General features: G+C 65.0%; 44 protein-coding genes (1 of these 44 running past the window's edge). 19 read left to right on the top strand and 25 right to left on the bottom strand.

Features of this window, described 5'->3' with window-relative positions; genetic code table 11:
- On the top strand, positions 1-2,430 hold the 3' portion of the coding sequence (locus RMO89_RS00400; RefSeq protein ID WP_310530537.1) for a TonB-dependent receptor domain-containing protein. The gene continues 108 nt to the left of window position 1, outside the view; the window shows 2,430 of its 2,538 coding nt (coding positions 109-2,538); its start codon lies off the left edge, out of view; the stop codon is at positions 2,428-2,430.
- An 87-nt stretch (positions 2,431-2,517) separates the two neighbouring features.
- Here RMO89_RS00400 and RMO89_RS00405 read toward each other — a convergent pair whose 3' ends face one another.
- Positions 2,518-3,540, bottom strand: coding sequence for a phosphotransferase (locus RMO89_RS00405; protein WP_310530538.1), 1,023 nt, complete (start codon positions 3,538-3,540; stop codon positions 2,518-2,520).
- Between the two features lie 147 nt (positions 3,541-3,687).
- On the opposite strand from RMO89_RS00405, the gene RMO89_RS00410 reads away from it, so the two are divergent.
- The 4 genes from RMO89_RS00410 (at position 3,688) to RMO89_RS00425 (ending at position 7,761) form a co-directional block, all read left to right on the top strand.
- A complete protein-coding gene (locus tag RMO89_RS00410) occupies positions 3,688-4,902 on the top strand; it encodes a CoA transferase (RefSeq protein ID WP_310530540.1) in 1,215 nt (404 codons plus the stop codon).
- Positions 4,899-5,303 carry a zinc ribbon domain-containing protein gene (locus tag RMO89_RS00415; RefSeq protein ID WP_310530541.1) on the top strand — a complete coding sequence of 135 codons (405 nt, stop codon included), beginning with the start codon at positions 4,899-4,901 and terminating at the stop codon, positions 5,301-5,303. Before RMO89_RS00410 ends, RMO89_RS00415 begins: the two co-directional genes overlap by 4 nt.
- Positions 5,300-6,484 (top strand): thiolase family protein, encoded by a 1,185-nt coding sequence (locus tag RMO89_RS00420; protein ID WP_310530542.1) that lies wholly within the window; start codon positions 5,300-5,302, stop codon positions 6,482-6,484. The genes RMO89_RS00415 and RMO89_RS00420 overlap by 4 nt, the downstream gene beginning before the upstream one ends.
- A 74-nt stretch (positions 6,485-6,558) precedes the next feature.
- Positions 6,559-7,761 (top strand): amidohydrolase family protein, encoded by a 1,203-nt coding sequence (locus tag RMO89_RS00425; protein WP_310530543.1) that lies wholly within the window; start codon positions 6,559-6,561, stop codon positions 7,759-7,761.
- A 200-nt stretch (positions 7,762-7,961) separates the two neighbouring features.
- Here the strand turns inward: RMO89_RS00425 and RMO89_RS00430 are convergent, their stop codons facing one another.
- Both RMO89_RS00430 and RMO89_RS00435 read right to left on the bottom strand, forming a co-directional pair.
- Positions 7,962-9,002: a phosphotransferase family protein gene (locus RMO89_RS00430; RefSeq protein WP_310530544.1), complete on the bottom strand. Its 1,041-nt coding sequence runs from the start codon at positions 9,000-9,002 to the stop codon at positions 7,962-7,964.
- Between the two features lie 82 nt (positions 9,003-9,084).
- Positions 9,085-9,909 (bottom strand): helix-turn-helix domain-containing protein, encoded by an 825-nt coding sequence (locus RMO89_RS00435; protein WP_310530545.1) that lies wholly within the window; start codon positions 9,907-9,909, stop codon positions 9,085-9,087.
- A 142-nt stretch (positions 9,910-10,051) separates the two neighbouring features.
- Between RMO89_RS00435 and RMO89_RS00440 the strand changes: the two genes are divergently transcribed.
- Together RMO89_RS00440 and RMO89_RS00445 are read left to right on the top strand one after the other, a co-directional pair.
- On the top strand, positions 10,052-10,846 hold the full coding sequence (locus RMO89_RS00440; RefSeq protein ID WP_310530546.1) for a glucose 1-dehydrogenase: 795 nt from the start codon (positions 10,052-10,054) through the stop codon (positions 10,844-10,846).
- A gap of 41 nt (positions 10,847-10,887) precedes the next feature.
- On the top strand, positions 10,888-11,421 hold the full coding sequence (locus RMO89_RS00445) for a molybdenum cofactor guanylyltransferase (protein ID WP_310530547.1): 534 nt from the start codon (positions 10,888-10,890) through the stop codon (positions 11,419-11,421).
- On the opposite strand, the gene RMO89_RS00450 is transcribed toward RMO89_RS00445, so the two are convergent.
- Complete coding sequence (locus RMO89_RS00450; protein WP_310530548.1) at positions 11,402-12,811, bottom strand: M20/M25/M40 family metallo-hydrolase; 1,410 nt, start codon at positions 12,809-12,811, stop codon at positions 11,402-11,404. The genes RMO89_RS00445 and RMO89_RS00450 overlap by 20 nt on opposite strands.
- Positions 12,812-12,938: 127 nt before the next feature.
- On the opposite strand from RMO89_RS00450, the gene RMO89_RS00455 reads away from it, so the two are divergent.
- The 4 genes from RMO89_RS00455 (at position 12,939) to RMO89_RS00470 (ending at position 15,911) form a co-directional block, all read left to right on the top strand.
- Positions 12,939-13,517, top strand: a complete 579-nt coding sequence (locus tag RMO89_RS00455) for a helix-turn-helix domain-containing protein (RefSeq protein WP_310530549.1) — start codon at positions 12,939-12,941, stop codon at positions 13,515-13,517.
- A gap of 65 nt (positions 13,518-13,582) precedes the next feature.
- Complete coding sequence (locus tag RMO89_RS00460) at positions 13,583-14,623, top strand: sugar phosphate nucleotidyltransferase (RefSeq protein WP_310530551.1); 1,041 nt, start codon at positions 13,583-13,585, stop codon at positions 14,621-14,623.
- On the top strand, positions 14,620-15,411 hold the full coding sequence (locus tag RMO89_RS00465) for a class I mannose-6-phosphate isomerase (RefSeq protein WP_310530552.1): 792 nt from the start codon (positions 14,620-14,622) through the stop codon (positions 15,409-15,411). Before RMO89_RS00460 ends, RMO89_RS00465 begins: the two co-directional genes overlap by 4 nt.
- 71 nt (positions 15,412-15,482) lie before the next feature.
- Entirely contained in the window at positions 15,483-15,911 is a 429-nt protein-coding gene (locus RMO89_RS00470) for a DUF2721 domain-containing protein (RefSeq protein WP_310530553.1), read from the top strand.
- 10 nt (positions 15,912-15,921) lie between these two features.
- On the opposite strand, the gene RMO89_RS00475 is transcribed toward RMO89_RS00470, so the two are convergent.
- The 5 genes from RMO89_RS00475 to RMO89_RS00495 all read right to left on the bottom strand — a co-directional run bounded on the left by RMO89_RS00475 (position 15,922) and on the right by RMO89_RS00495 (position 21,533).
- Positions 15,922-16,473, bottom strand: a complete 552-nt coding sequence (locus RMO89_RS00475; protein ID WP_310530554.1) for a lipocalin family protein — start codon at positions 16,471-16,473, stop codon at positions 15,922-15,924.
- Positions 16,474-16,524: 51 nt separating this feature from the next.
- Positions 16,525-17,436, bottom strand: a complete 912-nt coding sequence (locus RMO89_RS00480) for an SDR family NAD(P)-dependent oxidoreductase (protein WP_310530555.1) — start codon at positions 17,434-17,436, stop codon at positions 16,525-16,527.
- A gap of 11 nt (positions 17,437-17,447) precedes the next feature.
- Positions 17,448-18,665, bottom strand: coding sequence for a CoA transferase (locus RMO89_RS00485; protein ID WP_310530556.1), 1,218 nt, complete (start codon positions 18,663-18,665; stop codon positions 17,448-17,450).
- A gap of 117 nt (positions 18,666-18,782) precedes the next feature.
- Entirely contained in the window at positions 18,783-19,907 is a 1,125-nt protein-coding gene (locus tag RMO89_RS00490) for a MaoC family dehydratase N-terminal domain-containing protein (RefSeq protein WP_310530557.1), read from the bottom strand.
- A 21-nt stretch (positions 19,908-19,928) separates the two neighbouring features.
- The gene (locus RMO89_RS00495) at positions 19,929-21,533 is read right to left on the bottom strand and encodes an AMP-binding protein (RefSeq protein ID WP_310530559.1); all 1,605 of its coding nucleotides are present in this window, start codon (positions 21,531-21,533) and stop codon (positions 19,929-19,931) included.
- A gap of 63 nt (positions 21,534-21,596) precedes the next feature.
- On the opposite strand from RMO89_RS00495, the gene RMO89_RS00500 reads away from it, so the two are divergent.
- Entirely contained in the window at positions 21,597-22,388 is a 792-nt protein-coding gene (locus RMO89_RS00500) for an IclR family transcriptional regulator (RefSeq protein WP_310530560.1), read from the top strand.
- Here RMO89_RS00500 and RMO89_RS00505 read toward each other — a convergent pair.
- The 5 genes from RMO89_RS00505 to RMO89_RS00525 all read right to left on the bottom strand — a co-directional run bounded on the left by RMO89_RS00505 (position 22,385) and on the right by RMO89_RS00525 (position 27,388).
- Positions 22,385-23,038, bottom strand: a complete 654-nt coding sequence (locus RMO89_RS00505; RefSeq protein WP_310530561.1) for an MIP/aquaporin family protein — start codon at positions 23,036-23,038, stop codon at positions 22,385-22,387. The genes RMO89_RS00500 and RMO89_RS00505 overlap by 4 nt on opposite strands.
- Entirely contained in the window at positions 23,035-23,541 is a 507-nt protein-coding gene (locus RMO89_RS00510; RefSeq protein ID WP_310530562.1) for an arsenate reductase ArsC, read from the bottom strand. Before RMO89_RS00510 ends, RMO89_RS00505 begins: the two co-directional genes overlap by 4 nt.
- A gap of 8 nt (positions 23,542-23,549) precedes the next feature.
- Positions 23,550-23,879: a metalloregulator ArsR/SmtB family transcription factor gene (locus RMO89_RS00515; protein WP_310530563.1), complete on the bottom strand. Its 330-nt coding sequence runs from the start codon at positions 23,877-23,879 to the stop codon at positions 23,550-23,552.
- Between the two features lie 128 nt (positions 23,880-24,007).
- Positions 24,008-25,432 carry an aldehyde dehydrogenase family protein gene (locus RMO89_RS00520; RefSeq protein WP_310530564.1) on the bottom strand — a complete coding sequence of 475 codons (1,425 nt, stop codon included), beginning with the start codon at positions 25,430-25,432 and terminating at the stop codon, positions 24,008-24,010.
- Between the two features lie 165 nt (positions 25,433-25,597).
- Positions 25,598-27,388, bottom strand: a complete 1,791-nt coding sequence (locus tag RMO89_RS00525) for a thiamine pyrophosphate-binding protein (protein ID WP_310530565.1) — start codon at positions 27,386-27,388, stop codon at positions 25,598-25,600.
- A gap of 200 nt (positions 27,389-27,588) precedes the next feature.
- Here RMO89_RS00525 and RMO89_RS00530 point away from each other — a divergent pair, with 200 nt between their 5' ends.
- Positions 27,589-28,041 (top strand): nuclear transport factor 2 family protein, encoded by a 453-nt coding sequence (locus RMO89_RS00530; RefSeq protein ID WP_310530566.1) that lies wholly within the window; start codon positions 27,589-27,591, stop codon positions 28,039-28,041.
- Between the two features lie 50 nt (positions 28,042-28,091).
- Here the strand turns inward: RMO89_RS00530 and RMO89_RS00535 are convergent, their stop codons facing one another.
- The 6 genes from RMO89_RS00535 to RMO89_RS00560 all read right to left on the bottom strand — a co-directional run bounded on the left by RMO89_RS00535 (position 28,092) and on the right by RMO89_RS00560 (position 33,351).
- A complete protein-coding gene (locus RMO89_RS00535) occupies positions 28,092-28,505 on the bottom strand; it encodes an EthD domain-containing protein (protein ID WP_310530567.1) in 414 nt (137 codons plus the stop codon).
- A 24-nt stretch (positions 28,506-28,529) separates the two neighbouring features.
- The gene (locus RMO89_RS00540; protein ID WP_310530568.1) at positions 28,530-29,138 is read right to left on the bottom strand and encodes an MSMEG_1061 family FMN-dependent PPOX-type flavoprotein; all 609 of its coding nucleotides are present in this window, start codon (positions 29,136-29,138) and stop codon (positions 28,530-28,532) included.
- 5 nt (positions 29,139-29,143) lie between these two features.
- On the bottom strand, positions 29,144-30,739 hold the full coding sequence (locus RMO89_RS00545) for a gluconolaconase (protein WP_310530569.1): 1,596 nt from the start codon (positions 30,737-30,739) through the stop codon (positions 29,144-29,146).
- A gap of 89 nt (positions 30,740-30,828) precedes the next feature.
- Positions 30,829-31,737 (bottom strand): SDR family NAD(P)-dependent oxidoreductase, encoded by a 909-nt coding sequence (locus RMO89_RS00550; RefSeq protein WP_310530570.1) that lies wholly within the window; start codon positions 31,735-31,737, stop codon positions 30,829-30,831.
- 202 nt (positions 31,738-31,939) lie between these two features.
- Complete coding sequence (locus RMO89_RS00555) at positions 31,940-32,797, bottom strand: SDR family NAD(P)-dependent oxidoreductase (RefSeq protein ID WP_310530571.1); 858 nt, start codon at positions 32,795-32,797, stop codon at positions 31,940-31,942.
- Complete coding sequence (locus tag RMO89_RS00560) at positions 32,797-33,351, bottom strand: nuclear transport factor 2 family protein (RefSeq protein ID WP_310530572.1); 555 nt, start codon at positions 33,349-33,351, stop codon at positions 32,797-32,799. The genes RMO89_RS00555 and RMO89_RS00560 overlap by 1 nt, the downstream gene beginning before the upstream one ends.
- A gap of 154 nt (positions 33,352-33,505) precedes the next feature.
- Between RMO89_RS00560 and RMO89_RS00565 the strand changes: the two genes are divergently transcribed.
- The 4 genes from RMO89_RS00565 to RMO89_RS00580 are packed head-to-tail and all read left to right on the top strand — an operon-like array spanning position 33,506 to position 36,633.
- Complete coding sequence (locus tag RMO89_RS00565) at positions 33,506-34,261, top strand: SDR family NAD(P)-dependent oxidoreductase (protein WP_310530573.1); 756 nt, start codon at positions 33,506-33,508, stop codon at positions 34,259-34,261.
- Entirely contained in the window at positions 34,258-34,656 is a 399-nt protein-coding gene (locus RMO89_RS00570) for a nuclear transport factor 2 family protein (RefSeq protein ID WP_310530574.1), read from the top strand. Before RMO89_RS00565 ends, RMO89_RS00570 begins: the two co-directional genes overlap by 4 nt.
- A complete protein-coding gene (locus RMO89_RS00575) occupies positions 34,653-35,660 on the top strand; it encodes an NAD(P)-dependent alcohol dehydrogenase (protein ID WP_310530575.1) in 1,008 nt (335 codons plus the stop codon). Before RMO89_RS00570 ends, RMO89_RS00575 begins: the two co-directional genes overlap by 4 nt.
- A 4-nt stretch (positions 35,661-35,664) precedes the next feature.
- Positions 35,665-36,633 (top strand): phosphotriesterase-related protein, encoded by a 969-nt coding sequence (locus RMO89_RS00580; protein ID WP_310530576.1) that lies wholly within the window; start codon positions 35,665-35,667, stop codon positions 36,631-36,633.
- Here RMO89_RS00580 and RMO89_RS00585 read toward each other — a convergent pair whose 3' ends face one another.
- Positions 36,634-37,467, bottom strand: a complete 834-nt coding sequence (locus RMO89_RS00585) for a TIM barrel protein (RefSeq protein ID WP_310530578.1) — start codon at positions 37,465-37,467, stop codon at positions 36,634-36,636.
- A gap of 4 nt (positions 37,468-37,471) precedes the next feature.
- Positions 37,472-38,326, bottom strand: coding sequence for an SDR family oxidoreductase (locus RMO89_RS00590; protein WP_310530579.1), 855 nt, complete (start codon positions 38,324-38,326; stop codon positions 37,472-37,474).
- A 166-nt stretch (positions 38,327-38,492) separates the two neighbouring features.
- On the opposite strand from RMO89_RS00590, the gene RMO89_RS00595 reads away from it, so the two are divergent.
- Positions 38,493-40,589: a hypothetical protein gene (locus RMO89_RS00595; RefSeq protein WP_310530580.1), complete on the top strand. Its 2,097-nt coding sequence runs from the start codon at positions 38,493-38,495 to the stop codon at positions 40,587-40,589.
- A gap of 185 nt (positions 40,590-40,774) precedes the next feature.
- Here the strand turns inward: RMO89_RS00595 and pbpC are convergent, their stop codons facing one another.
- The 3 genes from pbpC to RMO89_RS00610 all read right to left on the bottom strand — a co-directional run bounded on the left by pbpC (position 40,775) and on the right by RMO89_RS00610 (position 49,361).
- Positions 40,775-43,015 (bottom strand): penicillin-binding protein 1C, encoded by a 2,241-nt coding sequence (gene pbpC, locus RMO89_RS00600; protein WP_310530581.1) that lies wholly within the window; start codon positions 43,013-43,015, stop codon positions 40,775-40,777.
- A gap of 204 nt (positions 43,016-43,219) precedes the next feature.
- Complete coding sequence (locus tag RMO89_RS00605; RefSeq protein WP_310530582.1) at positions 43,220-48,994, bottom strand: MG2 domain-containing protein; 5,775 nt, start codon at positions 48,992-48,994, stop codon at positions 43,220-43,222.
- A 121-nt stretch (positions 48,995-49,115) separates the two neighbouring features.
- On the bottom strand, positions 49,116-49,361 hold the full coding sequence (locus tag RMO89_RS00610; RefSeq protein WP_310530583.1) for a GlsB/YeaQ/YmgE family stress response membrane protein: 246 nt from the start codon (positions 49,359-49,361) through the stop codon (positions 49,116-49,118).
- A gap of 749 nt (positions 49,362-50,110) precedes the next feature.
- On the opposite strand from RMO89_RS00610, the gene RMO89_RS00615 reads away from it, so the two are divergent.
- Positions 50,111-51,703: ribonucleoside-diphosphate reductase subunit alpha (locus RMO89_RS00615; RefSeq protein ID WP_409035494.1), on the top strand; the 1,593-nt coding region annotated here is incomplete at its 3' end.

Here is a 51,703-nt window from a genome sequence, read left to right on the forward strand (position 1 = left end):
TCACCTGTCGATATCGTCGTGACCGCCCGCCGCGTTGAGGAACGCCTGCAGGACGTTCCCATCTCGATCACGGTGTTCAACCAGGAACAGCTGAGCCAGCGCAACGTCGCCGTTGCCTCGGATCTCGCGGCCTACACGCCGTCACTTTCAACCAACACCCGTTTTGGCCCGGAAAAAGCCACCTTCGCTATTCGCGGCTTCAACCAGGACGCATCCACCGCGCCGACCGTCGGCGTCTATTTCGCCGATGTCGTCGGCACCCGCGCACAGGGCGGCACGGCTGGCGGCAACACGGTTGGCGCCGGTTCGTTTACCGACCTGCAGAACGTGCAGGTGCTTAAGGGCCCGCAAGGCACGCTGTTCGGCCGCAACACCACCGGCGGCGCGATCCTGCTGGTGCCCAAGCGGCCAACCAGCGAATTCGGCGGCTATCTTGAAGGGACTTACGGCAATTTCGACCAGAAGCGCTTGCAAGGCGCGCTCAACATTCCGCTGGCCGAAACCTTCAAGGTGCGCCTGTCGTTCGACCGCAACGAACGCGATGGCTATATGCGCAATCGTTCGGGGATCGGCCCGGCGGACTATAACGACGTCAATTACTTCTACGGGCGCCTGTCGATCCTGGGCGAGCTGACGCCGACCCTCGAAAACACGATCATCGCGACTTACAGCCGGTCAGACACCAACGGCTATGCCTCGCACTATGAAACCTGCGACCCCAATGCCGCCTCGCCGCTCGTCGGCGGCAGCCTGACACGGTACTACACCTCGATTGCCGCCTGCGACCAGATCGCCCGGCAGAAGGCGCGCGGCGATGGCCCGCTCGATGTCGAAGTCTCGGCACAGAACCCGCGCATCTTGCTGAACTTGTGGCAGGTGATCAACACCACCAAATGGGAAGCCAGCGACACGCTCACTGTCAAGAACACTCTCAGCTATGGCGAATACCGCGAGCAGAGCGCATTCGAACTCTACAGCGACAACTTCTTCGTGCCGAACAATTCGACGACCCAGTTCTTTGCCGGGCGCGGCGGGCCGCTGCCGGGGTCGCGCTTCCAGTACATCCAACTGGGCACCCAGCCGGGTTACGACGCGGCATCGGGCAGCACCTGGACCGAGGAACTGCAGCTGCAAGGCCGCACTTCGGATGACCGGCTGAGCTATGTCGTCGGCGGCTACCTCGAGTTCAGCCGACCACTGGGCTGGAACCAGCAGCGCACGGGCATCTATGGCCAGTGCACCGATCCGGGCACGCTGAATTGCACCGGCGCGCTGCCGCTGGTGCCGCTGTCTGCCAGCTTCACCGCGCCGGGCGTGATCATCTCGGAATCGCGCACCCGGTTCAATTTCAACAACCACGGCGTTTTCGCGCAGGCGACCTACAAGTTCACCGACCAGCTCTCGCTGACCGGCGGCTTCCGCTACACCTTCGACACGATCGACGGCTATTCGGAATCGAACCGCTTCATCCTGGCGACGATCCCCGGCGTGGGGACGATCCCTGCGCAGCGGGTGTGTAACGACGTTCTGAACCACCCCACGGTCAACCTGCTGGCGACGCCCGACACTTCGCTGTGCGGCACGCGGATCGTCACCAAGTCCAGCAAGCCGACCTGGTTGCTGGGTGTTGATTTCAAGCCGAGCGACGATATCCTCGTTTATGCCAAGTGGTCGCGCGGATATCGTCAGGGTACGGTGAACTTCACCAACCCGGGCATTGAAACGGCGGGTCCGGAAAAGGTCGATACCTATGAAGTGGGCGGCAAGTTCACCTTTGGCGGATCGGTGCCGGGCTATTTCAACTTTGCCGCGTTCTACAACAATTTCACCGACCAGCAGATCTTCGGCGCGCTGATCGCCAAGCCCAATTCGGGCCTCTCCGGCGGTGCGGCGATCATCAATGCCGGGCGGTCCGTGATCAAGGGCATCGAAGTGGATTCTGGAGTCAATCTGGGCCGGATACTGCGGCTCTCGGTGGGCTATTCCTACCTTGATACCGAGATCAAGGAGCTGATCACGCCAACCCTGGCGGCGAACAGTCCTTTCCAGCAGATCATCCCGCGCGGACAAGTGGGCGGCGACCTGTCCTACTCACCGCATCACCGCCTGACGGCATCGGCTGACCTGACGATCCCGACGCCCGAGGAACTGGGCAAGATCACGCTGGGCGCGATCTTCACCCATACCTCGTCGCAGCTGGTGGACGGTAATGCCAGCATCCCATCGACCAACCTGCTCAACCTCAATGCGACATGGGCGAATATCGGCGGCACCGGGGTGGATGTGATCGGCTTTGCCACCAACGTTACGAACCAGCTTTACCGGACCTCTGCCGGCGGCGGCTTCGAATCGTCGGGCATCAGTGACTTCATGTACGGCCCGCCGCGGATGTACGGCGTGCGCCTGCGTTTTGCCTTCGGCGGCGGTTGACGCGACGGTCTAGCGGCGGTCGGCTCCTCCCAAGGCGTGACCGTTAGCTGCGGGGGGCAGGAGCAATCCTGTCCCCCGTTCGCGTTTCTAAACGCCCAGCAGTCTGAAGCTGTCCAGCCGTTCGACCCCGGCACCAAGCCGCGCGGTGAAGGCATGGATGATCGGCGGATCGACCCGGCGGGTGATCGCCCAGAGGTAGAAGCCATAGACCATCGCCTCGCGGTATTCGCGCCAGGCGGTGTCATCGTCCGGCATGGGGCAGCCGAGTGCGTGCATGTGGCCAAGGTAATGGCCGAGCAGGCGGCGCTCTTCGGCGGCGGCGACCTCGACCGGCAAGGTTGCGGCAATGTGATAGGCCACATCGAGCGCCCAGCCGCCGGCCTGCAGCAATTGCCAGTCGATCAGGCCGGGGCCTTCCGAGGTGCGGAAGATGTTGCCGGCATGGGCATCGCCGTGGACGAGGAACTGCGCCCGGCCGGCATCGCGCGCGGCGAGCGGGGCCAGCGCGGCGAGCAGGCGCGCGGCGTCTTTCGTGCGCGGGGCGAGCGGCACCCCGCGCGGATCGTCGAGCAGTTCCTGAAGTTGCTCAATGCTCAGGTGCGGGCGCGCGGCAAATTCGTCGATCCGGCGGGTGATCCACGGCTCGCTCGCCAGCAGCCCGCGCCCGGCGTGGAGCGCGGCCAATTGCTCGAGGCTGGTGGCTGTATCGTCGGCTGTGAAAGGTTCGAGCGCGGAGCAGAACGCTGCGCCCTCGGCGATCAGGTCGCGCATGATGACGATGGCCTGCCGTGCATCCCGGTCGATCACGCTGGTGTGCAGGCTGGGCACGCGCACTGCGACGTGGGCTGCGACCTTCCCGTAGAAGTCGGCCTCGCGCACCATGGTCGGGCCGCCCATGCGGGTCATCTCGTCGCCGTCGAGCAAGCCTTTGAGGCATAGCGTCAGCGGCGGTGAACCGTCTGCCGGGTGCGCCACGAACCGCGCCTTGGTGGCGACCGTGCGGATCACCTCTACCGTGTTGACGCGGGCGATCGCCGCGCCCAGCGCGCCCGACAGCCACTCGGGTGAAAGCGCATCGGCAAGCTTTTCAGGGACCTTGGCACTCAGCATTTCGGTGACTCTCCGGGGTCGGTCAGCTAGGGTGAGGCCAGCCAACAATTCGCTATTTCGAACTTTCTATCGCATATTCGAAAACGATTGACCCGAAGTCAAGCCGGGTTAGGCTGTGAAAAACGTGAACACCGTGGGAGAACAGGCATGGGCAGGCCGCTCGAAGGAATCAAGGTGGTCGAGGCTTCGATGTGGGCCTTCGTGCCAGTCGCTGGTGCGATGCTCAGTGACATGGGCGCCGAGGTTATCAAGGTTGAACCGATCAGCGGCGATCCGATCCGTGGCCTGCGCTCGGTCCCCGGCGCGACCGGCGCGGAGAAGATGGAACTGTCGTGGGAGTGCTACAACCGCGGCAAGAAATCGATCACGCTCGATCTGAAATCGGCGGAAGGGCAAGCGGTGCTGATGCGCCTGCTCGAGGATGCCGACGTTTTCCTGACAAACTTCCTGCCGCGCGCGCGCCTCGCGATGAACATCGACGAAAAGTCGCTGCGCGCCCGCTTCCCCAAGCTGATCTACGCTTTCGGCAGCGCGGTCGGTCATCGCGGACCTGAGGGCGACAAGGGCGGTTATGACGCAATCTCCTATTGGGCGCGCGGCGGCATTGCCTCGGCGCTGACCGAGCCTGATGCGGACTATCCGGTCAGCCCGGCCGGCCCGGCGCATGGCGATACACTCTCCGGATCGATGCTGGCGGGCGGCATCTGCGCCGCGATCGCCAAGCGCGCGATGACCGGCGAGGCTTCGACGGTCGAGGTCTCGCTGCTCAATGCCGCCATGTGGTCGATGCAGCGCGGCATTGCCCAGACCATGATGGACGGCACCGACAACTTCCCGCGCCCGCCGCGTAACCGGCCCAACAACGTGCTCTCCTACAATTACCGGACGAGCGACGGCCGCTTCCTGTCGCTGTGCATGCTGCAGCAGGACAAGTACTGGGCGAAGCTGATGCATCTGGTGGGACGGAGCGAACTTGCCGACGATCCGCGCTATGCCGATGCCAAGGCACGCGGGCAGAATATCGAATCCTGCCTCAATGAAGTCACCGCGATCTTTGCCGCAAAAACGCTCGCCGAATGGCGCGAGATCCTGAGGCAGCAGGACGGCCAGTGGGACGTGGTCCAGCACATCGGCGAGCTGCATCAGGACGTGCAGGTGCAGGCCAACGACTACCTCCAGACCGTGCGGACCACGGTCGGCATTGATATCCCCATCGTCTCGGTGCCGATGCAGTTTGACGGGCAGGCGCTGCCGGCAGGCCAGTCGCCTGACGTTGGCGCGCACAGTGACGAAGTGCTTGCCGCCGCCGGGCTCAGCGAGGATGAGATCATCGACCTCAAGGTGAAAGGCGTGGTTTTTTGAGCGCGCGAAAACTTCCGCTGCTGGAACCGCTGACCGAGGCCTTCTGGACCGGCGGGGCGCAGGGCGAACTGCGTATCCAGCGCTGCAATGCCTGCGGCCATTGGCAGCACCCACCACTGGTTCGCTGTCCGAAGTGTCATTCGGCGAACCTTGAAGCTCGCGCTGTTTCCGGGCGCGGCATGGTCAAGACCTGGAGCGTCAACGCCCAGCCGTGGCAGCGCGGCGTCGATCCCACCTTCATCTTCGCTGCCATTGAACTGGCCGAACAACCCGAACTCTACGTCCTCAGCAACGTCCTTTGCGCGCCAGATGACGTACGTTCGGGCATGCCGGTGCAAGTGACGTTCGAGCAGCAGGACGACGTCTGGTTCCCGCTCTTCGCTCCAGTGGCCGCCGCATGAGCGAGCTTCCCGAAAAGCTCTGCCGCATCACTGGCATCGGCCAGTCCGAAGTCGGCCGGCCATCGGCGAAGAGCCCGATCGAACTGACGCTGGACGCCGCCCAGATGGCCATCGCCGACGCGGGCCTGCGGGTCGAGGACATCGACGGCATCGTCAATTACCCGCCCAAGACCGACCTTGGCGGCGGTATCTCGCCGGTGGGCGTGAACGAGGCGATGTTCGCGCTGGGCATCGATGCCAAGTGGATCGGCGTCGCCAACCACGAAGGCCCCGGCCACATGGGCGCGATCTTCGCCGCGATCATGGCCGTGGCGACGGGGCTGTGCCGCCACGTCCTCGTCTTCCGCACCGTCGCGCAGGCGCAGGCGCGGCTGCAATCGCGCGAGGCGACTTTACTTATGGGCACCAGCGCGCGCGTTTCGGGCAACAATGCCTGGACCGTGCCGTTCCACGCCGTATCGCCGACCAACCACTGGGCCCTGTTCGCCCGCGCCTATTTCGACAAGTACGGCGTCGGCGAGGAACAGCTCGGCTGGGTCTCGGTCAACGCCCGCGCCAATGCCGCGCACAATCCCAATGCGATCTATCGCGATCCGCTGACCATCGAGAATTACCTCGCCAGCCGCATGATCTCCTCGCCGCTGCGGCTCTATGACTGCGATACCCACATCGACGGTTCGACCGCGCTGGTTATCTCGCACCGCGACGCGGCGAAAGACTGCGCCAACTCGCCGATCCATATCGAGGCGATGGGCATGTCGCTGGGCGGGCTGGGGCAGGGCATCCATGTCGGCGATTTCACCACGCTGCCGGCGACCAAGGCTGGCGCGATGCTGTGGCAGCGCACCGATCTGAAGCCCAAGGACCTGTCCTGCGCGCAGATCTATGACGGTTTCTCGATCCACGTCTGGCTGTGGGGCGAGGCGCTCGGGCTGTGGCAACCGGGCGAGGCAGCGCACTTCTTCGAAGGCGGCACGCGCACCGGTATTGGCGGAGAATTGCCGGTCAATACCGGCGGCGGCCAGCTCTCGGGCGGCCGCTTCCACGGCTATGGCCACACCTATGAGGCCTGCCTGCAATTGTGGGGCCGGGGCGGCGGACGGCAGGTGCAGGACGCCAAGGTCAGTGCCGTGTGCAACGGCGGTTATGGCTATGGCGCGCTGCTGCTGCGGGCTGATTGACTTAGGCCCCCGTTTGCGAGATAATTCCGGATATCGATTATTAATTCACAATAGCGAATAAACGGAGAGGCAATATGGCAGACCTCGATACGCTCGACCGCCCACTGGTTGACGTCGAAAGCTGGACGCTTGGCGAGATTGTCGATGCCGATGCCCATATCGATCCGCCCTATTCGATGTGGCGCGAATACCTGCCCGCGCACCTCAAGGATCGTGGGCCGCAGATCGAGGAAGGCGACGACTGCGACTGGATCGTCTTCGAAGGCAACCGCCGCCCGCTGCAGATGATCAACAACCAGGCCGGGCGCGAGGGCAAGAACTTCAAGATGCGCGGCAAGCTCTCCGACATGCGCCAGTCGTGGGACGCCAATTTCCGCCTGTCCGACATGGACCTCGATCACATGGCGCAGGCGGTCTTGTTCGGCGGCGGCCCGCTCGGCACGCTTGACAACGAGCTCTACATGGCCAGCTACGAGGCTTACCAGAACTGGGTGTGGGACTGGTGCGGCGCGGACCGGAATCGTCTGGTCCCGGTCGGCTACGTGCCGATGCGCGACATCGACGAGACGCTGGGCCACATCCACCGCCTCGCCAAGATGGGCTTCAAGACGATCAACCTGCCGGCCTTCCCACAGAACGCCAAGGCATGGGAAACCACCTCCAACGTCGCCAATATGAAGGCGGGACAGGTCTCCGCGCTGACTGGCGATCCCAAGGGTGAGCTGCAATATTACCAGCCTGAATTCGACCGGCTGTGGGCAACGATCCAGGATCTCAACCTCACCGTCACCATGCACCTTGGCGGCCGCGTCCCGCGCTTTGGCGACAAGCTGCATTTCCTGCCCGACATGCCGATGAGCAAGCTCGCCATGGCCGAGCCGGTGTCGATGTTCATTTTCCACGGCATCTTCCAGCGCTTCCCCGGCCTGCGCCTCGGCATGATCGAAAGCGGTGTCGGCTGGATGGCGTGGTTCACCGAATACGTCACGCGGACCTGGGAAAAGCAGCGCTACTGGGTGGAAAGCCCGCTGACCGAAAGTCCGGCCTATTACATGGACAGGAACGTCTACGGATCGTTCATCCAGGACCGCACCGGCGTGCTGTGCCGCAATCTTCCCGGCGGGCGCAACATCATGTGGTCATCGGATTACCCGCATTCGGAAACGACCTTCCCGAATTCACGCAAGATCATCATGCGCGATTTTGATGGCGTCCCGGCGGAGGAGACAAAAGACATTATTTGTCACAAGGCGCGGAAGTTCTTCAATCTGGGGTGAGGTTTTGGTGAGGTCTCTGCCTCTTCAGCCAACCACGTCATCCTGAACTTGTTTCAGGATCCATTCCGCCTCACCTTCAGGTCGCGGGGCTGGAAAGCCAACTTCGTCGTTGCGTGGCTGATCCATTGTAAGGCGCGTTGTGCGCGATGGATCCTGAAACGATTTCAGGATGACGGATCAGGAGGGGGCAGGCTTCAGCCTCAATCCACCCCAAGCCGCTTCGCCAGCGATGCTTCCTCATAAGTGCTGGTCCCGCGCAGCTGATCCAGCCGCAGCCCGGTGCAGCTGGTTTTCACCCGCGTGAAGGCTTCGAACCACGGCAGGTGCGCGGCGCTTTTGCCGCTGACCTCTTCCCACAGGGCGATGGTTTCCTCGCGGGTGCCCATGCCTTCGAACCAAGAGCCGTCGGGACGGCGGTGCCAGTGTCCTGCCATCGTCACGAACCACGCCAGATCGTGCAGCGCGCCGCCAAGGCTGGGCTGCTCCCAGTCCATCACTGCGATCACGCGGCAGTCGTCGCCGAACATCATGTTGCCCAGCCGCGCGTCACCCCAGACGAGCCCGGCGGGGGCATCGGCGGGCATGGTCTCGGCCAGCTTGTCCATGCCGCGTTCCAGTATCCGGCAGAACGGTCGGCTGGCGGGCGTTTCATCGAGCCAGGCGATAAAGCGGCGGTACTTGTCCCACTCCTGCGCCAGTCCATCGCGGGCATGGTCCGGCCCGGCGAGGAAGCCAAAGTCTGCCGGATCGGCCAGCTGGATCGCGGCAAGCTGGCGCACGCCGTCTTCCCACAGCACGCGGCGTTGCGCAGGGCTGGCCTCTACCACCCAGCCGCTTTGCGAATAGGGCGGCACGCTGACCGGCACGCGGCCCACGGCCTTGCGCATGACGAAGAACGGGCGGCCCAGAATTGCCGGATCTTCCTCCAGCCACAGCGGTTCGGCGATCCGCACGCGGCTTGTCGCGTGGAGCGCCTTCATCACGTGGTACTGCGCCTCGAACAGGTCATCGGGAAACACGGTGAAGCCGCCGGGCTTGATCCGCACCACGCCTTCCAGCGCGCCACCGTACCATCGCGCGGAGAACAGGATCGTCTCGTGCGATTGCCCCGCGCCGCGCGGATAGGCGAGGTCGGACAGCGTTACCGCCGGCACCCCCAGCTTACCTGCGAGCCAACCCGAAAGCGCGCTGGCCAGCTCGTCCAGATCGCGCATTTCAGGGGCGACGATGATGTCGGACACGGCTGCTCTCCCGGAGTGAATTCGTAAATGCGAATTGTTGTTCGCAGTTTAGACGAATCCGGGAGGCATCGCAAGCGCCCGATCAGGCGAGGAACGCCCCGATCCGGTGGCAGGCGGCCTTGAGGTCCTCGGCTGCTGCCGAGACTTGCGCGCCGGTCAGGGGGCCGGTGAAGCCCATCAGCGAGATGACGAATTCGATGCGGCCATGGCCGTTGAACACCGGCGCGATCACGGCACTGACGGCATAGGTCTCTGTGGGCGAAATCGCGCTCAGGATCGTCACGGGCCGGTCGGCCTCGCTGCCAAAGGCCTCAAGGCTGTCGGGCTGGCGACCGGCATCGTCGGTCCGCATCATCACGGCAAAGCCGTTGTCGCGCACGAACTGCATCGCGGCTTCGATCTGCTCGCGCTGGCCTGCGCTGACGGGCGGTTGCGCCCGGTCAAGCCGTTCGCGTGCCTCTTCGGGCTGCCACGAGAAGAACGTCGGCAGCGAGCGCGGCATCAGCTTGATCCGCGTGCCCAGCGGCAGCGAATAGCCGACATGGCTGATCGATGCCGCGCGCTCGCGGCTGACGATGGTATCGCCCTCAAGGAAGAAGGCCGAACAGACGACATCGAATTCATCCGCCAGCGCGCGCATTTCCGGCTGGGCAACCTGCAGCGGCGACATGTTCTGCGCCGCCGCGCGGCCAACGCGGGCGAGCGCGGGGCCGAGGACATAGGTCTTGTCGCCGGTGCGGTAGAGGTAGCCGACCTCGACCAGTCCGGTCAGCAGGGCATGGGCCGTGGCACGGCTGAGCTTCAATGCGCGCACCAGATCGGTCAGCGCGAAGGACTGGGTCGGATGGTCGGCAAGGAAATCCAGGATCGCCGCGATGCGTTTCACGCCGGGAGAAGTGCGGGTCATCGCGGGCCTTTTCGCTATTGTGAACGCGATTGCTAGGCGGCGCGCCAGCGCCCGTCAAGCGGACGGCTTGACCCTGCGCCGACTTGTCCATAGCATCATTTCGCGAAAACATATTCACAATATCGAATAATGGGAGAGAGCCATGAGCGGCCTGCTGCAAGGGAAAAGCGTGATCATCACCGGCGCGGGATCGGGCGTCGGGCGCGCCGCCTGCCTGCTCTTCGCTCGCCACGGGGCCAAGGTGCTGGCGCTTGATATCGGGCTTGAAGCGGTGGAGGAAACCGCCGCCATGGTGACCGGCGAGGGCGGCACGGCATTGGCGCGCGAATGCGACGTTGGCGATGCCGGCGCGGTCGATGCCGCCGTCGCCGCTTTGGTCGAGGCCTTCGGGCGGCTCGACGTGATCTACAACAACGCCGGCATCACGCTGCAACCGCGTCCGGGCTATGCCGGGGTGCGCAAGCTGGTCGACACCGATGATGACGAGATCGAGCGGATCTACCGCGTCAATGTCACCGGCGTGATCAATGGCTGCAAGGCGGCGGTGCGGCAGTTCGAGCGCCAAGGAGGCGGCGGCGTGATCGTCAATACCGCCTCGGTCGCCGGTCTGATCGGCTGGGGCGGCAGCGCCTATGGCTCTTCAAAGGGCGCGGTGACCCTGCTGACCAAGACGCTCGCGCTCGAGCTCGCCGACCAGAACATCCGGGTCAATTCGGTTTGCCCGGCGGGCATGGCGACGAACTTCATCCCCGGCCTGCAGACCAGCGATGCGGCCAAGGCGAGCATGGCGGCCACCCACCCGCTGGGCCGCCCGATCGACCCGATGGACTGCGCCAATGCGGCGTTGTTCCTCGCCTGCGATCTGTCGAGCAACATCACCGGCGTGAACCTGCCGGTCGATGGCGGCCTCTCCGCCGGGGTGCCGCCGCGCCGGTAAGTGGCTTGCGCGCGGCGTACCGGGGGCACTAGGCTGCGGCCATGGCACGAATCCCCATCCTCGGTGTCGTCCTGGCGGGCGGCCAGTCGAGCCGCTTCGGCAGCGACAAGGCGCTGGCCGAAATCGGCGGACGCAGCCTGATCGCGCTCGCGGTCGAGCAGCTTTCCGGTTGGTCCGACCATGTCGTTATTGTGGGTCGTTCATTCGGCCCCGCGCCGTGCCTGCCCGATTGGCCGCTGCCGAACATGGGCCCGCTTGGCGGTCTGGCCGCCGCGCTGCGTTACGCGGTCGATGAAGGCTATGGCGAAGTGATCAGCTGCGGGGTCGATTCCCCCGGCCTGCCCGATGACTTGCCCGACCTGCTGTGCCCAACCCCTGCCTGCGTGGATCAGCAACCGGTGATCGGCCGCTGGCCCGCCGCCGAGGGCGCGCGCGCGATCGAGGCGATCCTGCGCGGCGATGGTCGGCATTCGATGTTCGCCTTTGCCGAAAGCCTTGGCGCGCGGCGCGTCACGCTCCCGGCGCCGCCGGCGAACATCAATAGTCCGGACGATCTTACTTCGACAGGTCGGTGAACAGGCTGAGATAATACCGCAGCCCCGGCGCAATGTTGGCCAGCGGCACCCGTTCGTTCAGCCCATGCGCGAAGCTGTCCGAATCCTTGATGAAGGTCGGGCTCGCGCCATAGCTCGGCACGCCCAGCGCGCGATAATACATCGAATCGGACGCCCCCGATGCCTGGGTCGGGATGATCGGCACGCCGGGATAGCTGGCGCGGATCGCCTTGGTCATGGCGGCCAGCACGTCGGCGCGCATGGGGCTGGCGGGCGAGGCGATCGATTCATCGCCCGTGGCATCCTTCACGCTGGCCTGCGGCACGGCGGCGACCTTTTCGAGCAGGGCACGAATTTCCTCGCGGCTGTGGCCCGGGAAGATGCGGCAGTTGATGTTGGCCGTGGCGCGCTGCGGTAGGGCGTTGCGCGCGTGGCCGGCATTGACCTGCGTCGGCACGCAGGTCGTGCCGGTCTTCCCGACATAGGTCGGACTGGCACGCAGGACAGCAACAGCGGCGCTGTCGCCCGGATTGGCGGCGAAGGCGCGCATGGCAGCGGCGAGCTTGGGGTCCGATTCAAACTCGGCAGCATTGGCGAAATAGGCCTTGGTCAGCGGGTTCTGTTCGACTGCAAACTGGTACTCGCCGATGTTCTTCAGCGCACTGGCCAGCTGGACGATGGCGTTTTCCGGGCGCGGGGCAGAGCTGTGCCCGCCTGCATTGGTCACCTCGATCGTGTAGTCGTTATAAGTCTTTTCCGCCCCGTCCCATGACCAGTAAGCGGGCTTGCCGGTCTTCTCATCCAGCGCGCCGCCGCCACCGTCGATATTGATCACCAGTTCGGCATTCTTGAGCCGCTCGGCGATCCTGCGGCTGGTCACCATCGTGGTTTCCTCATCGCCCGAGAATTGCAGCACGATCGTGCGGCGCGGCTTGTATCCCTGCCGGCGCAGTTCGATCAGCGCCGACGTCGCGCTCGCCGCGTCGAGCTTCATGTCGCTCGCGCCGCGCCCGAAGAGGAAGCCGTCCTCGATGATCGGCGTGAAGGGATCGCGCTGCCAGTCCTTCGGATCGGCGGCGACAACGTCGAGGTGGCCGGAAATCACCAGCGGCTTCAGATTCGGATCGCTGCCCGGCCAGGTGGCGATGATATAGGCGGTGTCATTCACCGGCACGATATCGATATCGCTGCGCGCCCAGCCGCCGGCGACCAGCGCGTCGGCAATCGCCCGGTTCGCATCGGTGGTCTGGTTGCCCGGCCCGGCGACCGACTTGATCGCGACGAGCTGCTTCACCAGCGCCAACGCTTGCGCCTCGGCCGTTTCAAGCGAGGCAGCCGGCTTGGCGCTGGTGGCGATCGGAGTGGTAGCAAGCAGGCCGGCGGCAAGCGCGGCGGCGAACAATCTGGACATGAAGGGACCCGTGTTGCGAGAGATCGGCGCAGGTTAGGCGATATCCTTGCCATCGCAAGTCTGCCATGCCCTTGAGCCGCGCGGCGCAATCGCGCATGGTGGTCGCAGCCACATACGAAGGGGACTCATGGCCACTGCCGCCGCCCAGACAGGGAAGACACGCGATGCGCGCCAGTTGCGTAGCGATGCCGCCTTGCGCGCCGCGCTGATCGCGCTGATCGCCCGCCAGCCCTATGACAAGATCACGGTCCGCGACATCGTTGCCGAGGCGGGGGTGGGCTATGCCACGTTCTTCCGCCACTACCCGTCGAAAGACGCGATGCTTGATGCCATCGCCTGCGAGGAAATTGCCGAGATGATGGCGCGCACCGCGCCGCTGCTCGATCCCGCCGATACCCGCCGGACCTGCCTCGTGCTCGCCGAGCACGTCGGTGCGCGGCGCGAGGTCTGGTCGGCGCTGCTCACCGGGGGCGCAGCCACGCACCTGCGCGAACAGTTCGAGCGGCTGGCCGACGAGATGTCGATCGCGGCTTTTCCCAGCGAATGGCTGCCACGCGATCTGGGCATTCGCTTCGGCGTCAGCGCAACGATCGAGATCCTTGGCTGGTGGCTGCGCGAGCGGCCGGACCATCCGGTGGAAGAAGTGGCCGAACTGCTGGACCGGCTGACCATCGCGCCCACGGTCGGTGCGCTCAAACGCGGTTGAATCGTGCAACATTTTTCGCAGGCAGGCGTTGCCGAGTGGCCGCGCTTGATGGATAGCTTCAAACCATGACCAAGATTACCCCCGTCATCCTCTGCGGTGGCAGCGGAACCCGCCTGTGGCCGCGCAGCCGTGCGAGCTTTCCCAAGCCTTTCCTGCCGCTGGTCGGTGACCGGACCCTGTTCGAAGGCACCGTCGCCCGCGCTTCGGATCCTGATGCTTTCGCAGCCCCCATCGTGGTGACCGGCAGCGCCCACCTTGCCCATGTCGAAAGCCAACTGGCCGGGCATGACGGCGCACAGGTCATTGTCGAACCAGCGGCGCGCAACACCGCCGCCGCCATTGCCCTGGCTGCGCTGCGCCTGCCCGAAGACGCGGTGATGCTGGTCTGTCCGAGCGACCACCACATTGCCGATGATCAGGCCTTCGCCGCCGCCGCACAGGCTGCTGCGGCGCTGGCGGGTGATGATTGGCTGGTGTCCTTCGGGATCGAGGCGAAGGCGCCCGAAACCGGCTTCGGCTATCTCCAGCGCGGGGACTCTATCGGGGACAGTGGCGGCTATCAGGTTGCGCGCTTTGTCGAAAAGCCGGACATTGACCGTGCGCGCGAATTCCTCGCTTCAGGCGACTATGCGTGGAATGGCGGCATCTTCGCCTTCCGCACTGGCGCGTTTCTCAAGGAACTGGGCGAGCACCGCCCGGCGATCCTTGCCGCTGCGCGCGCTGCGGTTGAGGCCGGACGCGAAGAAGGCGCGCGGTTCCACCCCGATGCCGATGCCTTCGGCCAGATCGCGGGCGAAAGCGTTGACTATGCGGTGATGGAAAACACCCGCCGCGCGGCGATGGTCCCCGCCGACATGGGCTGGTCCGACATCGGCAACTGGCACGCGCTGCGCGATGCGCGCGACGGGGACGAAAACGGCAACCGGGTCCACGGCGATGCGGAACTGGTTGGCTGCCGTAACGTTCTGGTGGAAACCGATGGCCCCCGCGTCTCGGTGATCGGACTGGAGAACGTAATCGTGGTGGTGGACGGCAATGATGTGCTGGTGACGACAATCGACGGAGCGCAGCTCGTCGGCAAGCTGTCAGGCGCGGTCAACCAGTGAGCGGCCTGCTGCCCGTCCGCATGGTCGAACGGCCGTGGGGCCGGCGCGAATTGCCGGCGCCTTTCGTGGCTCCCGAAGGCCAGACCATCGGCGAAGTGTGGTTCGAACCGCAGCCCAGCCTGCCGCGGCTGCTGGTCAAATACATCTTCACTGGCGAGAAGCTGTCGGTGCAGGTCCATCCGTCGAACGCGCAGCTTCCCGGCCACGGCAAGGAAGAATGCTGGCTGGTAATCGCTGCCGAACCGCAGGCGCGGCTGGGGATTGGTTTTGACGCTCCGCTGACGGCAGAGGCGATGCGCGCCGCCGCGCTCGATGGGTCTATCGAACAACTGATGACCTGGCATCCCGCGCAGGCCGGGGATTTCTTCCACATTCCGCCGGGCACGGTCCACGCCATCGGGCCCGGGATCAGCCTGGTCGAAGTGCAGCAGAACTCGGACGTGACGTACCGGCTCTATGACTATGGCCGCCCGCGCGAACTGCATCTGGAGCAGGGCATGGCCGTGGCAAAGGGCGAGACCTATCCGGCCTCCTCGATGTTTCATGTTCCGGAAACCGGATCGGTGACGCTGGTCGATGGGCCGAACTTCCTGCTCGACCGGATCGAGGGCATGCCGGACGCCGAATTGGCCAGTCGCTATACCGGGCCGTTGCTGGTCATCCCGCGCGGGGGCGAGATCCGCGTCGGCGGGCAAGCGGTGGCGGTGGGCGAATGCTGCGAGGCGGCTTCGCTGGACGAACTGGCGCTCGGCGATGGCGCGCAGGCGTTGATTGCCCAACCTGCCTGAAAAGCCACTGGCCGAATATGGGCCTGCCTCAGCACTTGCGGCCACGGCGTTTTGACGGCTACCCATAGGCGATGATCGCCCAGACCATCCAGCTCGCGCTCGCGCCGGTTTTCGTGCTTGTCGCGATCGGCAATATCCTCAACATCCTGTCGACGCGGCTGGGCCGCATCGTTGACCGCGCGCGGCACCTGCAGGTGCGGCACGGGGTCACCGAAGGCGCGGAGCATGACATGGTGGTGCGCGAGATCCGCTTTGCTGACCAGCGGATCAAGCTGATTGGCAGCGCGATCCGCCTGCTCGTGATTTCGGGCCTCGCCATCGGCATGACCGTGGCGATCCTGTTCCTCGAGGAAATCGTCAAGACCCAGCTCGAGCGCGTGGCGGCGGGCTTCTTTATCGTCGCCATCGGACTGCTGATGTGGGCGCTGACGCTGTTCCTGCGCGAAACCCAGATCGCCGCCGCCGCGCTGAGGATTCCGCGCGATTACCTCGATCATTGAGGCTCGACCATCAGGGCTGTTTGGTAATCCGTAGCATCGACGTGTCATAACCCAGCGCGCGGGCGCGGGCGGTCAGTTCGTCGAGCCTTGCCTGTCCGGGGTTGGCGTCACGCGACAGCAGCCACAGGTAGCGGCCCGAAGGCTCGCCAACGATGGACCAGCTGTAATCCTCGGCATGGTCGAGCACCCAGTAATCGCCATAGAACGGGCCGAAGAAGCTGACCTTGAGCTTGGCCTTGGTGGCCTCGTCGACGATCTTGGCCTTGCCGGTGGCGCTGGTCTTCTTGCCGTCGGGCTTCACGCAGGAATTGAGCACCGCAATGCCGCCATCCTCGCGCAGGGAGTAATCTGCCGTGACGCTGTCGCAGTCCTTCTGGAAGCCCTGCTCGTACCGCGCCAGTTCGTACCAGCGGCCAAGGTAGCGAGTCAGATCGACCGACTTGGCCGGCTGCGGCGCGGCTGCATTGCCGACCGGGTGCTTGGGGCCAAGTGCGGCACAGCCGGCGAGCAGGGTTCCGGCGGCGACAAGCGCGGCGAATGCGTGGATGGGTTTGCGGTTCATCTCGGCAGGAACTCCCGGGGCAGCGAATTGCTCCCGGCCCATATGGGAACCCTATCCGCCGCGCGCCATAGCGAAGCTGTGCAGCAGGTGATCTAGGTGCCCCTGCGGTGCGGGAGCGAAATGGAGCGGGCTGGCCGTGTCGCGGATTGCGGGCAAATTGGCGGCGACATCCTCGACCGTCCACTCGGGCTGGTAGACCCCAGCGGATTCGGCCGTCCAGGCCCGCGCCATGCGTCCGGCGGCAGAGATCAGCATTTCGCCGGTCACTTCGCAGCTTTCGTGGCACAGGTAGGCGACGAGGGGAGCGACCATTTCGGGGGTCATCGGCGGGAACTGGCTGGTGTCGATCCCTTCGGACATGCGCGTGACGGCTGCAGGCAGGATGCAGTTGGCTTTCACATTGCTTGCAAAGCCCTCGATCGCGGCGGTGTTGGCCAGCCCGATCATGCCGCCCTTGGCCGCCGAATAGTTGGCGACGTTGCGGTTGGCGTAAACCGCGTTGACCGATGCGGTGTAGACGATGCGGCCATAGCCCTGTGCAAGCATCGCCGCGAAGGCAGGCCGGGTGACGTAGAATGCGCCGTTCAGGTGGACATCGATCACCGACTGCCAGTCCTCGGCGCTCATTTCGGCTAGCGGCGCCTTGCGGACGTTGCCGGCGGAATGGATCAGGATGTCGATGCGGCCCCAAGTATCAAGTGCGGTCTGGACGATGGCCGCACCGCCATCGGGCGTGGCGACGGAATCGGTATTGGAGATAGCTTCGCCCCCGGAAGCGCGGATTTCTGCGGCGAGCGCCTCGGCTGGACCTTCGCTCGTGGCATCGCCGGCCATCGACACGCCGGGATCGTTGACCACCACCTTGCACCCGCGCGATGCCAGCAGCTTGGCATGCGCAGCGCCCAGTCCGCGCCCGCCGCCGGTGATCACGGCAACACGGTCGTCAAAGCGCAGTTCAGTCATGGGTCTTGTCCTCAGGCAACGGTTCCAGCGGCGCGCAGCGCGGCGATGCGATCTTCGTCAAGCCCGAGCAGATCGGCAAGGATCGCGTCGGTGTCCTGTCCAAGCATCGGCGGGGCGGTCACCGGGGCCTGCTGTTCATCAGCGTAACGGATCGGCCGGTTGACCAGAGGAATTGGGCCGAGCGCCGGATGGTCGACCTCGACCACCACGCCGCGCGCCTGGCTCTGCGGCGAGCTCAGCGCCTCCAGCACCGAGAGGATCGGCGCGTGCGGCACTTCGAGTGCGGTAAAGCGCGTCACCAGTTCGGCCACCGTATGCCGCGAGGTATAGGCGCTCACCGCTGCGTTGATTTCCTCACGCGCATCGCGGCGCTGTTCAAGGCTGGCGAAGCGCGGGTCGTCCGCGAGTTCGGGGCGTTCGATGGCGCGGCAGACATTGCCCCAGAACCCGGCGGTCAGGCAGGCGACGACAATCGATCCGTCGCTCGCCGGGAAGACGCCGTAAGGCACGAGGTTGGGATGCTGCGAGCCCTGCGGCTGCGGGTCCGCGCCGGTGAACCAGGCGAGCTGCGGCAGGTAGGCGGACAGGCCGATCAGGCCTTCGGTCAGGCTGACATCGATCAGCCGGCCCTTGCCGGTGCGGGTGCGCTCGAACAGCGCGCCGAGGATGCCGATCGGGCCGGAAATCCCGCCAACCAGATCGCCCATCGGCAGGCCGAGCTTCATCGGCTGGCCGCCGGGTTCGGCGTTCATGTAGAGCGCGCCGGACTGGGCCTGTAGGACAATGTCGAAGCTGGGCATGTCGCGCATCGGGCCGGTCATGCCGTAGCCCGAGATCGCGCAATAGATCAGGCCCGGGTTGATCGCCTTCAGCGCTTCATAGCCGAGGCCGAGCCGGTCCATCACACCCGGGCGGTAATTCTCGATCAGAACATCGCACCTGGCCGCGAGGTCCTTGGCCAGTTGCAATCCGTCGGGGGCCTTGAGGTCGATGACGATCGACTTCTTGCCGCGATTGACGCTGAGGAAATAGTGGCTCTCACCGTCCCGGATCGGCGGGAACGTGCGGGTATCATCGCCGCTGCCGGGCGGTTCCACCTTGATCACTTCGGCGCCAAGATCAGCCAGCGCGAGGCTCGCGGCAGGTCCGGCCAGAACGCGCGTGAAATCAAGCACGCGCACACCGGCAAGCGGGCCGGGCCAAGTTGTGGAGGGTGTTAATTCAGTCATTGTAAGGGCTGTAGCAAGTCCCGCCCCATCAGGGGAGGGGTGGGGGCGAAACGGTCCGTTGCTCCGGTTTCCCGGGCGGATCATCTCGCCCCACGCCCCCCTCCCAAGGGGTAAGGCTCAGCCCTTGCTGGGCAGTTCGGCGATCGACGTACCGAACGCCGAAAGCTCGCCGCGGTGGGTCGTCGCCTTCTGTTCGACTTCGACGTACTTCTTGCCGTTTTCTTCGAACTTGCGCGTAACCACGCCGTCGATGAAGATTGCGTCGCCATCGGGATTGTGGCGGCGGATCTGGCAGTTCGACTTGAACAGGTGGCCATCGTCACCGATCCAGTTGGTCATGTGGTGAGTCAGCCAGCTGCAACGCTCTGGACCGTAATCGTATGCGCCCGGCGCGCCGACTTCGAGAGCGAACTCTTCGTCCCAGTGAACGCGCTCGGGGCAGTCAGGCACGTTGAAGCGGTTCTTGATGGCGAGGCCCGGGTGCGCCTGCTGCATCTTCCACGCCATCTTGTTGGCGCGGATGTAAAGACCGCCCCAGCCCTGGGCGTAACCGATGAAGCCGGTGACCGTCATCGGGCCCTTCATCATGCGCGGCAGGGTCTGGCCCTCGGTCACGTCTTCCCAGTAACGGGGAACGGCACCACGAACTTCCTCGTTGGCATACAGCTCGGAGAATTCGGCCAGCTGCTCTTCGGTGAAGGGCACAACGCGGCCGCGCGCTTCGGTGTACTTGGTGCCGCGCTCACGCGCTTCGTCACGGTCGGTGCGGAACACCCAGCTATCGCCTTCGGCAACGAGTTCATTGTGCTGGTTGTAGAAATCGACGTGGTAGATCTGCTGGAACGAGCGACCGGCGAACTTGGTCTGGTGCTCGACGAGATCCTTGAGGTAAGCCTCGGTGCGGATGGTGTCGTTGCGGAACACCGGCTTGTGCCAGGTCCAGTCAGCGCCGGCCCACATGGCGTGAACGCCCGAGAGGCCACCGCAGTAGCCCGAAACAATGCGGCTGGTCGAGAACATGAAGCTCGGCAGAGCGATCAGCGAGCCATAGCGGGTCTTTTCCGCGTACTCGGGATCGCACCACAGCGGGTTATCGTCGCCGATACCGTGGGCATAGTGACGGATGGCGTCGCGGGTGGCTTCATAGTTCCACGGCTCGACAGTGTTGGTGATCTTGACGCCGATGCGCGAACGCAGGTCGGCAAGACCTTCCTCGGTGATCTTGGGGAATTTGGCTGACATTTTTCTCTTCTCCTGAAGGGTTCAGGCGGCCGAGGCGGCGGCCTTCGCCGCTTCCTGGTCGCGAAGCATCTTGCGGTGGACCTTGCCCGCGGGATTCTTGGGCAGCTCCTTCACAAATTCGACAATACGCGGGAATTCATGCTGGGCGAGCCGCTCACGCGTGAAGTCCTGCAATTCCTTGACGAGGGCCGGTGAGCCTTCGCAATTGGCGACGACGAAGGCCTTTACGACCTGTCCGCGCGCTTCATCGGGCACGCCGATCACGCCGCATTCCAGCACATTGTCATGGCGCAGCATGGTATTCTCGATCTCGACCGCCGACATGGTCCAGCCGGCGGAAATGATCACGTCATCGGCGCGGCCACAGTGGTAGAAATAGCCGTCCTCGTCGATCTTCGCGCGGTCCTTGGTGGTCATCCATCCGGGTTCCTGTCCCTTTTGGGCTCTCCACAGCATCAGTTCGCCGATTTCGCCCGGATCGCAAGGGCTGCCATCGGGGCGCTGCACTTCGAGCTTCTGTCCGGGGACCGCCTTGCCGAGCGAGCCGGGCTTTACCACGAAGTCTGGCGCGCCGGGGAAGTTGACCAGCACGACGCCGATCTCGGTCGTGCCGTACATCGAGCAGGCCGGGACCTTGAAATACTCGTCGATCCACTCAAGCGTGGCCGGATCGATCGGTTCGCCGGTGTAGCTCAGCTTCTTGAAGTGGAAGTGGTAATCGCCTGCCCCAGAGGCCATAGCGCCGCTGTTCTTCATCATGCGGTAATGAGTAGCGGCGGCGCTCATGTTGGTGATGCCGTAATCGTCGAGCGCCTTCATCAGCCGTACCGGATCGAAGCGGCCTGCGAAAGTGCCGGTGGTCACGCCCATCGCCAGAGGGGCAAGCGTGCCGTGCCACAGGCCGTGGCCCCAGGCAGGGCTGGACGGGCAGAAAAACTCGTCGCCCGGGCGGATGCCGGTGCCATAGAGCGCCGCGAACATCAGCGTCACCAGCGTGCGGTGCGAATGCTTGACCGCCTCGGGCAGCTCGCGCGTGGTGCCGCTGGTGTACTGGAACACGGCCATGTCATTGGCCTTGGACTTGGGCGTATAGGTTTCGGGATACTGCTTGATCACGTCGAGCAGGCCATCATCGGCGACAACGATGCGCGGCAGGCCATCGGAGCCGACCGAACCGCGCGCCAGTTCTTCCTTCTCGCGGTTGGTGATCAGGATCGTGGGATTGCAGTCGCCCACGCGCAGCTTGAGTGCGTCAGGGCCAAACAGGGTGAACAGCGGCACCGAGATCGCGCCGGTCTGCATCGCGCCGAACAGGCAGACATAGAACGGCAGGCTGGGCTCGAGCATGAAGGCGATGCGGTCGCCCTTCTGGATGCCCTGCGCGTCGAGCCAGTGGGCGAACTGCGCCGCGCCGGCGGAGATCGTGTCGAAGCTGAGGATTTCATCCGCACCATCCGCGTGAGCGATGCGAACCGCCGGGCGGCCCGTGCCGTCAGCGTGGCGGGTGATGCACTCATGCGCGATGTTCAGGTCTTCGCGGTCGCCGTCAAACAGCTCCCACAGCGCGGCCGAGGAGGCGTGGGCCTGAGCATCGGCATAGCTGGTGTAATCGGTGAGTCGGGTCATGATCAGCGCCTATGGCAGAACGCGCTTGCCATTGCAAATACAGAATGCTATTCAATATACAGAATGACGAACGCCCAAGCCAACCCCGAACTTGCCGCCGCCGTAAAGGACAGCAAGGCCCCGGCGATCAGCCGCGCGGCGGCGGTGCTGCGCCTGCTTGGTCGCAGCGACACAGCGCTCGGGCTCAACCCGATCGCGCGCGAACTTGGGCTCAATCCCAGCACCTGCCTCTATGTCCTGCGGGCACTGGTGGCGGAGGAGCTGGTGTCCTTCGATCCCGATACCAAGCGCTATGCGCTCGCCTCGGGCGTGCTCACCCTTGCGCGCGGCTGGCTGCGCAAAGACGAGTTCGCGCAATTGGCGCAGGCCCCGCTTGACCGGCTGAGCCGCGAATTTGGCGTGACCATGCTGGGGGTCGAGATCTTCGGCATCGATCATCTGATTGCCGTTGCGGTGAGCCAAGCCGGCGGCGGCTTCCAGATTGCCACGCAGGTCGGCAGCCGCTTCCCAGCACTGATCAGCGCCACCGGACGCTGCATCGCAGCCTTCGGCGGGTATGGTGAGGGCCAGCTCAAGGCGCGGTTCGATACGCTGCGCTGGGAAGACCCGCCCAGCTTTGCCGAATGGATGGAGCAGGTCGGCCAGACCCGCGCGCAGGGCTTCGGTATCGACGCGGGCAATTACATGGCCGGCGTCACGGTCATCGCCGCGCCGGTGTGGAAGGCTCCGGGCAAGCCGAGCCACGCGCTCGTCGCCATCGGGCTTTCGGCGGCCTTGCAGCGCGCCGGCTTGCCCGAATTGCAGGTGGCGCTGGTCGAGGAGGCGCGAGTGCTTACCCGGCAGATGGGCGGTTAGTCCTTCGCTGGGAAAATGACCAGCGCCGCGCCCCAACCGGCGAGCGCGCCAGCAAATTGCGCGGCGATGAAGGCCGGCGCGTTCTCCGGAGCGATCCCCGCAAAGGTGTTCGACAGCGACCGCGCAATGGTGATCGCCGGGTTGGCGAAGCTGGTCGATGATGTGAACCAATAGGCGGCCGTGATGTAGAGCGCGACGGCAATGGGCACAGCCTCGGGCCGCGATTTGAGCGTGCCGAGGATCGTCAGCAGCAGCCCGAACGTGGCGACGAATTCGCCCGTCCATTGCCCGATGCCGGTGCGGATATGCTGCGATGTCTGAAGGATTGGCAGGTCAAACATGGCATGGGTTGTCCACACGCCCAGCACGCCGCCGATCACTTGCGCGGCGATATAGACAATGGCGGTGCGGCTGGTGATCTCGCGCCGAAGCCGCATCACGACGGTCACCGCCGGGTTGAAATGCGCGCCAGATACCGGGCCAAGCATGGTGATCAGCACGAAGAGCATCGCGCCGGTGGCGATGGTGTTGCCCAGCAGGGCGACTGCAATGTTCCCGCCGGCAAGCTGCTCGGCCATGACGCCCGAACCGATCACCGTGGCGAAAAGCAGGAACGATCCCAGCGCCTCGCCCAAAATCTCCGGCTTCATGCTGCTCCGTCCATCTGACCGATCCGGGCCAGTTCGCGCTTCAGTTCGGCGCGGTCCATTGTTTCGAACGGCAGGGCGAGCAGGGCGCGGGCGCGCATTTCCAGCCACGCCCAGGTCTGCTCGAAGGCCGTATCCTCGGCCACATCGCCGCCCGTTTCGTCAGCCGGGTCAGGCAGGCCCCAATGCACTTTGAGCGGCGCGCCAAGGAACACCGGGCAAGCCTCGTCAGCAGCATTGCCGCAGACGGTGATGGCAAGGTCTATCGGCGGCGCGTCTGGCCCGGTGAACTCGTTCCACGACTTGGAGCGGAAGCCGGCGGTATCGATGCCCTTGCGTGCCAGCAGTCGCAGCGCGGCGGGGTGCGGCACGCCCTTGGGCTTGCTCCCGGCGCTGTGCGAGACGATGCGCTCGCCGCCAAGCTGCGCCAGAATTGCCTCACCCAGGATCGAGCGGGCAGAATTGCCGGTGCACAGCACCAGCACGGAAAACGGTCTATGCGCCATCGCTGGTGTCAACCGCAGGCAGAGGCAGGGGCCGCGATTGCAGGGTCGCAGGATGCGCCGCCGCAGCAGTTATCGGTGAGGTAGCCCATCACCCCGCGCATCGCGTCAAAGTCCGCCGCATAGATGATCGAGCGGCTCTGGCGGCGCTGGGTGGCAAGGCCGGCATGGACCAGCTGGGCCAGGTGGAAGCTCATCGAGCTCGCGGGGAGGCCGAGTTCTTCAGCGATTGCGCCAGCGGGCATTCCGTCAGGTCCCGCGACAACCAGCAGTCGGAAAGCGGCAAGGCGGTGTTCCTGTGCAAGGGCGCCAAGCGCGCGGATGACGGTATCGGGTTGCATCGCTTGTTCCAATAATTCGATAACTATCGAAATATGGAAGTGATAGGCGCCTGTCAAGCTTGCCCAAACGACAAAGGGCGGAGCATGGTCTCCCATGCCCCGCCCCGGTAATGCGATTTCGCCAGCGATCAGCCGGCGGCGTTCCAGCCGACAATCGCCTTGGTCTCGACGTATTCGGCAAAGCCCTCGACGCCCCATTCGCGGCCATTGCCCGAGCGCTTGTAGCCACCGAACGGTGCGTTGAAATCAAACCCGCCGTTGACCCAAATCGCGCCGGTGCGCATCCGCTTGGATACATCGCGCGCCACGGTCAGGTCCTCGCCCGAGACATAGCCGCCAAGGCCGAAATCGCTGTCGTTGGCGATCTCTACCGCGTGGTCGAGGTCGTCATAGCCGATCATCACCAGCACCGGCCCGAAGATTTCCTCGCGGGCGATGACCATGTCATTGTTGCCGACGAAGACGGTGGGACGGACGAACCAGCCCTTGTCGATGCCTTCGGGACGTCCCGGTCCGCCGGCGATGAGCGTTGCGCCCTCGTCGATGCCCTTGGTGATGTAGTCCTGAATAATGTTGTACTGGCTCTTGGAGACGACCGGACCCATGGCGAAGTTGCCGGTGGGGTCGCCCACGGTGACGCCATTGGCCGCCCCGGCAGCGGCGGCGATGGCTTCTTCCATGCGCGCGGCAGGCACCAGCAGGCGCGAACCGGCCGAGCAGGTCTGGCCCGAATTGCCCATCATGCCGCCGGTTGCCCCGGCGACATTGGCGGCCATCGAAGCGTCGTCGAGCACGATCCACGCAGACTTGCCGCCCAGTTCCAGCCCGACGCGCTTGACCGTGTCGGCGGCGTCCTTCTGGATCTGCACGCCGACCGGCTCCGAGCCGGTGAACGAGATCATGTCAACGTCCTTGTGCCGCGAAAGCGCCGCACCGATGACGCTGCCTGCGCCCTGGATCATGTTGAACACGCCGGCCGGAACGCCTGCCGTGTGCAGGATTTCAGCGAGGATCTGCGCCGAATAGGGGGCGAGTTGCGGCGGCTTCAGGATCATCGTGCAGCCGGTGGCGAGGGCCGGGGCGATCTTCACGCAGGTCTGGTTCATCGGCCAGTTCCACGGGGTGATCAGGCCGCAGACGCCGATCGGTTCCTTGCGGATCATCGTTACGCCGCGCTCTTCCTCGAACTTGTAGGTCTTCAGAACCTCAAGCGCGGTGCCAATGTGGCCCTTGCCGAGCAGCGTGTGGAAACCGCAGCCGAGCGAGAGCGGCGCGCCCATTTCCTCGGTAACGGCCTCGCCCAGTTCGCGCTCGCGGCGTTCATATTCGGCGAGAATCGCGCCGAGCAGGTCGATGCGTTCGGCTACCGTGCTGACCGACCACGAAGCGAAGGCGCGGCGGGCGGCGGCAACCGCCTTGTCGACATCGGCTTCACTGCCGAGCGAGATCGTGCCCGATACGGCCTCGGTCGCCGGGTTGATGACCTCGGCGGTCTTGGGCGTGATGGGATCGACGAAAGCGCCGTCGATGTAGAACTGGGTGTAATTGCGCATTTGCCTCTCCTCGATCCTCCCCGGAACGGGGAGGGGGACCATCCGAAGGATGGGGGAGGGGGCTATCCGCCGGGTGCTTCCCTGGCAAGGGCGCGCCAAGTCGTGAGCCCCCTCCGTCACGCGCTATGCGCGCGCCACCTCCCCGCAAGCGGGGAGGATTTTCTCTTACTGCGTGCCTTCGGCGTACCAGGTGCGGAAGCGTTCGTACTTCGGCATTTCTTCCGAGTTCGCCTTGGGATCAATCGGCACGTGGATCACCGAGGGGCCGCCGCCGGCATCGATATGGGCATAGGCGCGGGCGATGGCCGGGCCGATCTCGTCAGCGGTGCGGACGAATTCGCCGCGCGCGCCAAGGCCTTCGGCGATCTTGTCAAAACGGACCTTGTCGGACCAGTGCGTGCCGGTTTCCGCCGTGCCCTGGCCGAAGGTGCGCTTGTAGACGCCGACTTCAAGGCCCCACTGGAAGTCGACCGCGACAACGCAGACCAGCGGCAGGTTCTTGCGCACCGCGACTTCAAGCTCGCCTATGTGGAACAGGAACGAGGAGTCCGAGGTGACGAGCATGCCGGGGCGGCCGGGGCCGTTCTCTGCAATGTCAGCCAGCATGGCGCCATTGGCATAGGGCAGGCCGGTGCCGATGTGGCCGTAGTTCTGGTTCCAGATCACGTCGTGCGGCTTGCACTGGTTATAGGTCCAGCCGAAGATCACCGAAGCGCCGCCATCGCGGATCATGATGCCTTCAGGCGGGAAGTGCTTGGTCGCCTCGACGATGAAGCGGCTGGTGTGGACCGCGACATTGCCGGTGCCGTCGCTCTTGGTCAGGGTTTCCTCGGCCAGTTCAGCCAGTTCCTCGGCGCCGTCCTTCATGAAGCGCTGCAGGCCCGGAGCTTCCTCGCGGCCTTCGCCCAGCGCGCGGCTGAGCTGCGGCACGACGGCGCGAACGTCACCGACCAGCGGGATGTCGATCGGGCGGTTGACGCCGATGGCGGTCGCATCCTGCTGGACGTAGATCCACTTGCGGGTCGCCTCGCCATCGTACCAGTGGCGCCAGCGGCCAAAGTGCAGCGGCTCGCCCAGTTCGGTGCCGAGCGCGACAACAACGTCGCATTCCTCGACCGCGTCGATCGAGGCATCGGAGAACACGTACTGGAAGGTGCGGTCCTCAAGCCCCTTGATGTAAGATGTGCCGCCCGAGGTCTGGATCACCGGGCAGTTCATCTTCATGGCCAGTTCGCGCACGGCTTCGCCCGACTTGGTGGTGTGCACCGCGTGGCCGACGAGCAGGATCGGATTCTTGGCTTCCATGATCGCCTTCGCCGCTTCGGCAATACGGTCACCGTCAGCGCCCTGATTGGTCAGGCGGTAACGGCTGGGAGCCGGAACCGGCGTGGGGTCGACTTCCTCAAGGATCACGTTCGAGGGATATTCGATGTAGCAGGGGCCCGGCGTGCCCGACATGGCGATACGGATCGCTTCGTGGACGATCTCGTCTACCTGGTCGGCATATTCGATCACGCCCGAATACTTGACCGAATCCGCGATCATCGGTTCCTGACGGACGAACTGGATGCGGCCGCGGCGGACGCGCTGTTCGGTGATGCGGGCGCGCTGGCCGCCAAGGAAGATGACCGGCGAATTCTCGACCTTGCAGCACTGGATCGCGGGCATCATGTTGGCAAGGCCCGGCCCGAGCGTGCCGAAGCAGACGGCGGGCTTGCCGGTTATGCGGCTGGCAGCTTCGGCCATGAAGCCGGCGGCAGCTTCGTGCCGGGGCGAAACCACGGTCCAGCCGCGGCTTTCGGCTTCGAGGCAGAGGTGGACGAAGTTCGGATCGGGAATGCCGAACAGGGTCTTGATGCCTTCAGCCTCGAACAGGTCGAGCAGGCGCTTGTAGACGGGAACGCCCTTGGGCTTGGCGCCGGTATCGGCGGTGTCGGGCGTATCGGCGTAGCTCATGGCTCAACTTTCCCTGCAGTCTGGTCCGATTGCGGACACGGTCAATTTTCAGCCTCGCGGATTGCCGAACTTGCCCGCTGCCCGCAATGGCAAAGCAGGACGCACCGGCGATGGAATCGGGATGGTGGGCGAGCGGCTTGATCGCCGGGCCGCCACCGCGCTAGCCACGCGCCACGAAAACCCGGGAAGGATTGAATGCCATGGCCAAGTTCGAGGCAAACCAGGTCGCCGACGTGCTGGCGATCCATCAGGTCATCAACGAATGGGCGTTCGAGATGGACGTCAACAATGGCCTGACCATGGCGCCGCTGCTGACCGAGGACTGCCAGTATGTTGTGCGCGGTGAATGCCGCGACGGGCGCGATGCCGTGGTGGCGTTCTACACCGCGCGGCTCGGTGAATTCCCCGATGGCCCGCCGATCCACCGCCATGCGCTGGCCAACCAGCGGGTGACATTCAAGTCAGCGGATGAGGCGCGCTGCGACTTCAACCTGACCTATTTCTCCAGCATTGTCCTGAAGATGGGCGCGAACATCGCCGATCCGTTTTCTTATGCGGATGTGTGGATGGACTGCCGGCGTGAAGCCGATGGCCACTGGCGGATCGCGAGTTTCGATTCGACGCCGGTATTTGTGCGCACGCCCAAAGCCTGACCGTCATCCCGGCCTGCGCCGGGATGACGGACTGCTTCTCGTGCACAACCTCAATCCCCGTGGACGATCTCGACCCGTGTCGCCTCGCCTTCCGGCCCCATCGGCGAATCGTATTCGATCACCGAACACACCGGGTTCACATGGCTGGCAAACAGGTTGAGCTCATCCTCCATGATCGCGGGCAGACGCGCCGGGTCTGATATGATGCGCTGCGAGGCTTCGAATTCCTCGCGGCTATTCCACCAGATTTCCATCAGGCAGTCATAGCCGGGATCGTGGACCTCGCCGGTCACCGGGTTCTTTTCCGGCACGAGGTAACGCCGGACATAGCGCTGCGCCCCCGGTAGCGAAGGCGCACGGCCCTGACGCTTCGAAAGCTGCGAATGCTGGTTTTCGTAATAGTCGAGGAACGCGTCCATCGACATGTCGGGACGCTTGCGGAAGAAGCAGATCTGCTTGAACATCGGTGGCCTTCCTTGAATTCGCGGTCAGTTCCAGAGATCGTGTTCGCGTTCCTTGGTAATCGCGTCGAACATCTCTTCGATTTCGGGCTTGCCGAGCGCTTCGGCATAGATCTTGCCGTAGGAGATCGTCATCGGATCGCCCCAGGTCTCGGGCTTCCACAGGCCCGCGCGCAGCACCGGGCGCGAGCAGTGGAAGAAGGCGCGCTCGATCTCGACACGCATCATCAGCAGCGCCGGCTTGCCGCCCATGGCGTGGCGCTGACACAGGTCGGCGTCGTCAATCAGCGTGGCGCGGCCGGTGACCCGCAGCGTGTCGTTGGTCGGCGGGCAAAGGAACAGCAGCGAGATGCGCCCGTTGGCAAGGATGTTGCTCAGCCCCATCTTGAGCTGGTTGCCGGGCCGTTCGGGGATCAGCAGGGTGCGCTCATCGACTACCTCGACAAAGCCGGCACCGTCGCCCTTGGGGCTGATCTCGATGCCGTCCGGGCCTTCGGTGCCGATGAACAGGAACGGGCTGCGCGCCACGAAGGCGAGCGCCTGTTCGTCGAGCCGGTCGCCCACTTTCGCGGCGGCGCGCGGGCTGGCGTCAGGGATGATCGCCGCCAGTTGCTCCCGCGTCTCGATCCGCGCCACGGCGGCTACTCCGGCTTCAGTGCCAGCACCGATCCTTCGGCGCTGCCAGCAATGTAGATCGTCCCGTCCGCCCCGGCAGCGATGCCCGACATGGTCCACATCGGCCCGCAGAAGATGCCGATGCCGCCGAGGCGGGGCATTTCCATGCCTACCGGCGCACCGACCGGCAGGCTGGAGGCGAGCACTTGGCGCGCGCCGCCCGACAGATCGGTGGAGATCAGTTCCTTGGTCCGCACGTCGAGCACCAGCAGCCGCCCGCCAAGAACCGCGAGGCCTTCAGGCCGGCCGAGCCCGTCGATCACGGTTTCGCTGCGTCCGCCGGCGATCTTGACCACGCGGCCGGCCTCCGTTTCCGCAACATAGATCGTGCCGTCCGGGCCAATTGCCACGCCGCTTGGTTTGTCGAGGCCGCTGGCGAGGTCTTCGACGTTGCCGTCCTTCGCGCTCTGAACCTTGCCGGTCTGGGCATCGGTGAACACCGCCGCGCCGTCCGCGGCCAGTGTCACGCCCATCGGCACCCCAAGGCCGGACGCGAGCACGTCGCTTTCGCCCAGCGCGGGACGGAACCTTGCGACCGTGCCGGCCGCCGTGGTCACCACCCATTCGCCGGGCCCCGATGCGGCGACATCGCGTGTCCAGCCGGGGAAGCCGGGTGAGAACAGGTGGCCGACCAGCTGCGGATCGCCACCCGCTGTGACCGTATAGACAAATCCGCCATCGGCGACGAACAGGGCACCATCAGGTCCGACCGCGAGGCCGAGTGGCCACTGCAGCCCGCGTTCGAGCAGCGGCTTGGCCACGCCGGGGGCGGTAATCTCGTGGATCGATCCGGTGATGTGGCTGACGAAGATGCGCTTGCCGACGAAGGTCACGTTGTCGAGCCCCGGCCCGATGTTGGCGAGCACTTCCTGCGATCCGGTGCGCGGGTCGATCTTGAGCACTTGCCCCGAATGGACCTGCGTCGAAACGATGTAGCCATCGGGATGGAACTTCACCGAATCGGGAACGCCGAGGTCTTTCGCCACGACTTCGGGCTCGCCCCCGTCCAGTCCGATGCGCCAGATTTCATTCGCGCCCTGTGCCGGGAAATAGAGCTTGCCGTCGGGACCGACGTCAAAGGCGTTGACCATCGGCACGTGCTCGAGAAGCACCTTGGGTGCACCGCCATTGCGGTCCAGTTCCATGATCCGTGCATCGAGCGTCAGTTCGCCGACGATCAGCCGGCCCTGATGGAAGGTGATCGGGTTGGCCGTGTTGATCTCGCCCTGCAGCACCTGCGCGGTGCCGTTGGGGCGCAGCACCGACACACGGTTGAGCGTGATCTCGGTGCAATACAGATTGCCCTCGTCATCAAAGACAAGGTCGTCAGGCGCGGTGATGCCGCCGCCTATTGCCGTGAGCGCCGACACTTCGCCGCTGTCGGGATCGATCGTGGAAACGCGGCTGCCCGCGACTTGCGCGACGTAGATCTTGCCGTCCGCGCCGGTGCGGATGCCGTTCGCCCCGGCCAGCCGGCTCGGGCAGGTGGCGCGGGTCAGCGTCCAGCCCTCGGCCACCTGTGCCGACGGATTTTCTGCAGGGCGGCCGCTTGCCAAGGTCATTGCACTCTCCCGGTTTTATCCGGTCGCAATGTTTCGTCCGGCGCGGCGAAGCGCAACCATGAATTGCGCGCCGGAGCGATGCCTTGGGATCAGCTCCCCACCATCCCGAAGCTAATGCCCAGATGCGCGCCAAAGCCGCCCTCGGCAGGATGGAAGGTGAGATTGTTCGACGGATCGCGGATCGCGTCCATGCTTTCGGCCACGGAGTCGATTGACCAGTCCTTGTGCCAGACGCCGTGGGTTTCAGTGACATAGACCCGCGCCATGCGGCCGGCGACGGCGGCATAGATCTCGGCGCTGATCGCGCAGTCTTCATGGGCGAGGTAGCCGACCATCGGGGCGACCAGCGCCGGGTCCATCGGCGGGAACTGGCTGGTGTCGATCCCCTCGGCCATGCGCGTCACCGCGCCGGGCAGGATGACATTGCTCTTCACGCCAAATTCGTTGCCCTCGACGCTGATGGCATTGTTGAGCCCGATCATGCTCGCCTTCGACATGGCGTAATGCACGGTCTGCGGCATGGTGTAGATGCCGCCGATCGACCCGGTCAGCACGACGCGGCCATAGCCTGCCGCCTTCATAAGTGGGAAGGCCGGGCGCACGACATTGAACGCGCCCATCATGTGCACATCGACCAGCGCGCGGAACGCCTCATGCGTGATCTCGTCGAGCGGATCGAAGCGGGTGTTGCCGGCGTTGTGGATCAGTACGTCGATCCGGCCCCAGGTATCGAGCGCTGCATCGATGATCGCCTTCCCGCCCTCTGCCGTGGCGACGCTTTCGGTGCAGGCGACAGCCTCGCCGCCCTCGGCCTTGATCTGGTCGACCGCCTGCTGCGCGACCGAGGTGTCGGCGCCCGAGCCGTCGAGCGCGGAGCCGTTGTCGTTGATCACGATCTTCGCGCCCAGCGAGGCGAGCAGGCGGGCATATTCGAAGCCCAGTCCGCGGCCCGATCCGGTGATGACGGCGACACGGCCATCGAAGCGACGTTGGGTCATTTGCAGGTTCCAGTCTATTTGCGCTCTCGCTCGTCATGCTGAACTCGTTTCAGCATCCATCAAGCCTCAGGCGCAGTTTATGGTATCGACGAAAAACGGCCCCGTTGCGCCCTGATCGGTACGAAGCGCGTGAGGAGGAATGGATCCTGAAACAAGTTCAGGATGACGGTTGGTTTGCGGCTTGATACTGATCCCGACCAAGTCACACCGGCCCAAAAATCGGTGCGCCGCGCTCTTCGCGCAGCGAGGGGATGGTGCGGCCGTCCTTGTCGGTGACGCCGTATGCTTCGGCCAGTTCGGCAACGATCCAGCTGCCGCCGGTGCGCTCCATCTGGTCGGGCGCGCCGGCTAGCGCGGTCACCACCCGGCCGACAAATTCGGGCGAGGAACCCACCGCCGAATTGAGCTGGCTGGCCATGCCGGGAACCGTTTTCAGGTTCTCGATGGCGCGCTCGGTATAAGTGAAGCCCTGCCACAGCGAGACACTGGCCACGCCGTGGGGCTTGAGTTCGACGCCCATGTCGCGCGCCATGCGGTCGGTCGCGGACTTGGCCATGCCGAACATCACGTCATAGGTATAGGTGCGCCCGACATAGCCCGACATGAAGGCGATGAGTCCGGACTTCTGCGGCACCATGATCTTTGCCGCGTAGTGGCTGGCGATGAAGGCAGCGCGCACGCCAACCTCCCAGATGTCCCATTCGTCTGCCAGCGGCTTCTCCCAGAAGCCCTTCCGCTCGGTCATCGACTGCGGGATCGCCATGGCATTGTTGACGAGGATGTCGAGCCGGCCCTGCTCGTCCTGCACGCGGGCGAACAGCGCCTCGATCGTGCCATCGTCATGCAGGTCGAGCGCCACGCCCACGCCCTTGCCGCCCCGCGCTTCGATCTCCGCGAGCGTTTCGCCGATTGTGCCGGGGAGCGGGTTCGAGCCTGAATTGACCGTGCGCGCGGTGACGTAAACCGTGGCCCCCGCCTCGGCGAGGACGCAGGCCGTGCCCTTGCCGATGCCCCGGCTCGCCCCGGTGACGACCGCGACCTTTCCTGCCAGCGGCTGCATCAGAACGGCTTGCCCGCAAAGAAAGCCACGCTGGCATCGTCCTTCACCCGGCCGGTGTAGTTCGGTCCGTGGAAGGGATAGCCCATGATGCCGGTGCTCCAGTCGGCGCTCTGGCCCCAGTCCTGATACCAGTCATAAAGCATGGTACGGTGGGCGATGGCCCATTTCCCGTCCCGCTTCTCCATCGTATCCAGATAGCGCCCGCCAATGCAGGTATCGCGCTCGCCAACGCCTTCGCCCATGTCGACGCGGTGGTAGGAGATGACGTAGGTTTCGGCCTTGGCCCCAAGACATTCGGTTCCGCCATCAATGTCGATCACCGTCTGGCCAAGCACGTGCTGCGTGTTGGTTATCGCGTCCGCCCCCGGCGTGACCCATGCGAGGTATTCGGGGAAGCTGCCCTTGTACATCGCATAGTCGAAAGTCGAATCCGGCCAGAAACAGGCGCTCAGCACTTCGGGCTGGCGGCGGTCCTCACCGCGCGCGAGGCGGGCCACGCAATCGCGGATGGCTTCCTTGTCGATCAGGGCCTGAAGCTGTGCGGCGGTATCCATGCATGCTCTCCCGAAGCTGTTCGCGTTCCGTGATTGCGGGTTCCGAAAGCTGGTGCAAGCGTTGTGGCGATATTGAGTGCCCGCTTTGCAATAATCGATGGTCGATGACGATTTTCGGCGAAACAAGAGGGCTCGGTTTCACAAAGGATCAGTCGTGCAGCAGCTTGAGGGGAAGGTCGCGGTTGTTACCGGCGCGGGACAGGGAGTCGGCCGGGGAATTGCGCGCGCGCTGGCGGAGGCGGGCGCTATCGTCGTGCTGGCCGGGCGGACGCTCGCCAAGTGCGAGGCCGTGCTTGCGGAGATCGAGGCCGAAGGCGGCAAGGGTCTCGCGCTGGCCTGCGACGTGTCGCAGCGCGCCGATTGCGAGGCGCTGGTGGAGCGCGTGGTCGCCACCTTCGGCCGGCTCGATATCCTCGTCAACAATGCCCACACCTCGCGCCCGATGGTGGGCATCGAGGCCACGTGTGACAAGGACATGGCGCTGGCCTTTCAGGGTTTCCATGGCGGCTTCTACTGCATGCAGGCAGCCTTCCCGCACCTGAAGGAAGCCAAGGGCCGGGTGATCAATCTCGGCTCGGTCGCGGGCCTGCGTGGCGATGCCGGGTTCGGCGCCTATGCGGCAGCGAAAGAGGCGGTGCGCGGGCTCAGCCGGGTGGCGGCGCGCGAATGGGGCGCGCATGGCATCACGGTCAACGTGGTCTGCCCGTTCTCGGAATCGCCGGGGGTCGAATACATGATCGACACCCAGCCCGGATTCATCGACGAGCTGACCGACCAGACCGCAATGAAGCAGCTGGGCAGCAGCAAGGACGATGTCGGCGCGGCAGTGGTGTTCCTGTGCGGACCGGGCGGCAGCTTCATCACCGGTCAGACGATCAACGTCGACGGCGGCATCTGGATCGCGCCGTGACGACCCTTGCGGACAACCACCGGCTGGCGCGCGCCTATATCGATGCCGTGACAGCGGGCGACTTGCCCGACAGCCTGCTGACGGACGACATGACCGCCTGGCTCACCACCGAAGGCCTGATTTCGAAGGAACGCTACCAGCAGGCCATCCACCTTCTGCGCGCCATGCTGGCAGAAACGATCGTGTTCACGGTCGATGCCATCACCGCCGAAGACGACCGCGCGGTGATCGAGGCGCGCTCGCGCGGCAGGTTGATCGATGGCAACGATTACGAGCAGACCTATGTCTTCGCGCTCAGGTTGCGCGAGGGGCGGATCGCTCACATTGCCGAGCATTACAACGTGGCCGTGGTGCAGGAAAAATTGCTGCCGCTGATGAAGGAAAAACTACAATGAAGGCCATGCGCCTGTTCCATCCGGCCGGTCTGGACAACCTGCGGCTGGACGATGCCAGCGCCCCCGATCCCGGCCCGGGCGAGATCAAGGTGCGCATCCGTGCCGCCTCGCTCAATTTCCGAGACGGGCTGGTGATCAAGGGCTTCTTCCCGGTCGCAGACGGCTTGATCCCGCTGTCCGATGGCGCGGGAGAAGTGCTAGGGGTGGGAGAAGGCGTGGGCGCCTTCAAACCGGGCGATGCCGTGGTCTCCACCTTCCATCCCACCTGGCAGGGCGGGCCGATCGATCGCGCCGAACTCACTGCCTCTCCGGGTGGCCCAGCGCAGGGCTATGCCTGCGAGGAAGCCACGCGCTCCGTCGCCCATTTCACCCATGCACCGGCGGGCCTTTCCCACGCCGAGGCGGCGACGCTGACCTGCGCCGGGGTCACGGCATGGCGCGCGCTGATGGTCGATGGACCGGTGCGTCCGGGGGAGACAGTTCTCGTGCAGGGCTCTGGCGGTGTCTCGCTCTTTGCGCTGCAATTCGCCAAGGCGGCAGGAGCCACGGTGATCGCTACGTCATCGAGCGCCGAACGCTGTGAGCGGCTCAAGGCGCTCGGCGCGGATCATGTGATCAACTACCGCGAGATGGAAACCTGGGGGGAAACAGCGCTGGCGCTGACCGGAGGACTCGGGGTCGATCACGTGGTCGAAGTCGGCGGGCCGCATACCATGCGCCAGTCGATGGTCGCGGCGCGCACCGGCGGCCATATCGCGGTGATCGGGGCAGTCGGCGGCTTCGATATCGACACGATCCCCTTTGCCATCCTGCAGGCGAAGCGGCTGCGGGTGCAGGGTGTCACCGTGGGCAGCCGACGCGACCAGATCGAAATGATCCGGGCGATCGAGGCGCACGACATAAAGCCGGTAATCGATTCCCGGTTTGCGCTGAAAGACCTGGCCGATGCCTTCCGCCATCTCGACGGCGGCGGGCATTTCGGCAAGATCGTGGTGGAGATCTGAGTCTATGGCTCTGGTCCAAACCGCGCGCGGACCCGTTGCTGCCGACCAGCTCGGCAAGGTGCTGATCCATGAGCACGTGTTCCTGATGAACATGGAATACACGCTCAATTACCGGCCCGATTTCTTCACCGCTGAAACGCTGGATGCGGCGGCGGCGCGGCTGAATGCGATCAAGGCGCTGGGTTACGACACGATCGTTGATCTGACCGTGCTGGGCCTTGGCCGCCACGTGCCAAGCCTGATCGCGGTGGCCGAGCGCACCGGCGTCAACATGATCCTGTCAACGGGCGTCTATACCTTCGATGCCGTGCCCGGACCCTTCGAATTCCACGGCCCCGGCCTGATGGTCGACGGGCCCGAGCCGATGGTTGACCTGTTCGTGCGCGACATCACCGTGGGCATGGCGGGCACCGGGGTGAAGGCCGGGATGCTGAAATGCGCGATCGAGGCGGCTGGCCTGCGTCCCGGCGTTGAGCGCACCATGCGAGCGGTGGCGCAGGCGCATGTCGCGACGGGTACGCCGATCACCGTCCACACCGCGCCCAGGGAACACACCGGGCTGGAGGTGCAGCGCGTGCTGGCCGAAGAAGGCGCGGATCTGTCGCGCGTGGTCATTGGCCACTGCGGCGACACCGGCGATCTGGATTACCTGATGCGGCTGGCGGACCGGGGATCGCTGCTCGGCATGGACCGCTTCGGCATCGATTTCACGCTGACCACGCAGGCGCGGGTTGATACTATCGCCGAGATGGTGCGGCGCGGCTATGGCGACCGCATGGCGCTGAGCCACGATTGCTGCATCGGCTGGTCGGACTATTTCCCGCGTTTCGAGGATTACCAGCGCGCCATGCCCAATCACCACCTGCACCACATCCACGACGACGTGCTGCCCATGTTGCGCGAGGCGGGAGTCAGTGATGCGCAGATCGGGGCGATGTTCGTCGATAACCCGCGCCGGTTGTTCGGCGGCTGATCAGGCCCCCAGCGCGCGGGCGGCCTTGACGACATTGGCAATGTGATCGGCCACCGGCAGGCCGCCCACCAGCGCCTCGATCATTGGCACTTCGATGCCGATTGGCAGGTCCGCGGGCAGCGCAGCGATCCATTCGGCCAGCGGCAGTTCGCCGGTGCCCGGCACCATGCGGGCCAGCGTCGCTTCCTTGAAGTAAGGCACGCCTTCAGGCGCTACCATCGGCGCATCACAGAGCTGGGCATAGCCGATCACGTCGGGATCGAGCACGGCGACATCGGCCACGCTGCCGCCCGAACGGAACAGGTGCATGGCATCGATCAGCACCCGCGCGCGGCCCTTGCCGATATGGTCGATCGCCGCGATCGCGCTGGCGAGGTTGTTGATCGTGTTCATCGGCGCGAATTCGATGGTGAAGATCATGCCGCGCGTCACGACCATGTCGGCCAGCAGGGCAAGCTGATCGTAAGTCCGCTCAAGGCTCGGCTCCATCGACACGGCATTGATCCGCACCGCGCCAAGTTCGGCCATCAGGTCGAGGCCGTGAGCATAGCCAGAAACCTCTCGGTCCGCGCCAACGCGGAAGCCTTCGCCCAGTTCGATACGCACGCCGGTATCGGCCATGGCGGCCTTCATCTCGCGCCGCAGAGCCGGATCGTTTTCCAGCGACCAGTCAGGATAGGGATGGAAATCGGGATAGCCGAACATGGCCAGCGGCATCGGTCCCAGCGCGCCGGAAATGCCGGTGCAGCCACTGGCCGCGACCAGCTTGACCAGTTCGACCGGCGGCATGCCCATATGGGTCAGGTTCTCGATCCCGAGGCGGTTGACGGTCATCATCCTATTCCTTGATCGAATCGATCACGTCCTGCGTGATCCCCGGCTTGCCCGGATCGCCGGCGAGGTATTCCGCGTTCTTCTTGGCGATGAAGGCGTCGGGATCGGCGGCGTGCTCGCGGAAACTGTCCCAGCCTTCCTCGTGCGTCGGGATCAGGATCTTGCCCGCCTCCATCCCGTCCGACAGAACGCGGGCGGTTTCCTGCTGGCTCTTGACGAACATGTGGCTGCCCGGCGCGCGCATCACGTAGCTCTCGCTGAATTCCTTCATGCCGGCGACCGATGTGGTCATCACCGGGCCGGGGATCAGGCAGCTCACCTTGACGCCAAGCGGCATCAGGTAAAGCGCCAGGTTCTCGCTCATCGACAGCACGCCCGCCTTGCACGCGGCATAGTGCACCCGGCTGGCGGCGAAGGGATAGAAGCCGGCGAAGCTGGCGGTGTTGACGATATGGCCAGAGCCGCGCGCGATCATGCGCGGCATGATCACATTGTTGGCGCGGACCATGCCGAACAGGTTGATGTCGAACATGCGTTGCCATTCGGACATGGGAATGTCCTCCGGGTTGCCGCCTGACAGGATGCCGGCATTGTTCATCAGCATGTCCAGCGGGCCAAGCGCGGCCTCGGCTCCATCGATACAGGCGAGCACCGATTCCTCGCTGGCGACGTCGCAGGTAAAGGCATGAGCCTCGGCCCCCGCAGCGCGCAGCAGGGCGGCGGTTTCCTCGGCACCTTCCGCGCTAATGTCAGCCACGGCGAGCCGTGCGCCGCGACGCGCCCATTCCTGCGCGATCCGGCGGCCGATGTTCTGCCCCGCGCCGATGATCAGCGCCGATTTTCCTGCGAAAGTCGTCATGCCTGTTCTCTCCCTGATCGGGCAGTCTGGCGGCAAAGCCGGGCGAGAGGAAAGCCAAATTGTCGCAAATTGTCGATGATCGCTTGGGCGGCTGGACGAAAGGTGGAAGCGCGTGTCAGGCTGAGCAAATAGACGAATGGGAGATTTAAGGATGCGACAGGCAGCCATGCGCAAAGCGTTTCTGATCGGGGTTCTGGCGGGTTCGTCACTGGCGGTCCCATCGGTAGTTCTCGCTGAAGAGCCCGCCGCGGCAGAGGCGCCGGCGGCCGATCCGATGTTCAACCAACCCTATGTCGATATCGACGAATGGCGCGACAAGCCGGTGCGCCACCGTTACGTCCACGGTGGCTTCAAGGGCACCGAGGCTCGCTTTTCGCTCTATCTGCCGCCCAAGGAAAAGTTCGAGCGGCGCTTCTTCCAGTATGTCACCCCTGTGCCCGATAGCGAAAATCTCGCGCCCACCAATGGCCTCGACCAGATCGGCTTCTCGATCGATTCTGGCGCTTACTTCGTCGAGACCAACAGCGGCGGCACCAATGCCACGGCGGGGCCTGCCTTCAACACCGATCCCAAGATCGCCGCCTTCCGCGCCAATGCTGCCGCCGCGCAATATTCGCGGGTGATCGCCAGCGAAATGTACGGCGCGGGCAAGATTTATGGCTATCTTTACGGCGGTTCGGGCGGCGGTTACCGCACGCTTGGATCGATGGAGAATACCAAGGGCGTGTGGGACGGGGCCGTGCCTTTCGTGCTCGGATCACCCATGGCCGCGCCCAACAGCTTCACCATCCGCATGCACGCGATGCGCGTGCTCAAGGACAAGTTCCCGCAGATCATCGATGCGGTGGATGCGGGCGGCAGCGGCGATCCCTACAAGGGCCTGAACGCCGAGGAAGCCTCCGCGCTGAAGGAAGCGACCGCCATGGGCTTCCCGCTGAAGGCCTGGTTCAATTACGACAAGTTCGGCGTCCACGCCTTTACCGCGCTTTATCAGGGCATGGTCATGGCCGATCCCACATATTTCGAGGATTTCTGGACCAAGCCCGGTTACCTCGGCTTCAATCCGCCCGAATCGCTGAAGAGGGCGCGGCTGCAGTTCGTCACTACGGTTCGCGAATCGTTGGATGAGGACGAGGCCAGCGCCAAGGGCATCGCCGACCTGCGTATCCCAGGCACTTCGCGCGGCACGGCGGAAGACGCCTGGCGCATCGCGGTGAACGATGGATCAAAACGAACCGTTGCCTTCGAGCTGGAAGGCACGCCGCCCGATGTCGGCTTTCTGGGCGGCGATCTTGTCGTGCTGTCAGGCGAGGCGAAGGGCGCCAAGATTGCCGTGCGCCTGCTCAAGGGCAACATCGCCACGCTCGGCGTCACCCAGCTGAAGACCGTCGCCAAGATCAAGCCGGGCGACGAAGTGCGGGTGGACAATTCGAACTTCCTCGCCGCGCAGACCTTCCACCGCCATCAGGTGCCTGACGCCAGCTATCAGGTTTATGACCAGTTCCGTGGGCCGGACGGCAAACCGCTCTATCCGCAGCGCCGGATGCTGCTTGGCCCGCTGTTCGCGCAAGGGGCGGCAGGTACGGTTCCGACCGGGCATTTCAACGGCAAGATCATCACGGTGGATTCGCTGCTCGACCGCGAAGCCGTGCCTTGGCAGGCCGACTGGTATCGCCGCAAGTTCGATGCGAACTATGGCGCGGATGCGGTCAACCGCTATCGGATCTGGTACACCGAGAACGCACTGCACGGCGCGCAGCAGTTCTCCGAAGATCCGACCCGGGTGGTCAATTACAATGCCGTGCTCGAACAGGCGCTGCGTGACGTTTCGGCGTGGGTCGAAAAGGGGATCGCACCGCCGCAGAGCACCAATTACAAGGTGATCGATGGGCAGGTCATCCCCGGTGCTACGGCAGCAACGCGCGGCGGTGTCCAGCCAGTCGTCACGCTGAAAGCCAACGGCGCGGCGAAGGCCGTGGTCAGGGCCGGGCAGCGAGTGAATTTCGTCACGACCATTTCCGTGCCGCCGGGCACCGGCAAGGTGGTCGGCGCGGAATGGGACTTCGATGGCTCGGGCAAATTTGCCGAAAAGGCGCAGATCAAGGCGGCAGCGCAAAAGGTGACGCTCACCGCCAGCCACGCCTTTGCCAAGCCGGGGACCTACTTCGTCGCCATGCGGACCTATTCGCACCGCACCGGCAACATGACGACGCCCTATGCGCGGATTCCCAACCTCGGTCGGGTGCGGGTGGTGGTGAAGTAGAAAGGTTCACGCAAAGGCGCGAAGAGAAGGAAGGTTGGTTCGCGCAAAGTCCGCAAAGGACGCGAAGAGTAGTGCAGCGCCGCAGGCTCCGTTAACTTGACGTAGCCGAACCCTGGAGGATGCGTTTGGACTCGCGGCTTTGCCGAAATTGCTTTGCGTTCTTTGCGGGCTTTGCGCGAACCAATCTACCGCACCGTAAACCGCACCTGATCGACTTTCCTCCCACCCTCGTCATGCAGCGCGAGGAGGTGGCTGCCGGGGAGCATCGGCAATTGCAGGCCATCCGGGCTGCCCTGGATGGCCCGCCCATCAAGCGACAGGGTGTAGCCCGCCACTGCACCGGTCACCTGCACGCCCAGCGACTGGCGATCGGGCGGAATGTCGGGGTCATAGGCATAGACCGAGCCTGACGCCGGGTTGGTAATGCGCGGGCGACGGGAAAATTCTGGTGCAGGAGCCAGCGTTGTCTGTCCGGTGCCAGCGATGAACCATTCGCTGCGCGCAGGTTCATTGGCGCTGGCGAAGGTTACGCGCAGTGGCGCGACCCCTTTCGGCCGGGGCGGGGCGGCGCCGGGCTTGCCAGCGTGGAGCGCCACCATCACGTCACGCCACACCGGGGCCGCGCCGCTGGTGCCTGAGACAGAGCGCATCGAATCCCCTTCAAGATTCCCGACCCAGACCGCCACCGTGTAGCGATCAGAAAAGCCGACGCACCAATTGTCACGCATGCCCTTAGACGTGCCGGTTTTCGCCGCCGCCCAGAACGGCAGGCGCAGCGCGGAATCGACGCCGAAGGTGCCGGCGCGGGCCGAAGGATCGGAGAGGATATCGCCGACGATCCACGCGGCGGCAGCGTCGATGACTTGCCGCGGTTCGCCGCCGGTATCCTCCGCGCGCAGTTTCAAAGCCGACCAGCGCCCGCCGTTGGCCAATGTGCGATAGGCATTGGCCTGTTCAAGCAGCGTGACCTCTGCCGATCCCAGCGCGAGGCTGAAACCGTAATAGGCCCCGTCGCCTTCCAGCCCGTTGTAGCCAAGGTCCCACAGCCGGTCGCGGAAGTCCTGCACCCCGTCGAGCAGCAGCGCGCGCACGGCGGGGACGTTGAGCGAATTGGCCAGCGCGCGGCGCACTGACACCGGGCCAAGGAAGGCATTGTCGTAATTGCGCGGCACGTAGAGGCCCGATGCCGTGTCGAGCTGGACCGGCGAATCGTCGAGGATCGAGGCAGCGGTGAGCCATTTGCGCTCGATCAGCTGCGCATAGAGGAACGGCTTGAGCGTCGATCCCGCCTGCCGCGCCGCGTCCGCCCCGTCGACATCGGAGGCCGTCGAGCCCAGCCCGACGCCGCCGACATAGGCCAGCACTTCGCCGCTGGCATTGTCGACCACCACCACCGCCCCGTCGCGCACGCGGGTCGGGCCGAGGCCCTGCAACTGGTGGCGCAGCGCCTGCGTGGCGGCAAGCTGGACGCGTGGGTCTATCGTCGTCTTCACCCGCATGCCCGGTTCGCTGAGCAGCTTGCCGGCGAGATGCGGGGCAAGGTCAGGGTCCTGCGCTTTCATCCGCCCTCGCGCGGCGATGTTGGCAGCGATCGCCTCGATTGTCGTGCAGTCGGCCTCGCCCAACTGGCGACAGGCGCGCGCGGCGACACGGCCGGGGCTCGCAGCGGGATCGGGCAGCAACGCCGCCATGACCGCCGCCTCGCGCGGGTCGAGCTTGGCCGGTGCCTTGCCAAACAACGTCACTGCGCCCGCCGACACCCCCTGCGCCTCGCCGCGAAACGGGGCGAAATTGAGGTAGGCTTCAAGGATTTCGTCCTTGTCCCACTTGCTTTCCAGCGCCCATGCGGCGCGCATCTGGCGCAGCTTGTCCCGCCAGCCGCGCGCGCCGGGGCGGGCGATTTCGGGTGCGAGGAAAGCGGCGAGCTGCATGGTGATCGTCGAAGCCCCGCGCGCCCGCCCGCCTTCGATGCGGGTGCGGATCGATGATCCGAGCGCGAGCAGGTCCACCCCGCCATGGCTGGCAAAGCGGCGGTCCTCTGCATGGATCACCGCTGCGCGCAGCGGCTCGCCCATCTGGTCCAGCGGCATCCACGCCAGCCGCCGCATGGTGAAATCGACCCGCACTTCGTCCAGCAGCGCGCCGTTACGGTCATAGATCCACGCGTCGCTGGCCTTCCATTCGGCCTTGAGGTCATCGAAGTCCGGCGGTGAGGGCGGCAGGGTGGCGAAGTAGAGCCATGCCAGCGCGCTGATCGGCAGCGCCAGCAGCCCGCGCTTCCAGCCGATCGCCCGCAGTTTCGGCCAGAGCCAGTCGCGCGCGCCCCGCAGCCGTGCACCCATCCGCCGGACATGCGGCCACAGCGCATCCTCGGTGCGCGCGACCCATGCGGTGAAGCGGGAAAGGAGGCGGGCAACGAAACTCATGCAATGCGAATCAACCTATCAGTGTCGTCATCCTGAACTTGTTTCAGGATCCATCGTGCCTCACATCCGGCCCGGTCATCAGGCGCGCTACAGCTCCGTCACATGCCGAGTCACAACGATGGACGTGGGGCGAAATGGATCCTGAAACAAGTTCAGGATGACGGGAGGAGATGACGGGAGGAGAGGGCGGTAAATTGGTTCTTTTCACCCACCCCACACCGTCATGGCCGGCACTGGCAGTTGCGCCCGGATCGATGGCGCATACATCGCCTCGACCCGCGCCGGGGGCAAAGTGAACTGGCCCGAACCGTTGAGCCGGACGGTATATTCCACCGTGGTGGTGCCGCGCGGCAGCCAGTCGAAATAGGCGCGCCAGCTGTCCTTGGCGTTCTCGACATAGGCCGGCCATGCCCCCTCGCTGGCCGCGCCTTCACCGCCGCGCAGCATGGAAGACTGGCCGCCAAGGCCTGACATGACCGTCGCTCCGGGCGGTAGCGGATCGGCGAGAACCACCCAAGTGCGGTCTGCGGTGCCGGTGACGGTGAGCTTCACCCGCACGACATCGCCAGCGGTAAGCTTGCCCTTTTCGCGCGCCGAAACGACCGTGACTTCGCGGGACAGGCGGTATCCGGCCATCAGCGGTTCCTTGAGCGGCACGGCGGCGTGGACGCTGACTGTCGCCCAAGGGCCGGCTCCGCCCGCTTGCGACATGGTCATCGGCCCGGCCACCAGCGGCAGACGCAAGGGCTGCACATCGGCACTGCGCGGCCATTGCACCGCCAGCGATTTGCCGCCGAGCCCAAGCGTGGTCGTCCCCGCGATCGCGCTCGCCGGATAGAGCTTGGCAAAGCGCCGGACCACGACCGCGCCCCAGGCATTGGCAGGCGTGGTATCCCAGTGGCCGCGCTGCTGGCGGCTGGCGATCCCGACCATCAGCTTCGGAGCCTCGGCTTGCCAGTCCGCCTTGCCCAGCGAGGCGTCGAGGACCTTGATCGCCATTTCGTCGGCGCTGACCATCATCCACCACGGGGCGCGGTTGGCGTCGGACAGGTCGAGCCGGGTGCCTTCATAAACCAGCCGCTTGCGCAGTTCACCTTCAGCGGCGGCCTTGAGCATGGCCGCCTTGGGCGCCTTGGGCAGATGGTCGAGCGCGGCGATCCAGTCGGCCAAGGTTCCGGTGGGCATCTGCGCCGGCACCATGTCGATGCGAGCGACCAGGCCCGGATCGGCCGCCCTGGCGCGGGCGAGCGCCGAGAGTGCGGCGACGCGGACCAGCCGTTCGTCGCCGGCAAAGGGCCGGTCACGATTGACGCGTCCCTCGACCACGCCCTTGAGCGCGGCGACCATCTTGGCGCGCGATTCCTCAGGTATCTTGAGGCCCGATGCCGAGGTGATCGCCAACGCATAGGCGGTCAGTTCGGTCGATCCGCGCATATTGGCGACCGGCCAGTAGCGCAGCAGCCCATCGCCATCGAGGTAGGTCGGGATCGCGGCGGAGAGCGCCTCCCATTCCGCCAGATTGTCCGTCGCGACGATCCGCGACAGCCGCTGTTCGAAGCAATTGTAGGCATAGGCCGCCATGTAATCGCGCACGCCGCCGAGCGGCGGGGCGAGGCTGTCGCTGAGCGCAATATCGACGAAACCGCCCGGCAATGCGCCCTGCGGCACCATGATCGACGGCGGCGCGCCTTCACCGACGCGGTACAGGCTCGCGGCCCAGACCTCGACCGGAACGGCGGGGGCAACCTCCTGCATGGCGACCACGGAATCGCGGTACTTGCCGTCCTTGCTCTTTGCCTCGACCGTCCACTTGAGCGTGCCGGGGGCATCGGGCGCCTTGACCGACCAGCGCAAGCGGGTGGCGCCGCCGGCCGGGATCGTCACTGTCTGCGCGTCCCCGACCTTGATGCCTCCCTCGACCTGCGGGCGGGCGGTAACCTTCATCGGCTTGTCCTGCCCGTTGCGCAGGGTGAACACCGCGTCAAAGGTGTCGCCGGTGCGCACCAGTGGCGGCAGCCCGGGATAGACCGCCAGTTCCTGCCGGGTGCGGATCGTGCTTTCGCCGGTGCCGAACAGCTGCGCACCATCGGTGGCAATCGCCACCAGACGGAAGCGGGTGAGCGCGTCGGACAGCGGCACTTCGACCACGGCCTCGCCCTTGGCATCAAGCGCAACGCGGCCCTTCCACAGCAGGACCGGCTGGAAATTCTCGCGATTGACGCCCGAAGCATCGCCGCCGCCGCCGCCTGCCGCCACGGCCTTCTTGCCGTAGTGCCGCTTGCCGACGACCTGCATCTGCGCGGTCGATGTCGCCACCTCAAGGCTGCGCTCGCCCATCATCGCGTCGAGCAGCTTCCACGAATCGTTGGGCATCAGTTGCAACAGCGCCTCGTCGACCGCGACGAAGGCGAGGTCGGCACTGGGCGCGGGCTTGCCCGAAGGATCGCGGACGGTGACCTTGACCTGCGCCTTCTCGCGCACGCCGTAGGCCTCCTTGTCGGCCTTGACGTCGATGTTCAGCCTGTGGCCTTCCCAGCCGACCTTGAGCTCGGTCATGCCGATGCGGTAGCTCGGCTTGGCAAGGTCGACCGTGGCTGTCGGCGGCACACCTTCGCTGGTGAACGGCAGGCCCAGCTTCTGCACCATTTCGGTCAGCCATGGCCGTGCGCCGGTCACCCGTCCGCGCACGGCCATGACCGAGACATAGACGTTGGGCGCATAGGCGGCGGGCATCTTCACCTCGACCACCGGGTCCTTGCCCGACAGTTCGGTGACATAGCTGGAAAGCACGCCCTCGCGCTCGACCGTGACCAGCGCGGTGGCCTCGCGGTAGGGCATCCGCACCTGCAGCCGCGCGGTTTCACCGGCGGCATAGGCGGTCTTTTCGGGCACTACGTCCATGCGGTCGCCATTGTCGCCGCCGAACCACCATTCGTCGGCGCCGGCCAGCCAGACCGAGCGGGAGGAGCGTGCGACGCGGCCCTCGCGATCAGTGGTGGTGGCAACCACAGTAACCTCGCCCGAGACGCCCACGTCGATCACGCAGTCGGCCTTGCCCTGGGCATTGGTTGATGCGGTGCAACCGGCAGAGATCCGCTCGACCTTCTCCTGATTGTCATAGGCGTAGAAGCCGCCGATCAGCCGGCGGCGCGCGGTGATCGTCTGCTTGGAAAACAGCTCGACCTTGACCATCTGACCGGCCAGCGGCTTGTTCGAAAGGTCGAGCGCGGCAAAGTTGAGCCGCAGTTCGCTTGACCGCATCAGCCAGCCATCGGTCTTCATGCCCAGTTGCACCGCGCTGGGGTACAGCGTCACGCGGCGCCCGGCGGTGAGCGTTTCGCCATTGGCGTCGGGATAGTCCATCTCGACCATCAGCGAGACGGTCTGGTTGATTGCCGCGCTGACATCGACTGCCGTTTTCGCCGTGCCATCGGCGCCGAGCGTGGCGGGCAGGGTCTGCGAATAGGGCAGCGGTTCGGACACTTCGCCGTCACCCTCGATGGAGAGCGGGCGCACGCCTTCCTTTACCAGCGCGCCGCCGAATTCATAGGCCTCCCAGCCTTTGGGCGCGCGGCCCCAGCTGGTGAATTCGGTGCGCAAGGTCACCGGCAGGGCGCCCGCTCCGCCGCCCGAAAGGTAGCCGACGAACAGCGACAGCGGCACGGACTTTGGCTGCACCAGTGCCTGCTCCGGCCCGGTCACAGACGCGCGCATGGTCGGCAGGCGGTATTCGTCGACCCGCACGTCCTGGCTCGAATAGATCGTCCGGCCATCAACCTCGAAACGCAACGAATAGGTACCGAGCGGCGCGCCTTGCGGCACGGTCCATGCGTTCTCGCCCGAGCCCATGCCGTCGATCGTCACCGGCTGGCTGAATTCGGTTTCCGACCCGTTATGGCGCAGCACGAACTTGCCGGTGAAGCCCTTGGCATAGGTGAAGCCCGGCCCGATGGGCTTGCGCAGCACGTGCTTGAAGTGGACCGCCTCGCCCACCCGCACCAGCGAGCGGTCCATGATCGTGTGGATGGTCTCGTTGCTGGCATTGACCCCGAACGACAGGTCGAAATCATAGGGCGAGATGCCGTTGTTCCACGTGGTCAGCGTGAAGCTCATGTCGCCGTTCGCGCGGGCGGAGACCATCAGCGGATGGCTCTCATCCTCGCCGCAGCCGCCGCTTGTTTCGGGCTCGGGCAAGCCTTGGCGGGCGAACAATGCGCCTGCCTTGTCGGTCGTGCCGCTGGCGAGCAGCTTGCCGGTGCAGGAATCGCTGATCCGCACGCTGGCGCCTTCAACCGGCTTGCCGGTGGACAGGCTGGTCACCCAGACAAGGCTGGACTCGCGGCCCCACTTGAAGTGCACCGCCATGTCGGTGACCAGCGCGGCGGCGGGGACATAGCGCGGCACGCTCCGCCCCAGCAGCGCGCGGCCGAGCGCCGGGCTGGCGAATTCGACGACGTGGAAGCCCTTGGCTTTCACCGGCACGCCAATCACTTCGAAATCCTTGCCCTTGCCGGGCAGCGGCAGTTTCAGCGCGGTGCCCTCGGCGGGCTTCAGCAGCGGCTTCTCGCCGGTGTGGTTGATCGCCTTCGAGGTACCGTCCTTGAGCTCGATCCACTCGTAATCGCGCCGCGTTGCCTTATCGAGCCGGCGCAGCCAGTCGGCGATCACCCGGTCATCGTCGGCGATCCGGGCGGAGCGGCCATCGATGGCAGTGGCCTTGCCAATCAGGTCGGGCTCTACCGCGCGCACGGTGACGGGGAGCAAGCCCTCGCTCGCTTCGACAATGCCGAACTGCGCGGCGAACTTGACCAGCGGCGGCATGGCATCAAAGCGCACCGCCAGCGGGAAGCGCGCGGCGTTGGACAGGCTGCGGCCCGACAGGTCCTGCACGCCCGCCGGCAGGATCACCTGCGCCGCCGTGGCAGCGGGGAAGGGGCCGGGGAATTCGAGGTCGGACAGCTCCGAATTGCCGCGCGTGTCGGGATCGAGCTTGGGCGCGATCATGGTGCCGTCGGCCATGCGCAGCCGCACCGCCATGGCCTTGGCGCGGGCGATTGGCGCGGTGAAGCGGACATAGGCGGGGGTGACCGGGTTGCACCCGGCGCTGGCGTTGACCCGGCCGCAATCGAAACTGGCAGCAAAGGCCTTGCGCACGGTGAAGTCAAAGCGCTGATCGGTGCCGGCAAGCTTGCCGCCCGCGCCAGAAATCGTCTTGGGCCAGACCAGCGCCATGTCGCGCTCGGGCGGCAGCGGGCGGCGGCATTTCAGCGCCATGACATTGCCCAGAGCAGCGGCGCGCGAGGCGGCGTCGGCGGGAAGCTTGGCGGGCAGTCCAGCCTCCTCAAGGAAGTTGCGCCGGGTCCAGTTGTCCTCGCCCATGCCTTCAAGCACGCGGCCCACGGTGTCGGCAGGCAGAACGTCCACAGCCGCAGCCTCGCCGATGCCGTCGACCGCGCAGCTGGCCTTGGCGGCTACCGAGGCCGGATCGGCGCGGACATTGGTGGCGACGAGGAACACCTGATCCTCGTCAATGTCACCGTCGCTGCCCGGCGCAAGCACGGCGCGCACCGATGGCCCGCCGGTTTCAATGGGGAAGCTGGTGCTGCCGCCCACGCTGACGCCGCGCAGCGTTGCCAGCTTGTCTCGCAAGGTGACCTTGCAGCTCAGTCCGCCGGGCAGCGGCTTGGCGAAATCGAGCACAAATGTCTGCTGGTCGACCCAGCGGCCAGTCGCGGGAACCGGACAGTCACTGGTGGCGGCGGGGGCAGCGCGGGGATCGCCCAGCGGCACCATGCTTTCGGAAAAGCGCAGGGTGAAGCGCTCAACCGCGCCGCCCGCACTCCCGCCAGCAGATGAGCCACCGGTGCCGGTCATGGCCATGATGACCTGCGGCGTGGTGTCGCTCTGCGCGGCGAAGGGCAGCGCGGCGACGGCCAGCAGCGAAACAATCCAGCGCGCGCGCATAAGTATGCCCCCCATCCCGAGGTGATTCGTGGCCGCAGCTTCTCCTAAAGAAGCTGCGCTGTCCACGCCCGGGACTGGGGGGCAGGTGACTTATTCTGTTAGGTTTTTCAAGTCGGCCCTGAGTTTGAATAGTGCGTCAGCCGCCAAGATTGAGCATCCGGCCCACGAAGATCAGCACGATCGCGCCGAGGATCGAGGCGAGGATGCCCGCCCGGTTCAGGCCCGGCTTGCCGCGGTTGGTGACCATGCCCGCCAGCAGCGAGCCGGCGATGCCCAGGATCATCGTCCACAGCAGGCCCATATTGACCTCGCCGGGGTAGAAGAAGCGCCCGAGCGCACCGACGATGATGCCGACGATGGCATAGGAAATGATGTTCATCATGGAAATGTTCTCCCGTCCTTGTTGGGCAGGGCCTGAGCCTGCCCGATAACCAAGGGCTAACCCGCAAGGCGCCCATCGGCAACGGCAATCGCTGCGTTGCGCCAGTCATAACGCACGCCGCACCGACAAGTGCCGATTCAACTGGGCGCAAGCAGGACTCGCTTCGTCGATGTGGAGAAAAAAAGTTGGGGGCCGCACTTTGACTCTTGCGCGGCTCGCCAGCCTTGGATTTCCCGCGCGTCGCTGCGTCGCAAAAAGCTGTGGAGACCGCACCGGGGCAGGCCCGGAGGGGTTAGGCCCGCATTTACCCTCTTGCGCGCGATTCAGGATGAGGCACTATCAGTAGTGGTTCGGCACTTGGGGGTACCCACAAGACCTAGATTTCACCGCAGGCCGTTGATTTCGGCGTGAATGGGCGGATTCGGTCCGGGTCAAGGGCAGAACAGCGCAACAAAGGTGCGCAACGGGGGCGTGATTTGGAGTAATGGGGGATAAGGCTGGGGAAAAACTTTCCCTTTTTGTTCTCCCAAAGATTGGGCGAGGCTGGTAGAAGGGGATTTGCCCTTCGATTCGGTCCGCAAGCAGTGGACTTGGTGTGCCGCGTATGTCGCGGCCGAACGGTTTGAACAGGGGCAGGCATAGTGGATTTCAGAAACGGGGACGCGTCCGTGTCGGACAATGATGTGATGGAAAACGTGGATCTGTCCGAAACGACGTCCGAACTCAGGGAGGCTCAACCGGCTTTGCCCATGACAGAAAAAAGCGATGCAGGCAGCGAAGCGCTGGTCGACAAGCTCGGCGCAGAGGCGCTGGCTGGCGCCCTGACGCAGGTCGCCAAGGCTGCGAAGAAGCCGAAGGAGGATTCGCATTCCATCCAGGCGCGCCGCTTCACCATCGTGACGGACACGTCGCGCGATGCCCTGCTGACCGATTTCGGCAAGGACACGCTCGACGACCGCTATCTGCTGCCCGGCGAAAAGTATCAGGATCTCTTTGCCCGCGTCGCCGATGCCTATTCGGACGATCAGGACCACGCCCAGCGTATTTACGATTACATCTCGAAGCTGTGGTTCATGCCGGCAACCCCGGTGCTGTCGAACGGCGGCACGGGACGCGGCCTGCCGATCTCTTGCTACCTCAACTCGGTCGATGACAGCCTGGAGGGCATCGTCAACACCTGGAACGAGAACGTCTGGCTGGCCAGCAAGGGCGGCGGCATCGGCACCTATTGGGGCAATGTCCGCGGCATTGGTGAACCGGTCGGCCTCAACGGCAAGACCAGCGGCATCATCCCATTCGTCCGCGTGATGGACAGCCTGACGCTGGCGATTTCGCAGGGCTCGCTGCGCCGCGGCTCGGCCGCCTGCTACCTCGACGTGTCGCATCCGGAAATCGAGGAGTTCCTCGAGATCCGCAAGCCCTCGGGCGATTTCAACCGCAAGGCGCTCAACCTGCACCACGGCGTGCTGCTCACCGACGAGTTCATGGAAGCCGTGCGCGATGGCGCTGAATTCCACCTGCGCAGCCCGAAGGATGGCTCGATCCGTTCGACGATCGACGCGCGCAGCCTGTTCCAGAAGCTGGTCGAAAACCGCCTCGCCACGGGCGAACCCTATATCGTCTTCTCCGATACCGTGAACCGCATGATGCCCAAGCATCACCGCGATCTCGGGCTGAAGGTCTCGACCTCGAACCTGTGTTCGGAAATCACGCTGCCGACCGGCCGCGATCACCTCGGCAATGACCGCACGGCGGTCTGCTGTCTGTCGTCGCTCAACCTGGAAACCTGGGAAGAGTGGAACGGCGACGAGCGCTTCATCGAAGACGTGCTGCGTTTCCTCGACAACGTGCTGCAGGACTATATCGACCGCGCCCCCGAAGAAATGGCCCGCGCCAAGTATTCGGCGATGCGCGAACGCTCGGTCGGCATGGGGGTCATGGGCTTCCACTCCTACCTGCAGATGAAGGGCGTGGCGTTTGAAAGCGCGATGGCCAAGGCGCTGAACTTCAAGATGTTCAAGCATATCGCGTCGCGCGCGGACGAAGCATCGCTGATGCTCGCGCAGGAACGCGGTGCCTGCCCCGATGCGGCGGACATGGGCGTCATGCAGCGCTTTTCGTGCAAGATGGCGATCGCGCCGACCGCGTCGATCAGCATCATCTGCGGCGGCACGTCTGCCTGCATCGAGCCGATCCCGGCGAACATCTATACCCACAAGACGCTGTCGGGTTCGTTCGTCGTCAAGAACCCGTTTCTTGAGAAGCTGTTCCAGGCGAAGTCGAAGGATTCCAACAATGTGTGGAATTCGATCCTCGAAAACGCCGGGTCGGTCCAGCACCTC

The organism is Novosphingobium sp., assembly GCF_031424035.1.
Lineage (GTDB): Bacteria > Pseudomonadota > Alphaproteobacteria > Sphingomonadales > Sphingomonadaceae > Novosphingobium.

Bases quoted from the DNA above. Each gene is read 5' to 3' on its own strand.
- RMO89_RS00405 (WP_310530538.1), bottom strand. From the start codon at position 3,540: ATGCTGAGTGCCAAGGTCCCTGAAAAGCTTGCCGATGCGCTTTCACCC.
- RMO89_RS00410 (WP_310530540.1), top strand. From the start codon at position 3,688: ATGGGCAGGCCGCTCGAAGGAATCAAGGTGGTCGAGGCTTCGATGTGG.
- RMO89_RS00420 (WP_310530542.1), top strand. From the start codon at position 5,300: ATGAGCGAGCTTCCCGAAAAGCTCTGCCGCATCACTGGCATCGGCCAG.
- RMO89_RS00425 (WP_310530543.1), top strand. From the start codon at position 6,559: ATGGCAGACCTCGATACGCTCGACCGCCCACTGGTTGACGTCGAAAGC.
- RMO89_RS00435 (WP_310530545.1), bottom strand. From the start codon at position 9,909: ATGACCCGCACTTCTCCCGGCGTGAAACGCATCGCGGCGATCCTGGAT.
- RMO89_RS00440 (WP_310530546.1), top strand. From the start codon at position 10,052: ATGAGCGGCCTGCTGCAAGGGAAAAGCGTGATCATCACCGGCGCGGGA.
- RMO89_RS00445 (WP_310530547.1), top strand. From the start codon at position 10,888: ATGGCACGAATCCCCATCCTCGGTGTCGTCCTGGCGGGCGGCCAGTCG.
- RMO89_RS00450 (WP_310530548.1), bottom strand. From the start codon at position 12,811: ATGTCCAGATTGTTCGCCGCCGCGCTTGCCGCCGGCCTGCTTGCTACC.
- RMO89_RS00455 (WP_310530549.1), top strand. From the start codon at position 12,939: ATGGCCACTGCCGCCGCCCAGACAGGGAAGACACGCGATGCGCGCCAG.
- RMO89_RS00460 (WP_310530551.1), top strand. From the start codon at position 13,583: ATGACCAAGATTACCCCCGTCATCCTCTGCGGTGGCAGCGGAACCCGC.
- RMO89_RS00470 (WP_310530553.1), top strand. From the start codon at position 15,483: ATGATCGCCCAGACCATCCAGCTCGCGCTCGCGCCGGTTTTCGTGCTT.
- RMO89_RS00475 (WP_310530554.1), bottom strand. From the start codon at position 16,473: ATGAACCGCAAACCCATCCACGCATTCGCCGCGCTTGTCGCCGCCGGA.
- RMO89_RS00480 (WP_310530555.1), bottom strand. From the start codon at position 17,436: ATGACTGAACTGCGCTTTGACGACCGTGTTGCCGTGATCACCGGCGGC.
- RMO89_RS00485 (WP_310530556.1), bottom strand. From the start codon at position 18,665: ATGACTGAATTAACACCCTCCACAACTTGGCCCGGCCCGCTTGCCGGT.
- RMO89_RS00490 (WP_310530557.1), bottom strand. From the start codon at position 19,907: ATGTCAGCCAAATTCCCCAAGATCACCGAGGAAGGTCTTGCCGACCTG.
- RMO89_RS00495 (WP_310530559.1), bottom strand. From the start codon at position 21,533: ATGACCCGACTCACCGATTACACCAGCTATGCCGATGCTCAGGCCCAC.
- RMO89_RS00500 (WP_310530560.1), top strand. From the start codon at position 21,597: ATGACGAACGCCCAAGCCAACCCCGAACTTGCCGCCGCCGTAAAGGAC.
- RMO89_RS00505 (WP_310530561.1), bottom strand. From the start codon at position 23,038: ATGAAGCCGGAGATTTTGGGCGAGGCGCTGGGATCGTTCCTGCTTTTC.
- RMO89_RS00510 (WP_310530562.1), bottom strand. From the start codon at position 23,541: ATGGCGCATAGACCGTTTTCCGTGCTGGTGCTGTGCACCGGCAATTCT.
- RMO89_RS00515 (WP_310530563.1), bottom strand. From the start codon at position 23,879: ATGCAACCCGATACCGTCATCCGCGCGCTTGGCGCCCTTGCACAGGAA.
- RMO89_RS00520 (WP_310530564.1), bottom strand. From the start codon at position 25,432: ATGCGCAATTACACCCAGTTCTACATCGACGGCGCTTTCGTCGATCCC.
- RMO89_RS00525 (WP_310530565.1), bottom strand. From the start codon at position 27,388: ATGAGCTACGCCGATACGCCCGACACCGCCGATACCGGCGCCAAGCCC.
- RMO89_RS00530 (WP_310530566.1), top strand. From the start codon at position 27,589: ATGGCCAAGTTCGAGGCAAACCAGGTCGCCGACGTGCTGGCGATCCAT.
- RMO89_RS00535 (WP_310530567.1), bottom strand. From the start codon at position 28,505: ATGTTCAAGCAGATCTGCTTCTTCCGCAAGCGTCCCGACATGTCGATG.
- RMO89_RS00545 (WP_310530569.1), bottom strand. From the start codon at position 30,739: ATGACCTTGGCAAGCGGCCGCCCTGCAGAAAATCCGTCGGCACAGGTG.
- RMO89_RS00550 (WP_310530570.1), bottom strand. From the start codon at position 31,737: ATGACCCAACGTCGCTTCGATGGCCGTGTCGCCGTCATCACCGGATCG.
- RMO89_RS00555 (WP_310530571.1), bottom strand. From the start codon at position 32,797: ATGCAGCCGCTGGCAGGAAAGGTCGCGGTCGTCACCGGGGCGAGCCGG.
- RMO89_RS00560 (WP_310530572.1), bottom strand. From the start codon at position 33,351: ATGGATACCGCCGCACAGCTTCAGGCCCTGATCGACAAGGAAGCCATC.
- RMO89_RS00575 (WP_310530575.1), top strand. From the start codon at position 34,653: ATGAAGGCCATGCGCCTGTTCCATCCGGCCGGTCTGGACAACCTGCGG.
- RMO89_RS00580 (WP_310530576.1), top strand. From the start codon at position 35,665: ATGGCTCTGGTCCAAACCGCGCGCGGACCCGTTGCTGCCGACCAGCTC.
- RMO89_RS00585 (WP_310530578.1), bottom strand. From the start codon at position 37,467: ATGACCGTCAACCGCCTCGGGATCGAGAACCTGACCCATATGGGCATG.
- RMO89_RS00590 (WP_310530579.1), bottom strand. From the start codon at position 38,326: ATGACGACTTTCGCAGGAAAATCGGCGCTGATCATCGGCGCGGGGCAG.
- RMO89_RS00595 (WP_310530580.1), top strand. From the start codon at position 38,493: ATGCGCAAAGCGTTTCTGATCGGGGTTCTGGCGGGTTCGTCACTGGCG.
- pbpC (WP_310530581.1), bottom strand. From the start codon at position 43,015: ATGAGTTTCGTTGCCCGCCTCCTTTCCCGCTTCACCGCATGGGTCGCG.
- RMO89_RS00605 (WP_310530582.1), bottom strand. From the start codon at position 48,994: ATGGGGGGCATACTTATGCGCGCGCGCTGGATTGTTTCGCTGCTGGCC.
- RMO89_RS00610 (WP_310530583.1), bottom strand. From the start codon at position 49,361: ATGATGAACATCATTTCCTATGCCATCGTCGGCATCATCGTCGGTGCG.